We start from the raw sequence: 55,773 nt of genomic DNA, 5'->3' as shown, positions 1-55,773 counted from the left end.
TATCGCTCAAGAAGGTAATAAAGCAATCCTTTTAGAAGTTAACTGTCAAACTGACTTCGTTGCTAAAGACGAAAACTTTGCTGGTTTCTCTGCTAAAGTTGCTGCTGCTGCGCTTGCTGCTGGTGTAACTGACGTTGCTCAAATTGCTGAATTGAAACTTGAAGATGGTGCTACTGTTGAAGAAGCTCGTATCGCGCTTGTTCAAAAAATCGGTGAAAACATCCAAGTACGTCGTGCTCAAATCGTTGAAGGCGACAACCTTGCAGTTTACAAACACGGTTTAAAAATCGGTGTTGTAGTTGCATACGCTGGTGATGCTGAAACTGGTAAAGGTTTGGCTATGCACATCGCTGCATTCAACCCAGTTGCTGTAAACGAAGCTGGCGTTTCTGCTGAACTTATCGCTAAAGAAAAAGAAATTGCTGAAGCGAAAGCAATTGAATCTGGTAAACCAGCAAACATCGTTGAAAAAATGGTAACTGGTTCAGTTCAGAAATACTTGAACGAAGTTGTTCTTGAGAACCAAATGTACGTTATCGACAACGATAAGAAAGTTGCAGAAGTTCTTAAAGCAACTGGTACTACTGTTGCTAACTTCGTACGTTTCGAAGTTGGTGAAGGTATTGAGAAAAAAGCTGAACTTTCTTTCGCTGAAGAAGTTGCTGCTGCTCAAGCTGCTGCAAAATAATCTCTGATTATTTGTAGAAAAAAGCCCTCGTTTTAGAGGGCTTTTTTTATGGCTGTAGCTTTACTGATTTCAAAGCTATTCTGACTTTAAATTGTGTGCATTGTTGTTCACAGATCCTATTTTTATCCATATTAATGACTATAATGAGTTGAAAATTTAGATTTAAACTATCTTATGGCAAACAAAATAAACTTAACCATCGGCGGAATTATTGTTGCGCTTGCAGCAGCTTATTTCGGAATTGATTTACAACAACAAAAAACTGCACAAGTTCAGACGACAGCTGAACAAAACTCACAGCCACAAATAGAACCAGTACAACCCGCAGATGCTCAACAAAAAGGGCAGAGTGCTGAAGATATTATTGCGCATGCATTTAAAAATAAACTCAGTAATGTTCAGGTTGAGGGTGCAGGTCAAGTCAAAGCGGTACTTCGAGATGATAATGAAGGTAGTCGCCATCAAAAGTTCATTTTGACCTTAAATAATGGTCAAACGCTTTTGGTCGCGCATAATATCGATCTAGCCCCACGAATTGACGACTTACAAAAAGGCGATACAGTTCAATTTTACGGTGAATACGAATATTCAGATAAGGGTGGTGTGATGCATTGGACACATCACGATCCGAATGGACGTCATCAAGATGGTTGGTTAAAGCATCAAGGTAAAACCTATCAATAAAAATCACGTAGTCATTTTAACTTTAGTCATTTAAATGATCATGATTCAGATGAAGCTATAAACATAAAATTGGATTAATCATATTGAGTAAAAGCCAGTGTTTAAACACTGGCTTTTTGGTCGTATAAATAGAAAAAATGATTGGAAATACCAGAGATAAATACACCTATAAACAATAGGGTTTTAAGCATCGAATATGAAGAAAACCGATGTGGAATAAGTGAAAAAGAGATCTATGAAATTAATCGTGCTCTAAATGCTCTTTATTTGCGATTTATAGCGTGTTTTCCAATTACCAAGTACTTTTCCTGCAAATGTATCTAAACACCAAATAGGGCCAATGAGGAGGAATTGGAGATCTTTGAAAAAAGAGGGCTTTTTACCTTCAATTTTATGGCCATAAAATTGACCAATCCATGCGAATATAAAGAGCGCGATATAAAAGCCATATCCAACTGGTAACACCCAAATTAGCCATGCCATGATTAATGTTAACGCGGCCATTGCAACAGCAAGGACAATGTCTAAACGTGCGTAAAAGATAAATGCTAAAGCAAGTAAGACAGCAGTAAGTAGCGCGCTAAAATGCGCCAATATGCCAACGATTGAAAAATAAATCGTGGGTACGCAAATCCAGTGAATCATTTTATTGGTTTTATTTTGATGACTTTCGCTGTATTCATCAAACCATTCGTTGATTGTTTTCATGATAGTCCTTAATCATGGGGAAGGACTCCAATATAAACAAGAATGGAGGAAGGGTCAAAATCAGGATTACTGATGATTTGAAAGGCTAAGAGGCTACAAATAAAAAAACCACGCTAGGCGTGGTCTGTTAAATGCAGTCACTTCATTGGAGAATTAAGAATTTGGACCGTCTACACGCTCAATACTCACGTTTGCAGTACCGGCACTGGTAATACCCAATTGCTTAGCAGCACCATAAGATAAATCAAGAACACGGTTACCATGGAATGGACCACGGTCATTTACTTTCACCACGACGCTTTTACCATTATTGCGATTCGTAACACGAATAAAGCAATTAAGTGGCAGGCTACGATGTGCTGCTGTAAGTGCGTTCATGTCAAACGTTTCACCGCTTGCTGTTTTACGACCGTGGAATTGACGACCGTACCAAGAAGCAGTACCTGTTTGAGTGAACTTACGAACAGTATTCGATGCAACAGTGTTTAACTTTTCAATCACTGAAGGCTCATCTTCAGGAATTTCGATTTTAGCAGCGATTGTTTGACGACGAATTTTATCGCCAGAACGCTCAGTGATTGAAAGGCTACTTAAATTCGTAAAGTTTGAATTGAAGCTTTGAGCTTCTTTATTCAATACACGAGCTGCAAGACGCGAGTTGTCATTATCATGATTGAATGATGATGACTGAACCATCTCAGCTTGTGACTGACTTAGCGCAACTGCCGTGGCAAGCGCTAAGGCATATTTAAAAATTGATGACTGCATTGTTTATCTCCCAATGGCATATTTACTGGTTCAACTAAGTCGCTGATATCCATGTAAACACGTCTGATATTTCACTTTTGCAACTATATTTAACGAGATGGATAATATTCATGCCATCAATAGGCTGTCTAGTGTTTAATTAAAATACTTTGAAAATGTCTAAAAAATTAACAATAGTTGGTTAAAAAATAATCAATAATGTAACAAGGTGTGTAAAATGTCGAATAAATGCTCATTTTAATGAAAATATTTGTTGACTTTTTTGCTCTATGGGGAAAAACCAGTCTTATCGACTGGTAACTTCAGTGCCTAAAAGCCATAGCGCAGTCGCATACATACGGCTTTTGTTATAGGTTGTAATGACCTGAAAATTTGGATATGTGATGTAATAAATTGGTCCATAACTATCTTGCAATTGGATGACATTGACCAAATCGAGATCATCGATTTTTACCAATGGATTCATAGGGGTTACACCTTGAGCCTTGAGTACACCATAGGGTGTTGGCTGGTTTAAATCCTTTGCAATAATAGCATCTGGGTTGTTTCCGCTATAGCGAGCAGCAAAAGCAATCGGTTGATTACGCTGCCAACCATAATTTGCTAGATAATTTGCAATTGAACCAATGGCATCGACAGCCGAATTACGCAGGTCAACATGACCATTGCCATCGTAGTCGACACCAAATTTTGGAATATTACTTGGCATAAATTGAGGATAACCCACAGCACCTGCATATGAACCGACGACAGAGTTGGTTGGAACACCATCTTTATATGACCAAGCAATCAGTGCAGCAAGTTCATCTTGGAAATATTGTGCACGGCGTTCATAGCCAAAACCAAGGGTCGCCAAAGCATCACGGGTGATAAAATTACCTTTATTGCTGCCGTAGCCTGTTTCAACACCCAAAATGCCTAAAATCACGGATTGAGGCACACCAAATTGTTGTTCTGCACGATTTAAAGTGTCGGCATATTGACTTTTGAAACGAACACCGCGTTGAATTGTGCTTTCAGCTAAAAAGTTGGTTTTGTATTGGTACCAAGGCTTTGATTCGCCAGGTCTATTCATAATGCTAATAATGTTAGGTAGGTTTTTACTGCCTTGCATTGCCCAATCAATTTGATTTTCACTCAGACCATAGGTTTGCATTGCATTTTGTTTAAAGCTTGCATATGCCGGATGAGATTGGAAGTCGTTAGCCTGACAAAAACTGGTCAGTGAAATTGAACCGGCCATAATGGCAATATGTGATAGTTTTTTATAAAAATTTCGATTTAGCATAAATAAAAAATTTCCAGTTGCTTTAGCGATGAGTATGAACAAAATTTCGAGGGGAAAAGATCCTGAAAATTGTGATGACCTTCTGGTTTCATAGCTCATTAAAGGTAAACGTTACCAATAGCAACTAAGATACCACTGACAGCGCATGCTTTCATAAATAGATATACAAAAAAAGACAAAGCAAAGGGTTTTTTCGCAGTTAACATATTGAAAAGTGACATATTCATTTACATAACTTGCAAATATTCACAAATCATTTGAAATATAGATGACTCTAAAACTCATGCGTCATAAAAACGCAGAACGAATAAACTTTATCGCGTTGCGAAATACTGTTTAGAAGCTACAAATTTTGCAAAGTAAAATCCAAAAAACGAAGGGGGCAGGGTTAGAAAAGCACAGGTCTAAAAACATCTATATGCATGTGATGGCGTATTCACCTCATGGGTGTTTTCGCTAACGCTTCAAAGCTGTTGAAAACGTCGCTATATATAGTAGAAATATAGACTGAATGATAAAAAAGAAAGAGATTGAATATTAAAATGGACGCATTGAAATTTAAGCCAAAATGACAACTAACATTAAAATATGATCTGTAATCAGGTTCTTTCTTTTCTGTGTGTATTTTTAAAAATAGTACATATAAATGTACTGTCATTTAATTGAGATCAGTTCATATTCTAGAACTGTGTTTGCATGACTATATATAGTCATTGTATCGGGATTCGATTTTATGCATTTAGCCATAAAAAAACCTAGCTGAAGCTAGGTTTTGACGAAAAGCGAGATTTATTTGTTAAACATCGCATCATGTGCTTCTGCAAGGGCACTTAGCTCTTCTTTGGTTAGATTTGGGAAAATCTTATCAATTGCAATATGAATAGCTTTAATCACGGCAGAAGAACCGATATCGGCTGCTTTACGTTTAATCATGCCTAAATCGAGTGTTTTATTAAAATCATTCATAAAATGACGCACTGCAGCTTCAGCAAACTGTTTATACAGTTCACCAAAAGCAGCTTTATTTATATCTGCGCCCGATTTAATTTCCGCATAACTATTTTTAAGGTTAGTGACTAGTCCTGCATCTAAACTTAGACCTACACGATAAGTGCCAGTCGCGTCTTGAAATAAACTTCGTTCTGAAAATTCAATGGATTGTTTCACCACATCATTCGGAGATTTACCCAATAGCTGCTTTAACAATACAGCGACTGTTGATTTGACATAGCCAGCCAGTTTTTCTGCTGTGTCGCGCTTATCGCTTGCAGGAAACAGATGAACAGGAGCTAATATAGTTGCACCAATGATTTCTTCATTAATCAGCAAAGCTGTTTTATCACGTAAAGGATAAAGGGGTTCACTCGAATTTTTTTTCGCGTGACCATTTTGGATACTGCTTAGAAGTTCCTCAGAAGGAATAAAACCAAAAAATGGCATCACTAACCTCAATTTTTTTATTGTCGCGCCAATCGAATGGGGCGAGGCATCCATGTTAAATCCGATACACGACAAGGGTTGATATCCAATCCACCACGGCGTGTATAGGCAGCATATACCATCAGCTGACTTGGTTTTAAATGTTGCCAAATATCGGCAAACATTTGCTCGACACATTGTTCGTGGAAACCATTATGCTGACGGTAAGAAATAATATAAGCCAGAATACTACGATAACAAGGCTTAGTACCTTTATACCGTATAAATACCGTTCCCCAATCAGGTTGACCCGTGACTGGACAGTTACTTCTTAATAAATGTGAATAAAGTTGAATTTCAACTTCTTCTTGCGCTGCATCTTCATCTAAAGAGAGCAAATCTGCATTTGGATGATTTTCTAACTGGGTGGGTTCTAAGTCATCAATACAGATGCCTTGCGGTTTTGAAATTTCAACATCGTCAACATGAAAAAGATCAATAGTCACAGCAGCATTGGCTGCTGCAGATAAGTCTTTTTCAACAGTTGCTTTAAACGCTGCCTGAGAATCAAATTTGGTAAAGTTCATACTATTAAAGTAGAGCTTTAAAGATTTGGATTCGATGAGGTTGTCTGAACTTGCAGGCAAAGTTAAACGGCCAATAGCGACTTGAGGCACACCAGAAGCATTTAACCAAGAAATTTCAAAAACATGCCACCAGTCTGTACCTTGGCGGATGCCTTCTACATGGGCATATTGTTCACGTGCAGTGGCACGTGCAATCGGAAACAGAATATCGGGTTGATATTCTGTTGGGTAGTTGGTGTCTTTACCTAAAAGGGATTGTTCTACACTCATTATTCACGCATTCCTGAACCACGAGAAAGTAAATGATACGCCACGCCATAAAGTACAACGCAACATGCAGTAATTACTGTCAGTGAAATGCCGACATTCACATCGCTATGACCTAAAATACCGTAGCGGAATGCATTTACCATATACACGACAGGGTTGATTAAAGAGAGATTTTGCCAAAAAGGACTCAGTGATGAGATGGCATAGAAAACACCGCCTAAATAAGTCAGCGGAGTCAGGACGAAAGTCGGGATAATCGAAATGTCGTCAAAAGATTTTGCATAAACAGCATTAATAAATCCGCCAAGAGAAAACAGCAGCGAAGTAATGAGAACTGTATATATAGTTATAAATATATTAGTCAGGTGTAATTCAGTAAAAAATAGGCTCATGGCAGTAACAATAAAGCCGACTAAAACACCACGGCAAACGCCACCGATCACATAACCCCAAAGCACCATGTGTAACGGTACTGGACTCATGATTAATTCTTCGATGCTTTTTTGAAATTTTGCACTAAAGAAACTGGATGACACATTGGCATAGCTATTGGTGATGACCGCCATCATAATTAAGCCGGGCACGATGAACTGCATATAGCTAAAACCACCCATTTGCCCAATGCGTGAACCGACTAAATTACCGAAAATCAGAAAGTACAAACTCATGGTGATTGCCGGTGGGAGAAGGGTTTGCGGCCAAATACGCATGAAACGGCGAATTTCTTTATACACTAAGGTGTAGAGGGCAATACACAGTTGGTTAAAATTCATTGTGCTGCACCTTCAAGATTTTTTTCGACCATACGGACAAACAGTTCTTCTAGTCGGTTAGATTTATTACGCATACTTCGAACCTGAATACCTTGTGATTCCATGAGTTGGAATAAATCATTTAAGGTATGGGCTTTATCCATAGTGACTTCTAAGGTGACAGGATCTACTAAGTTGAAACGGACACCAATAATTTCTATATGGATCGGTTCAATGGGTTCGGCTAGATCGAAAATAAATGTTTCTTCATTCAGCTGACTAAGGAAACCTTTCATGCTGGTGTCTTCTTTAATTACACCACGGTCAATAATTGCGATTCGACGACACAACATTTCTGCTTCTTCTAAATAATGTGTCGTTAAAATAATAGACGTACCTTTTTCGTTCATTTCTGTGAGGAAATCCCACATCGAACGGCGTAGCTCAATGTCAACACCAGCAGTCGGCTCATCTAAAATCAGTAGTTTAGGTTCATGCATCATGGCACGAGCGATCATTAAACGGCGTTTCATACCGCCCGATAACATACGTGCTTGGGTACTGCGTTTTTCCCAAAGGCCAAGCTTTTCTAAATATTCCTCGGCACGTTTTTCTGCAATTTTTTTGGAAATACCGTAATAACCAGCTTGAGTCACTAAAATATCAAATGTTTTTTCAAATTGACCAAAGTTAAATTCTTGAGGGACAACGCCCAAACACTGCTTTGCATGCGAGGGATGGGTATCTAAATTATGGCCAAAGATTTCAACAGAACCTGAAGTTTTACGGGTAAGTGAACTGATAATACTAATCGTGGTAGATTTTCCTGCACCATTGGGACCTAAAAGTGCATAAAATTCACCTTCGGGTACTGTTAAATCAATACCTTTAAGCGCCTGAAACCCATTTTTATAGGTTTTTGACAGCTGCTTTAACGTTAGTGCATCAGTCATAAATAATTCACTCTATAAATAGTGTGAGTATTGTGCGATATCGGGGCAAATAAACCAAGTAAATCGTATGGAATTCTGCATTTTAAAAATAGAACGTTGTATAAAGCTTAAGCAGAAAAATACCTAACATCTAGATAGTTGCTTTACCTTACAGTTTTTTTTGTTATGATGTGCGCAATCCAAAATAAGCGCTCATAGCTCAACTGGATAGAGTACAGGTCTCCGAAGCCTGTGGCGTGGGTTCGAGTCCCGCTGAGCGCACCATTTTTTAGTTTTGACTGTTTAACTAAATTTTGCGAATCAATAGCTTTTTTTTACTACTTTTCTATTCAACCCGATCAATCTCTAAGACTATTATTGCTTTCGCCATCATTGATGTATCTGTTTCCAAAAATATTAAATTTAAAATGTTTCGCTGGTTATTTATTCCAAGTTATACAAAACATCTAAATTGAAAGCTTATAAATAGTGGCAATAGTAATTTCACTGTATTTATATCCGCATCTAAATGAAAAGAATCTATTGAAAACACGATTATAAAAGTCATGCACCAAAATAGTGGAGCTTGGAAACTTAATAGAACACTTATCGTTTTGTATTGCCTAAATAAAATAGGGAAATGATTGTTTTTTAATATTAAGATATTGAAAAATAATAAAAAATTAATTTTGGCATGATGTGTGCAATACAGTATTCAAACTTGGATACAAGAATGAGCACATCAATGAACTCAATAAAAACTTTAGGCTGGACTTTAGCGGAATGGAAAGCGGGCTACACGAATAACACAATTCAACTCGAAGACTTATATGCCTTGGTCGAGCAATTTGATCATGCAGATCCAGCATGGATTTCCATTGCCTCTATAGAGCAATTAACTGCGCAGATTGAAGCTTTAAAACAAATTGAGAATGCTACTGCTTTGCCTTTATTTGGTGTGCCTATCGCAGTTAAAGACAATATTGATGTGGTGGGCTTTGCGTCAACGGCTGCATTCAAATTATTTACCGAAATCAAAATTGAAGATGCCTTTGTGGTGCAACGCTTAAAACAAGCGGGTGCGATTATTGTAGGCAAAACTAATCTAGATCAATTTGCCACAGGATTGGTCGGTACACGTTCGCCATTTGGTGCAGTGCCGAATACTTTTAATTCTGACTTTGTAAGCGGTGGTTCAAGTTCAGGTTCAGGCAGTGTGGTGGCGCGCGGTTTAGTCCCGATTGCGCTCGGTACAGATACAGCAGGCTCAGGGCGTATACCCGCAGCATTTAATAATATTGTTGGTTTAAAGTCAACCAAAGGTCGCTTTTCAAATACAGGCTTATTGCCTGCGTGTAAAAGCTTAGATTGCATTTCAATTTTTGCCTTAACCGTCGCTGATGCAACTGCAGTGGCAGAAGTTATGGAAGGTTTTGATGTAACCGACAGCTATTCACGTGTGAACCCAGCAACAGCGCCTGCAAAGTTCAGCGCACAATTAAAGTTAGCCATTCCAAAACAGTTAGAATTTTTTGGCGATGCTCAATCTGCTGATGCATTTCAGCAAGCACTAACTGAATTAAAAAACTTAGGTGCAGTACTAACTGAAATTGATTTCAGTCCTTTTGCAAAATTGGCTGCACAACTGTATCAAGGGTCATGGGTAGCAGAGCGTACGGCAGCCGTAGCTGAAATTTTAGACAGCCATGCAGATGACTTTGATCCAACAGTTTTAGAAATTATTCAAAAAGGGCAGCAGTACACTGCGGTGGATGCTTATAACGCCGAATATTTAAAGCAAGATTTGGCACGCCAAATTCAGCAAACCTTAGCGCAATTTGATGCTTTAGTGGTGCCAAGTTCGCCAACCATTCACACACTGGCTGAAATGGCAGAAGCGCCAATTGAAAATAATAGCCACTTTGGCACCTATACCAACTTTACTAATTTAGCTGACCTCAGTGCCATCGCTGTACCTACAGGCTTTCGTGCCGACGGGCTGCCTTTTGGAATCACATTCATTGCGCCGGCTTGGCACGATACGGCTCTAGCAGACTTTGCAGAAAAATGGCAAAACCACCTGCAATTACCGCTGGGTGCAGTAGCTAAAACATTGCCTGACGCAGCTTCAGTCATTTCTGCACCATCAGCACAGCATTTTCGTGTTGCTGTTGTAGGCGCACATCTCACAGGTATGCCACTCAATTTCCAACTGACAACACGCCAAGCCGTGCATGTTGAAACCACAACGACTTCTGCCGATTACGCCCTCTATGCACTGCCGGGCACAGTACCGCCGAAACCAGGTTTAGCGCGTCAGGAAGCGGGTCAAAAAATTATTGTCGAGCTTTGGGATATTCCAAAAGCACGCTTTGGTGAATTTGTCGCCGAAATTCCAACACCACTAGGTATGGGCAATGTCGAGCTTGCCGATGGACGTTGGGTGAAAGGCTTTATTTGTGAACCTTATGGCCTAAACGGTGCAAAAAATATCAGTGAATTTGGCGGCTGGCGCGCTTATATCCAATCACTGCAAGCAACAACAGCAAAATCAAATTAAAAAAATCGGGGAAATAATCATGTTTAAAACAGTTTTAATTGCAAACCGTGGTGAAATTGCTGTTCGTGCGATTCGTACTCTAAAAAAATTAGGTGTGAAATCTGTTGCCGTGTATTCAGAGACCGACCGTTATGCACAGCATGTGTTAGATGCAGATGTAGCGGTTTCACTTGAAGGTGTTAAACCTGCAGAAACTTATTTAAGTATTGAAAAATTGATTCAAGCAGCCAAACAAACTGGCGCTGAAGCAATATTTCCCGGTTATGGTTTTTTATCTGAAAGTGCCGACTTTGCCCGTGCATGTGAGGAAAATAACATTGCTTTTATGGGGCCAACGGCTGAACAAATTTTAGAGTTTGGTTTGAAGCATCGTGCACGTGAATTGGCTGCGGCCGCCAATGTACCCATGACACCAGGCACAGGTTTATTGGCAAGTTTGGATGAAGCACTCGCATCTGCTGCAGAGATTGGCTATCCAATCATGCTGAAAAGCACCGCAGGTGGTGGCGGAATTGGTTTAACCCGCTGTGATGATGAACAATCATTAAAAGATGCGTATGAAAGTGTAAAGCGTCTAGGCGAGCAATTCTTTAAGGATGCAGGTGTTTTCCTCGAACGTTTTGTCGATAAAGCCCGTCACGTAGAAGTACAAATTTTTGGTGATGGTTTAGGTCAAGTCGTTGCCTTTGGGGAGCGCGATTGTTCATTGCAGCGCCGTAACCAAAAAGTCGTTGAGGAAACACCTGCACCGCACTTACCAGAAGCAACCCGTCAAAAATTGCACCGTGCTGCTGTAGAGCTTGGTCAATTGGTGAAATACCGCAGCGCAGGTACGGTTGAGTTTATCTATGATGCTGCCCGTGATGAAGTGTATTTCCTTGAAGTGAATACCCGTTTGCAGGTTGAACACCCAGTCACTGAAATGGTGACGGGCTTAGACCTGATTGAATGCATGCTGAAAGTGGCGGCAGGTGATGCTTTAGATTGGGAAAAACTCAGCAATATTCAGCCCAATGGCGCTGCCATTGAAGTGCGAATTTATGCGGAAGATCCAGTGAAAAACTTCCAGCCAAGTCCGGGTGTACTCACGGATGTATATTTCCCTGAAGACATCCGTGTGGATACGTGGGTATCTACAGGCACAGAAATTTCACAATATTTTGACCCGATGATTGCCAAAATTATTGTGCATGCTGCAGACCGAGACAGTGCGGTTGCTAAGTTAAAAACAGCCTTGGCTGAAACCCGTCTGAATGGCATCAGCACCAACTTAGATTATGCGCATACCGTAGTGTCTGATGCACGCTTTGAAAATATGCAAATCTGGACACGTCTGCTGGATGACTTTAAATACGTGCCAAATGTAATTGAAGTGCTGCAACCAGGTACACAAAGTACGATTCAAGATTATCCGGGGCGTGTCGGTTATTGGGATATCGGCGTACCGCCATCAGGCCCGATGGATGATTATGCATTTCAGTTGGCCAATCAAGTTGTCGGTAATCCAAAATCGGCAGCAGGCTTTGAATTTACCTTACAAGGGCCAAGTCTTAAATTTCATGCCGATAGCATTATAGCCCTTGCAGGTGCGCCATGCAGCGCGACCCTAGATGGTGTGAATGTCGATTTTGGGCAGCCGATCAGCATCAAAGCCGGGCAAACTTTGGCACTCGGACAAGTTGAATCGGGTTGCCGTACTTATCTTGCAATCCGCAACGGACTAAATGTACCTGAATATCTAGGTAGCCGTTCAACCTTTGCATTGGGTAATTTTGGCGGTCATGCAGGGCGAGTGCTGCGCGCAGGCGACATGATTAAAATGGTCAATCCTAGCCTGCCTTTGGATGGATTGGAAATTGCTACAGCAGCACCACAAGCTTTGGCAGCAGAGCGTATTCCAAGCTATGGCAAAGAATGGAAAATTGGCGTGCTCTATGGCCCGCATGGTGCACCAGATTTCTTTAAACCTGAATATATTGAAGAATTCTTTGCTTCAACATGGAATGTGCACTTTAACTCAAACCGTTTAGGTATTCGCCTAACAGGCCCGACACCAAGCTGGGCACGTGAAAATGGTGGTGAAGCAGGTTTACATCCATCCAATGTGCATGACTGTGAATATGCCATTGGGGCGATTAACTTCACTGGTGATTTTCCCGTGATTTTGGCTAAAGATGGCCCAAGCCTCGGTGGCTTTGTTTGCCCAGTGACGATTGCCAAAGCGGAACTTTGGAAAATTGGTCAGCTTAAAGCGGATGACAGCATTAGTTTCTACCCGATGAGCGTTGAGCAAGCCAATGCATTGGAAGTTCAGCAAATTGCCGATATCCAAAACTTTGCTCAAGCACCTGAAAAGTCAGCGTTGTTCAATTTTGAATGCAAGTCTGAAGGGATATTGGCTGTGCGTGAAGCAGATGCGTATGCTCCAAAAGCGGTTTATCGTCAGGCAGGTGACAGTTATATCTTGTTGGAATATGGCGAAAACGTTCTCGATTTGGCTTTACGCTTACGCGTTTATCGGCTGATGCAGCTCATTCGTGAAGCGAATATTGATGGCATTTTAGAGCTTTCACCGGGTGTGCGTTCACTGCAAATTAAATATGATGGATTGCGTTTCAGCCAAGCGAATTTGATTCAATTCTTATTGGGGCTGGAAAATGAGATGGGGGATTTGAGCCAAATCAAAATTCCATCCCGTATTATTCACTTGCCGATGGCATTTGAGGACTCGGCAACTTTAGGGGCTGTAGAACGTTATCAAGAAAGTGTCTGTGCCAAAGCGCCTTGGTTGCCAAATAACGTCGATTTCATTCAGCGCATTAATGGATTAGACAGCCGTGAGCAAGTCAAAGACATTCTTTTTGATGCCAATTATCTGATTTTAGGTTTGGGCGATGTGTATTTAACCGCACCTTGTGCCGTGCCAATTGATCCACGTCATCGTTTACTCAGCTCGAAATATAATCCTGCACGTACCTTTACCGCAGAAGGCACAGTCGGTATTGGCGGGATGTACATGTGTATTTATGGCATGGACTCACCGGGTGGTTATCAATTGATTGGCCGTACCTTGCCAATTTGGAATAAGTTTAAAAAGAACAAGCAGTTTGGCGATCAGCAATGGTTCTTACGCTTCTTTGATCAAATTAAATATTACGAAGTAACCGAAGCTGAACTGGATCAATTCCGTGCCGACTTTGCCAATGGCGTTGCTGAAATCAAAATTGAAGAAACTGAATTTGATTTTGCAGCTTATCAAGCCTTTTTGGAAACAGAGAAGGACAGTATTGCCGAATTTAAAGCACAGCAGCAGCAGGCATTTACAACTGAAGTTGCGCGTTGGAAAGATGAGTTTGATGCACCTGCGGAAATGGAAACCCTGCAAGATGATACCGACTATAGCCAATTTGCAGCCTTGAATGCGTCGATGACCGGCAACATTTGGAAAATTTTTGTCGAAGCTGGACAGTCTGTGAAGAAAGGCGATACTGTAGCCATTATTGAAGCGATGAAAATGGAGCTTCCAGTCTATGCCGATGATGACGGTATCGTGAAAGCGATTATTTGCCGTGCAGGACAAACGGTACATAGCGGTGAGCCGCTGGTTTATATGGAATAAATATGACCTCAGCCATTGTTGGGAAAAGCTCAGACAACTTGTCTGAGCTGGTTTTCCAAAAAATAAAAAACGATATTTTTGATTTCCAGCTCAAACCGGGCGCACGTTTTACCGAATCTGAAATTGCCGAGTTGTATGAAGTGAGCCGTACACCCGTACGTCAGGCTTTATACCGTTTACAGCAAGATGGCTATGTAAGAGTACATTTTCGTAGCGGTTGGGAGGTGAAGCCGCTGAACTTTAAAGCTTATGAAGAACTGTATGATTTAAGGATTTTGCTGGAGTGCTATGCCATTGAGCAACTTTGTAAAATGGAATCAACTCAGCTCAAACAGGCTTTACAAGACTTAGTAAATGTGTGGTGTATTCCGCCTGAGCAGTTTTTGCATGATTTAAAAACTTTATCGATGCAAGATGAAGCATTTCACTGCCAATTGGTTGAGGCAATCGGTAATAGTGAAATGGCGAAAGTGCATCGGGATGTCAGTGAAAAAATCCGTATTATTCGACGTTTAGACTTTTCTAAAGATTATCGAATAGAAGCCACTTATGCAGAGCATCAACAGATTTTACAATTGATCCTTGGACATAATGTGACAGTGGCATTGGAGAAAATGCGCAGCCATATTCAGCAAAGTAAAAAAGAGGTGAAAAAAATTACTTTGGAAATGTTGGCACGAATGGCATAGAAGTATTTTCAAAAGATCTAGCTCACGATAAGCCACGGTAGTGTATTTTACGAGTCAATCTGTGTCGTTCAAGTAGCGCTTAGAGCTACAAATATCTGTATTCATTGGTTAATATGATGGAGAAAAATAAAAAAGACCACGAAGGGGAGATTCTTTATTTCAACTTTAGAAAACGCGATTTCTTTGGCGACTGAACGCCATTTCGGACAAGTCGATAAAGCGGGTCAAGCTTATATTCAGCATCCACTTCGTGTGATGCAAAATGTGCAACATCCCGACGCTAAAATCGTCGCTGTATTACATGACATTTTAGAAGATACAGAGACAACGACGGATGAGCTTCATGCTTTAGGTTTTCAAGCCCATATTATCGACGCAATACAGGCACTGACTAAAACAACAGGTGAGAACCGATTTCAAGCTGCGCAGCGTACTGCTAAAAATGCAATAGCGTGTGAAGTGAAACTCAGTGATTTACACGACAATATGGATTTGTCTCGCTTAACTTTGGTCACAGCAAAAGATCGACGTCGTTATCAACAATATTTAAAAGTTAAACGTAGATTAGATCGTGCTCGGAGCGTCCATTTACATCTGATCGAATTAAATCTAACAACAGATTATCCGAGATTTCAATTTCAAAGTTCACAGCAAAATTTTCAGTATCTGCTCAATGCGATGTTTGATCTAGAGCATTCATTAGGTGGCATTCAGATTGGAAGTCCACAGGAATGGTGGATTTTATTTGAAGATGTCAGTGCATATTTTGCATATTGCCAAAGAATGGGAGTGGTTCCCAAGCAGGCAATATTCTTAAATTTAATTTTAACCATAGATCGAGACTATTTCGGGGGCATCTTTCAAACTGAACAAGATCGGCAATTATTTGCCTCTATGTTTTGCGTCTTTATGCAAAATCATTTTTATCGCGTGGAAACTGAAGGCTGATTAGATAGATTGCATCAGCAATAGAATAAAATCACCTTTGATTGATGAATTTTATCTAGATAATTAGATGCTGAGTGTCATTTAAGAATATCTCGAAATGCTTGATTTCGAGACTTTTAAAGTGATTCCATCCATTGACATCTCCAATGAAATATGTGGCCATGCTTGCTGAACCTTATGCCTCAATCCTACATGGCATCATGGTGGCTGCTGGATTTATTATTCCGTCTTTAGTGTTGATATGGTTATATAAACGCAGTGAACGCCTTAGCCAAGCTGCATAAAAAAAGCCCTCACATTTGAGGGCTTTTAATTATTTTACTTCGGGTAAATCAAACCAAATCACTTGAGCATCTTCAAGCGCTTCAATTTGGCTATCTTCTAAGAACGCAATTGCACCACCAGCTTCAACTTTATGTTCAGCAATTTGCACTGAACCTGAAATAACATGGATATAGTTGATATGCTGCGTTGCACGGATCTCTAAAGATTGACCTTTCGTCAAAAATGCGGATTTAACTTCCGCTTGCTGACGAATATGCATAGCTGCATCGTCATTTGGACCGACAATTAAATGCCATTGATTGGGTTGATCGCGTGGATCACATTTAATTTGTTGATAGGTCGGTTCAGCATCACGTTCATTTGGAACGATCCAAATTTGTAGTAAATGTACATCTTCATCACCTTGGTTCATTTCGCTATGACGCACACCTGTACCTGCGCTCATCAGCTGCCATTCACCTGCAGAAATGCCACCATGGTTGCCCATACTGTCTTTATGCGTAATGGTGCCTTTTAACACACAGGTTAAAATTTCCATGTTGTCATGTGGGTGTTGACCAAAACCTTCATGTGCTGCTATTAAGTCATCATTAATTACACGAAGTGCACTAACGCCCATGTATTTCGGGTCATACCAGTTACCAAAAGAAAAGCTGTGTTTAGACTCAAGCCAGCCCATTTTTACGTGACCACGGTTTTCACTTGGATGTAAAAAAGCATTCATGGCATTCATCCTTATCTTAATTATTGAACATGTACCTATTTTAAGATTGAACTAAATTGGGATATATAGTTTTTTAGCGACAATTCATCCTATTTTTGCAACGCTCAGCCAAGATTGAGTCTTTTGTTATGCATAAAGGCGCAACTATAAAAAAGCCTGCACGAAGCAGGCTTTTTTGAATATGACTAAAATTATTCTAAGAATTTAACAGTCACACCAGATTTCACTTTCTTACCTAAGTCATTTGCATCCCAGTTGGTCAAACGAATACAACCGTGTGACGCAGTTTTAGAGATAGCAGATGGGTTCGGTGTACCGTGAATACCGAATGATTTTTTGCTCAAGCCAATCCAGATATTACCAACAGGACCATTTGGACCAGGTGGTAAAGACAATGGTTTTCTGTTGTTACCTTGAACAAAGTTAGAAGGCGAGTAGCTGTACCAAGGGTTTGGTGCAACACCTGTAACTTTGTATGTACCTGTAGGCGATGGCGTATCTGAACTACCAATCGTTGCCGGGAATGAACCAATCATTTGGTTGCGGCTATTAAACAAGTAAAGTTGTTTCGCGCCTTTATGTGCAACGATCAGGTGAATATCTTCAGGAACTTCGTTGCGAATATTCGCCACTAAGATTTTTTCACCAGCTTTTTTAAATGTCGCTTTTGGATTCAACTTTTTCAAAAAGTCTTCGTCCATGTGGAATTTTTCACCTAACATTTCAGTCACACGTGTGTAGTACAAGCCTTTCATTTTTGCTTGTAATGCATAGTCGTGTGGAATCGATGCTGCATAAGGACCTTTCAAGTCTGCATCAGTCAATGTGTATTCAATGAATGCAGGTTTAGAACCTTGTTTCGCAATCAGTGCATCCCAAGTTTCTTTAGTTAAAGTCCCTGTAGGTTTCAACCCATTCATTTGTTGGAATGAAGCGATCGCCTTTAAGGTATTTTTACCACTAGTACCATCAATTGCACCTGGTGAAGCATGTGCATTATTGAGCATGACATGCGCACGTGCATAAACAGGGAATTGACCTTTACCAATGTTGTCATACCACTGAGCATTATTTAGGTCATTTAAACCCCAAGCAACTTTGGCAGCAGGCGAAGTTGATGTTGGAGTTGTAGCAGTCGCTGTAGCAGGTGCAGCACCGATGTCGGCTTTAACATCTTCTGATTGTTGCAGGCTGTCTAAAGTTTGCGATGCTTGGTTCAGATCTTCTTGTTCTTGAGCGCTAATCTGGCTAGTTGCAGATGAAGCTTCAGTCGCTAACGGATCAATGGGATCCTGAACTGCAACATTAGTCACTTTTTTTGGCGTTAATGGTTGTTCAGCAGTAGATGCGGCAATAGCTGTACCAGCAAATATGCAACTTAGGCTCAGTGCGAGCATGGTGCGAACGAACATGTAATTCAACCTTAAGAATTATTCATTTACTGTGTATTAAAAACTGGCTAAGTATTACAGAAAAAAAGTGGAGATGCAGTAGTTGTTTTGTGTAAATATCATTTTTGGTACTCAACATGATCGGTTTTTAAATGCTTGAGAAGTTATTATATTTACAACCTTTTTGATATGATGATGCGAATATCGAATTAAGTTGGGAAAGTGAATGACGACCTTAAAAAATGATCGTTTCTTGCGTGCCTTATTACGTGAACCGGTAGATGCCACTCCGGTTTGGATGATGCGTCAGGCTGGCCGTTATTTACCAGAGTATCGTGAAACACGTGCAAAAGCGGGTGATTTCCTATCCCTTTGTAAAAATACAGAATTTGCTTGTGAAGTTACTTTACAACCTTTGCGTCGTTATGACTTAGACGCTGCCATTTTATTTTCAGACATTTTGACTGTACCTGATGCGTTGGGTTTGGGACTGTATTTTGAAGCAGGTGAAGGTCCGAAGTTTCATAAAACTGTACGTACCGAACAAGATGTACTGAATTTACCTAAGTTTAATGCCAAATCTGACTTAGATTATGTCATGAATGCAGTGACTACGATTCGTTCAGCATTGGGCGGACAAGTTCCTTTGATTGGTTTCTCAGGCAGTCCTTGGACACTGGCAACCTATATGGTGGAAGGCGGTTCAAGCAAAGATTTCCGTTTTACGAAACAAATGATGTATGCACAACCTGAAGTGTTGCATGCCTTATTAGACCGTTTAGCTGTGGCAGTGACTGAATATCTCAATGCGCAGATTGATGCAGGTGCCCAAGCTGTACAAATCTTTGATAGTTGGGGTGGGGCATTAGCACACCGTGAATACATTGAATTTTCACTAAACTACATGCAAAAAATCGTGGCAGGTTTACAGCGTGAAAAAGATGGACGCAAAGTTCCTGTGATTTTGTTTACCAAAGGTGGTGGTCAATGGTTAGAGCCAATGATTGCAACGGGTGCAGATGCCTTTGGTTTAGATTGGACTACGCCATTAAATGTGGCGCGTCAAACAGTCGCAGGCCGTGCAGCATTGCAAGGCAACTTAGATCCAGCAACATTATATGGTTCGCCTGAAGCGATTGCGAAAGCGACGCGTGCCATGTTAGATGATGCATATGCCAACGGTGAAAAAACCGGTTATGTGGCGAACTTAGGTCATGGTATTACTCAGTGGGTAGATCCAGCCAATCCAAAAGCCTTTATTGATACGGTACACGAATATAGTGCCAAGTATTTATAAGGCTTCAAGGAAATAGGTTTAGGATTCAACTGTGGTCAAGATGATAAAATCATGTTTTGAGTTCTCTTATAAGGCAGCTTCGGCTGCCTTATTTGGGATATTACTGCTGATCGCTTTTGCATTAACTGCAGTAATGGGAAGTCTGGAATATTTTGGCTTTTTCCGTTATGACTATTTATTGTTTTATGCACTGATTATTCAAGTGTGTTTACTCTACCTGAAACTCGAGTCTTGGGCGGAAGCCAAAGTCATAGCACTGTTTCATATCCTTGCAATGGGGATGGAAATATTTCTCACCCATCCACACATTGCCTCATGGCAATATCCGCAGCCTGCGGTTTTCAAACTGCTGACCGTGCCATTATTTGCAGGTTTCATGTATTCGGCGGTGGGGAGTTTCTTTGCACGTTCGTTACGTCTATATCAGGTGTCGTTCAGTAACTTACCGCGTTTTGGCAATATGCTGTGCTTAGCCGTTTTGTCATATCTTAATTTTATGACCAAATTTTTTGTACCAGATATTCGTATGTTTTTGTTTGCTTGGAGTGTGGTGATCTTTTGGAAAACCAAGCTGAGTTTTCAATTACAAAATCATGTGATTCAGTTGCCCATGTTACCAGTATTGTTGATTTTGGCATTCTTGATTTGGATCGCAGAAAATATCAGTACCTTCTATCAAATTTGGTTATATCCAAGTCAGGTCGATGCATGGCATATGGTCGGTTGGGGGAAACTCGGTTCTTGGTATTTGTTGCTATTACTCAGTCTGGTTTTAGTACTCAAAATCCTTGGAAAACGTGATGAAAATGGTACTTGGTTGCTCAAAAAATAGTGAAAAAGAACGTATTATTTTTAGCCAAAAGTTTTAGATGAAAATGTTTTGCCTTATCTGAAAGATCAAGTTAATCTACAGGTGTGTAATCAAAATTACACATGTTTTAATAATTAAAAACAATGGAATAAAATTCCCTGGAGAAGTGCCATGTTAAAAAAATTAGCTTTAGTTGCAGTCGTTGCACTAGGTTCTACAGCTGCTTTTGCTGACCGTGACGTAGGTTGTGGTGTTGGTTCTCAAGTTTGGGCTGGTCAATCAGGTAAAATTCCTAAAATTTTAGCTGCGACTACCAACGGTATTTTTACTAACCAGTTACTTGGTATTACTTTTGGTACTTTAGGTTGTAGCGGTACTGGTACAGTGACTGCTCAAGCGGTAACATTTACCAATGAAAATGCTGAATCACTTGCTCGTGATATGGCGGTTGGTCAAGGTGAGAGCCTGAATGTTTTGGCTGAGCTTTTAAACATCCAATCAACAGATAAAGCACGTTTCTTTGCTGTGTCTAAAGCAAATTTTGCTGAAATCTATTCAGCTGAAAACCAGTCTTCTCTACAAGTACTTGCTTCATTACAAAGCGTAATGGCGAAAGATGAAGTACTTAAAGCATACGTTTAATCGATGCTTTCAAAACCCTGTCTCTCGGCAGGGTTTTTTATTATCTAAAATATATAAAAATGGATTTGAATATAACTGAATGAAATCAACTGCTTTATTTTGTACCTTTATGATTCCGAGCATCTTATATGCTCAGCAAGTTGTAGATCCAAACCTCTCTAAAACCGTAGAGCTACAGCGATATATTGAACTTGCACAATCAAAAAAACTGTCTGAACACATCAGTTGGCAACGACTTTTATATACAGATCATAAAGGACAAAGTGAAGTTGCCTATACAGGTTATTTTTTAGCTGAAAATGGCCGCCAAAGTGCTCAAGCTGAATTAGAGGCAGATATCGCTGCACTGTTTCAACCCGCCGAACCTAATCAAGCCTTTCGTTGTCGTTTCCCTGCGCGTAGTCAGTGGCTGAAGCAAGAATTATCCATCCGTTCAGAGCAGTTACCAGTGGTGAGTTGCCCTGAGTTTGATGAATGGTTTGGGAAAATTAAGCCGTATAAAGCGACATTAATTTACGCCACAGACTTTATGGGTAATCCAAGTTCTATGTTTGGACATACCTTATTGCGTCTCGATCCGAAAGATCAAAAAGAGCTAAATTTGGTGTCCTATGCCATTAACTATGCAGCGACAGTTGCAGGTGAAGATAACTGGTCTTATGCATGGAAAGGCTTAACAGGACAGTATCCTGGTGAATATTCCTTGATGCCGTACTACCGAAAGGTGAAAGAATATGGTGATTTTGAAAGTCGTGATTTGTGGGAATATGAGCTAGCGCTGACCGAGCAAGAAACCAGTTATTTGGTTAAACATATTTGGGAAATGCAAAATGTCAGTTTTCCCTATTATTTCGCCAGCGATAACTGTGCATATCGATTATTGGGTTTAATGGATTTGGTTCGCCCGACACTGAATTTAACCGAGAAATTTAAAGTTGCTTCCATTCCCGTTGAGACGATTAAAGCAATTAATGATGAACAACTGATTCAAGCAGCGGTGTATCGTCCTGCATTAGAAACGCAGCTTTTATCACAAGCGCAGCAACATGGATATCGTTTAGCACGCGAAGCGCATAAGCTCGCTGAAATTGAACCTGCGATGATGTCGACAGCACTCGCTCAGTTTAATGAAGCAGAGCAAGCGAAAATATTAGAAATGGCGTATGACCATCTGTATTTATTGCTGATTGGTCGAAAAGTGAGTGCGGAAGAAACGCAGCCTAAATTGCGTCAAATCTTGGCCTTACGTAGCCAATCTTCACAACCCAAACAACGGACTGAACCTAAGCAGCCAAGTCTAGATCCAGTCAATGGACATCATGCGCGAAATTTTTCAGCCGCAGTAGGCGAAGTTCAAGGTGAAAAATACATCGAACTCGGTCATCGTCAGGCTTATCATGATTTGATCGATCCGCAAGGTGGCTTTCGGATTGGAACGCAGCTGATGTTTTGGGATGGCTCGATCCAATATCGAGACGACCAACTCAAACTCAATCATTTTGATTTTTTATCGGTCAATTCTTACAACCCGATCACGCCATTTAAAACACCGCTAACTTGGGGTTTTAATTTTGGCTGGCAGCAAGTGTCTGTAGATGCAGGTCAATTTAGCGAAACGAAACAACATGGTGTTGCTGAATTAAAAGCGCAATCCGGTTATAGCTGGGCTAATCAAGAACGTACGCATTTGTGTTATGTACAGTCTCAAATGCAGGTGCAGGGCGGCAAGTCACTCGATCAGGGATGGAGAGTTGGACTTGGGCCGACACTGGGTTGTCAAAATATTTGGTCTGAACGATTCAACAGTGTAGTTCAGGCAGAGCTTCCGTATTGGCAAGATGCACATCAATGGAATCTGAAACTCGATGCTGAATTACAATATATCGTTAACCAGCAAAATGCGTTAAGACTTGGCTATGAATACCAGCAACAAGATGATCAAGATTGGAATAAATTGAAATTGAGTTATGTATTTTTCTATTAATTTTTAGAATAGATAAAATATGAAATATCAAATAAATTTGTTTTTATATGTAAGTAAAGCAAGGTATGATTGCTAACTTTGTAATAGCTGTGGTTTGTGTCACCAAATGAATCAAGAATATATTACAGGTCTAAGTCAGGCTTGGAAAGATATTTGTGATCAATATACTGAAAATGAACATCTTGCAGCATTGCAATTTATCCAAAGGCATGTTGAAAATTTAGTTACTGTTTTTTATGAAAAAATGTCGAGTGAGCCTGAGTCGGCTGAGTTTTTTAAAGACGATATTATTCAAAAAAGGCTCATCGACACCTTAAGAAAATGGTTATTAGAAACATTTAATGTCGCACTGAATGGTGAATTTGAAAGCTCAGTCAAAAGACAACAGAAAGTTGGAATGGTACACGCGCGTGTTGGTATTCCGTCATGGTTTATCATGCGTGGTGTACGTGAAATAGAACGTAAAATATTTGAAATTTTAGAGTTAAACCAAACACAAAATATTCTCCATATGTGTAGTTATATTGTACAAATTATGGGGTTCAGCACTGAAATCATGTGCCGATCTTATGAGATCAATACGGAAAAAAACCAAGAAACAAAACACAATTATCGCTTATTTTCTGCGATGCAAGATGTAGCAGTGCATAAAGATAAACAACGGGGTTCATTGCTCGATTGGGAAAATGAACTGATGTTTAAAATCTTTTCGGGCAATGTTGGTTTTTATCATCCCTTATTTTCAAAATCAGAGTTTGGGCTATGGTTCATTCATAAAGCGGCATATGCTTTTTCAGGTTCAGATCAGGTGCAACTGATTATTGACCGAATTTATGAAGTCGATCAATTAACCCAGCAAACGATGCAGATGACGGAAAAAGATCAGCTGCAACAGTTGATTCAACAGATTCGTGAATTGAACCGTGAAATTCAGCATTTAGTCGATCAACTATTTCAAGTGGCTGAATATATTGAGTCTGGCAATGATTCTTTAACTCAACTTCTGAACCGTCGTTATCTCAGTACTATTATTTCACGTGAAATTACTTTTGCACGTCAAAATGAAACGCCTTTGTCTTTGCTAGCCTTTGACGCGGATTACTTTAAAATGATCAATGATAAGTTTGGTCATGCGGCAGGTGATCTTGCACTGAAATTTATTGCCGAAGCTTTGCAGCGTTACAGCCAAGGTAGCGATTATGCATTCCGTATTGGTGGCGAAGAGTTCTTGTTACTCTTGGTGGACACTAATGTAAACCGTGCGATGAAAATTGCAGAAAATATTCGCCAATATATTGAAAAGGGCTTGATCCGAACGGCACAAGGTCAGCAATTTAGTTTTACCGTAAGTATTGGTTGTGTACAGTATGATGGTCATCCTGACTATCAGCGTTTTTTAGATGCCGCAGATCATGCCTTATACGCAGCAAAAAATAATGGTCGAAACTGTATTCAAGTCACAAAGCATTTGTCGTATATCTAATTCATTCTGAGAATAAAAAACTCCCTTATGTGGGAGTTTTTTTATGGGTAAAGAAGTTTAATGGCGAGATGTGCCGTAATTTAAACTTCGACAACTACATAGTATTTTTTGACGGCTTCGACAACTTCAAACTTGCCCTGAAAAGATGGGGGAATAATGCCCGCATGGCCAGCGGAAACCTCGATATATCCACCTTGTTGATCATGAATACGTACTAAACCTTCAAGGATTGTAAAAAATTCTTGTTTATTGGGTGCAAAGACAATATTCCATGCGCCAATTTCACATTGCCAAATCCCGCAGTCCATATTGGGGTGTACATACAGGCTTGCAGTTTCACGTTTAGGATTGCCCTGAACCAAACGGTCTGGGCGAGGGAAGTCTATGCTGTGTTTGGCTTGTGCTAAACCCTGACCGGCAATATATACATCTGACATGATTCATCCTGAAAATAGTGCTTTGCTATCAAAGCAAACGATTTGCGATATTAAAACACAAATAAAAAAAGCCTCAAAAGTTTGAGGCTTTTTTAAAGAGCTGACGCTGAATGTTCTATTAATAGCTTTCAGGCACAGCACTTAAGAATTCACGGCGTTCTTCTTTATTGGTTTTAAAGTCACCGACAAAAGAAACGGTACGGGTTGTAGACTCTTGTTTACCTACACCACGCATCATCATACACATGTGAGCTGAATCAATCACCACAGCAACACCACGTGCACCAGTCACTTCAGCCACAGCTTCAGCGATCTGCTGAGTGAGGTTTTCCTGAATTTGTAGGCGACGGGCAAACATTTCTGTAATACGTGCGAATTTTGATAAACCTAAAACATTGCCTTCTGGGAGATAAGCAATATGTACACGACCATAAAAAGGTAATAAATGGTGCTCACACAAAGAATAGAATTCGATATTCTTAACTAAGACCATTTCACGGTTACCGGATGGGAAAACCGCATTGTTGGTCACTTCTTCAAGTGTCTGGCTATAACCAGAAGTAAGATATGAAAAAGCTTTAGCAGCACGCATAGGCGTATCTTTAAGACCTGGGCGATTCAGATCTTCACCAACGGCAGTTAGGATATTTGCGTAGGATTGCTGCATAGACATAAGACGTGTTCACTTACACTGAGAGATTGAACAAGGACGGCATTGTAGCAGAAAACTATTACAATGCCTTCTTTTGGAGTTAAATCCGATTATTGTTTAAACTGTGGGTTCTTTTCTGCACGTTTAAGCAGAACCAGTACAGCACCTGTACCGCCTTGTTTTTCTGGGGCGCTCACAAATGCCAATACATCACGATGTTGACGTAACCAACTATTTACATAAGTTTTTAAAATTGCTTCTGGTCCTTTGCCATGCACAATTTTAATGACGTTTTGATTGTCATCTTTCGCCATTTGAATGATTTGCAGCACAGCCGAACGAGCTTCTTCTACAGTGCAACCGTGTAAGTCGACTGCTTCGAACCAACGTAGATTACCGGCTTTTAAATCTTCAAAAACTTTATGTTGTAAGGTTGCAATGCGATAGCTTAAGGCCGCTTGACTGGCAACAGGGTTGAGCATCGCTTGAGTATCAGAAAGCAATGCATCATCTGTTTCCATAGGACCAATTGCAGCAGCACGTTTAGCCAAGGTTTGCGCATCAGGTTTTTTACGACCCACTTTTTCCATTTTTGCAGTATTTCCTGCATTCATTTTTTGAACACCTTGCATTTGCTTTTGGAAAAGCGCTAAGTCTTCTTCCTGCTCTTGTTCAACAGTCTTTGGCGTTGGCTCAGGCTGTTTAGCAATCGTAGAGGAATGTGGATTCGTAATTTGCTTTTTAAAAGATTTCAGTAGGTTGTACTGATCTTTTGAAAGCGAAGAATCGTGTTTGCTCATAATGAAAAAACGGGAAATATACAAAAATTTAGAGCAATTATAGCCTTAAATGGCACTGATTTGAACTGGAAAGACTTTATATAAAGAAGATCTCTTAATTCATTACAAATCCTATTTGGGCTTCAAAGTTGAATTAATTAATTTAATAACTTTTTTATTTTTATATTGTTCTGCAAGAGCTAATGCTGATTGTTCTTCATTAAATTTAGAAATACACACGATTTCGGTTGAAGCGCCTTTTTCAAGTAAATAAGAAATTATCTGATATTGATTTAGGCGAATAGCTTTACCTAATGGGGAGTATCTAGTGAAATAATATGTCTGTGGTTCAACTTCATCTACTACAAGTTCATTTATTTTTCTCAGCTTCATTTTTTTAATGAAAGAAATATCTGCATGCTCGATTGCCGCCATAATTAAGGTGGTATCATAAAATTCATTGTTTTCACCTAAATTTAAATATTCAAGATACAAGTTTTTGGCTTTTTCATAATTATCAATATCATTTTTCTGTGCCAGGTTCTTTATCGCATTTTGGAAAAAATCATTCATATCATCAAAATCATTTATTGCTGCATGGAACATGAATAGATTTATTAAATATGGCTCATCAGCTAAATTCTTTTTCAATAAATGTGGGTTATCTTTATAAAAAATCTGTTCAAAATGATTTAATTTTTCCATGGAAATAGGGTGAGATTTAATATTGATTGGTTTTGATAAAGAATTTTTATGTTCTTTAGAAATAGAAAAATAGGTTGAATTTTCAATATTCTTGTTTTTAGTATTGACTGAGAAATTAATGACTATTGGTAAGCCTTGATAACTAATGATTTCAATTTGATTCTTATTGAAATCATAATTTTTGCCCTTTAGCACGTTAGTATTTATATTTGGAAAAATTTGATTTAGGTCAATCTGAGCAGCAATGATGCCTTCGGGCATAGTGGAAATATTAAAGTAGAGGATATGATTTTGGTCAATATGATACGGTGAGCCAGTATACAGAGTTATATTTTTTGCCCAACTTATCTGGTGTATTGAAACCAAGATTAATGAAATGAATAGAAGAGTTGAAGAAATAATCGACTTCATTATTTTTAATTCTCAATTGAATAAAAATTATAAAAAGGATGTGTAATTTTTTAATATGGATGCAAAGGAGAAAAAGGGTGAGCGAACTCACCCTACATATTTCATTTATATTTTATCAGGCACACCAAACAGCTCCTTAAACGCCTGATCAGGACGTGGCTGCTTCATAAAGCTTTCACCGACCAAGAAGGCATGAATATCATGTTCTTGCATCATCGCGACATCAGCAGGTGTTGCAATACCGCTTTCTGTCACCAGCAGGCGAGAAGGCTCGAGTAACTTTTTCAAACGTAATGATGTGTTGAGGTCAACATCAAAGGTTTTTAAATTACGATTATTGACGCCAAGTAGACAGTTGTCAGAAAGACGCATTGCACGCTCAAGTTCTTCTTCGTCATGTACTTCAACCAACACGTCGAGATTGTGCTCAAAAGCAGTTTTCGACATTTCTTCGAGTTGTTGATCAGACAAACAAGCCACGATTAATAAAATACAGTCCGCATGTAAAGCGCGTGCTTCAATTACGCCATAAGGATCAATTAAAAAATCTTTACGCAGCGCAGGTAAGTCACAGTTCTTACGTGCAATCTGAATGTTTTCATCGGCACCTTGGAAAAAATCCACATCGGTGAGAACAGACAAACATGCCGCACCAGCATCTTGATACTGCTGCGCAATTTCAGCAGGGTTAAAGTTTTCACGAATGATGCCTTTCGATGGTGATGCCTTTTTAATTTCAGCAATCACCCCCGGACGTTTAGAGCCGAGGTTTTGTGCAAAACCTCGAACGGGTGTAGCTGCTTGAGCTAGCTCTTCGACATCTTTATAGCTACGTTGTTTAAGACGGGCTGCAAATTCTTCTTTTTTACGGTCAACAATTTTACCTAAAATTGTATTGGCGATATCTACCATGATTTGAGTCCTAATCTTAAGCTTCGTATTCTTTTAAAGTTTTCGTAAATTCTGACAAAATGCCCATTTTCTCTAGAGCTTGACCGCCATAGATAATGTCATGTGCTAATGCAACACCTTGTTTATAGCTTTTGGTTAAGCCTGAAACATAAATGCCTGCGCCTGCATTTAGGGCAATCATATTCGCGGCTTTATCACCGAGTGCAGATTTGTTTTTACCTAAAGCATCTTTGATCAATTTTAGACTTTCAGCAGCACTATCTACAGATAGACCCGTTAAGGTTTGCGACTCGATATCTACGGCTTCCGGCTGAATTTCCCATTCAGTGACTTCGCCATCTTTGAGTTCAGCAACATAAGTACTTGATGCAAGGCTAATTTCATCTAAACCGTCTTTTGAATGCACCACCAAGACATGTTCTGCACCGAGTTGTTTTAAAACTTCAGCCATAGGACGACATAATTCTGTAGAGAAAACACCAATCACAAAACGTTTTACGCCGGCCGGATTCGTAAGCGGGCCAAGTAGGTTGAAAATACTACGGAAGCCCAATTCTTTACGTGGACCAGCAGCATATTTCATGGCTTTATGATGATTAGGTGCAAAGAGGAAACCCACACCCATTTCACGAATACAGCGTTCAGTTTGCTGCATGCTTAGGTCAAGGTTAATTCCTGCTTGTTCTAAAAGATCAGAAGAGCCTGATTTTGATGAAACACCACGACCGCCATGTTTAGCAATGGTTGCACCTGCTGCTGCAATGACAAAACTAGACGCAGTAGAAACGTTAAATAAGTTTTGACCATCACCACCTGTACCAACGATATCCACCAAATGTGGCAGATCACTGACATCGATTTTGATCGCAAACTCACGCATTACACGTGCTGCGGCAGTGATTTCATCAATACTTTCACCTTTTTGGCGTAAGCCCATCATGAGTGCGCCAATTTGCGCATCGGTCGCTTCACCTTGCATGATGGTACGCATCACTTCTTCCATTTGAGGTTGAGTGAGTTCAATATTTTTAGTGATGTTATTTAAAGCTTGTTGAATATTCATAATATTTTTTGCACTCGATTAAGCGTAAATTTCTAAGAAGTTTTTAAAGATTTGATGGCCATGTTCACTAAGAATTGATTCAGGGTGAAACTGCACGCCTTCGACAGGCAATGTCTTATGTTTTACGCCCATGATTTCTTCCATCGTGCCATCTTCTTCATTGGTCCAGCAGGTCACTTCTAAACATTCAGGCAAAGTCGCTTGATCAATCACCAAAGAGTGATAACGCGTTGCTGAAAATGGCGAAGGGAGGTTGCTGAAAATGCCTTGATCGCTGTGATACATGTCAGATAAACGACCGTGCATCACTTTTTTAGCGCGAATAATATCGCCGCCAAAAGCTTGTCCTATGGCTTGGTGGCCTAAACACACACCGAGTAAAGGAATTTTTCCCGCAAAGTGTTGAATCGCAGGAATTGAAATACCTGCTTCACTTGGCGAACAAGGGCCAGGACCAATGACTAAATACTTCGGTTGCCATCGCTCGATATCTTCCAATGTCACGGCATCGTTACGTACAACTTTTACTTCCTGATTTAACTCGCCAAAATATTGGACGATGTTGTAGGTAAAAGAGTCATAATTGTCGATCATCAAAAGCATGAGCGTATTAACCTTTGAAATTTATGCACTTAACTGTGCTTTGAATAGTCCGAAATGATTCTAAATAGTTGTATATTGACCCAAATATCGTGTGGATATTTTTAATAGAAAAATAGTGAAATATTTAGAATGCAGCCAATCATAGCAAATATTATTCAATTTCTGCTGAACAATTTCGCCAAAGTTCATCGCAACTGAAATCATTTCAATAAATTTTCGACTTATAAATTTGGGATTTAATTTGAACAAGACATTAGGCTGAATTTAAGTGGGTAAAATATGTTCAATTGATATTTTAAAAAGATCTGCTTGATGTCGTTAAAAATAGCAATTCAGGCTCTAGATGGAAAAATATGAATCGTTTTGAAGCAAAATCACCAAAATGGAGCACAATTAATGTAAAGGTAAATTGATTAAAATTAAAACAAAATGGTTAAATTAACGTCGAAAAATGGGTACTTTAGGGGCTCAAAAAATCTAAATATCGATTATGAATATAGTGATTACGCTGATTTTTTTCCATCTATAACTAGCTAAACCATTAGTTTCTCTCGTATTTAAATTCGATCTTAAAGCTTTGATAAAATCTCAATGATTTTATCGTTGAAAGCGATTAATCATTTTGGTGCATACTAGTGCAAAACCAAGTTGCACTATTTTGATACACCTGCGAGAAGTTTTTAAACAAAAGTGATGAAGAGTGGCTGAATATGGTGCATTTACTGTTACACACAGTATAATAGTCGAAAAGCAAGGAGTTAAAATCTTCTATTCTGATAAGGAATTCAATATTTTAGCTTGGCTTTTAAAAGTTGGTACGGTAATTGCTTAATAACTACCAACTACTAACACGCACTTCAGTGTGCACAAAAAAATCATCGGAGCAAAATGAGCATGGCGAACAAGGTCCTTCAACTCATCCAAGAAAGTGGCGCAAAATGGGTCGATTTTCGCTTTACTGATACTAAGGGTAAAGAACAACACGTAACTTACCCAGCAGATTCAATCGACGAAGATACGTTTGAAGATGGCAAAATGTTTGATGGTTCTTCAATTGCTGGTTGGAAAGGCATTGAAGCATCTGACATGATCTTACGTCCAGATGCAGAAACTTGTTTTATCGACCCGTTCTTTGCAGAAGCTACAGTTGTTGTGACTTGTGATGTTATCGAACCTTCAACTGGTCAAGGTTATGAACGTGACCCACGCTCTATTGCTCGCCGTGCGGAAGAATACCTAAAATCAACTGGTATCGGTGATACAGCTTTCTTTGGTCCAGAACCAGAATTCTTTGTTTTTGACGAAGTAAAATGGGACATCGATATGTCTGGCGCGCGCCACACATTAATCGCTGAAGAAGCTGCTTGGTCTACTGGTAAAGATTATGAAGCGGGTAACTCTGGTCACCGTCCACGTGTGAAAGGTGGTTACTTCCCAGTCCCTCCTGTTGATTCTTCACAAGATATGCGTGCAGATATGTGTGCAAAAATCGAAGATATCATGGGCCCAGGTCGTGTAGAAGTACATCACCACGAAGTTGCATCTTGCCAGCTTGAAATCGGTGTAAGCTTCAACACTATGGTTCGCAAAGCGGACGAAGTTCAACAGTTCAAATATGCTGTTTGGAACGTTGCTCACCAATATGCTAAAACTGCTACATTTATGCCTAAACCAATGGTTGGCGATAACGGTTCTGGTATGCACGTTCACATGTCGATCTCTAAAGATGGCAAGAACTTGTTTGCTGGTGATGAATACGCTGGTCTTTCAGAAATGGCGTTGTACTTCATTGGCGGTGTGATCAAACACGCTCGTTCATTGAACGCAATCACAAACCCATCAACTAACTCGTACAAACGTTTAGTTCCACATTTCGAAGCGCCGATTATGCTTGCTTACTCAGCACGTAACCGTTCAGCTTCTATCCGTATTCCTTATGTTTCTAGCCCTAAAGGCAAACGTATCGAAGCACGTTTCCCAGATCCAATGATGAACCCGTACTTAGGTTTCGCTGCACTTCTTATGGCTGGTCTTGACGGTATTCAAAACAAGATCCACCCAGGTGAAGCTGCTGACAAGAACTTGTATGACCTTCCTCCTGAAGAAGAAGCTAAAATCCCTACAGTGGCTCATAGCCTAGATATGGCGCTTGAAGCGCTTGCTGCGGATCATGATTACCTTCTTAAAGGTGGTGTGTTCACTAAAGAAATGCTTGATGCCTACATCGAACTTAAAACTGAAGAAGTTCGTCGTCTTAACACGACTACTCACCCAGTTGAATTCGACATGTACTACAGCTTGTAATTCTGTACAGAATTTCACTGTAAAAAGACCCGCCTTGTGCGGGTTTTTTTATGGAATGGGTTAAGATAAAGCAAAGAGTTGAATGAATATCTAAACATGGCAAAACCACGTAAAAAACATACCGGTTTTTTTCCTTGGATTGATCCAGCGGATCAAGCAAAGGGATTTAAACTCAACTTTTCAGAAGTGACTTATTTGGAAGTGGGACGGACAGTTGAAGGTTATAAGCAGGCTCAATTTGTCGAACTGAAAAACCCAGAGTTGGCATTGGAGTTTGATTACCCTGAAAGTTTTTATATTACGACCGAAGGGCTGGTGCTGATTAAAACGCCGCAAGGCAAGTTTGAAGCCATTGCCAAGACAGATAACTTTTAATTCAACACGATAATATTGAACTGAAAAAATGACCTACAACGTTGCAGGTCATTTTTTATTGAATATCTAGAAATTTGCCAAACGTCATTTCAAACCATGCTGTTTTAAATTGTCGCCTTCATAAGGCGCATCTTCGGCGGGGTAGCGCAGCTGTGTAATTCCTTGAGTTTTGGCAATCGACCAAATCACACTTTCACCCGCAGGAATGTTTTGACTGCGCTGCGCATATAAGGGGTCTTGTAGGGCGTTTGCTGCTGAAATAAAAGTCCAGCCATGTTGCTGAAATGCGGTAATGACATCCTTTAAAAATGCAGCATTAATGGCATTTACATGTAAAAGTAAAACATGTTGTGGCGAACGATTTATGGTGAGCTGTGCAAGTTGGTCATAATAATCTGCTCGGTGAAGCAGGTGAGCAATATAAGCTTGTTTTAGTCGGTCTAATTTGTCCTGATCTTGCTGTTTGGCATTGTCGAGATATTTTCGGTTATAAAACCAGTCACTGGCATCAATACTCACACCGCCAATGCGGTATTGATGTTGCTCTAACCACTGATAGACAGCATCACGCTTTTTAGCGCTATTACCTTCTTTTAAAAAAGGATACCGGTAAATACGTGTGTAATTTGGCAGCGTTTTTAGCACGGTATCCGCCTGTTCAATGCTGTGCAGATAATCTTTTAATGTGACATTTTCTTTATTCAGGTTTTGGTGCAGTGCACTATGATTGCCAATCAGATGGCCAGATTGTCCCCACGCTTGAATCAGTTGTTTACCTTGATAATCGCCAATTTTAATCAGGCTAGGGAAGACAATAGTTTTGATTTGTTGATCATGCAGATGTTTTAAAATTTGGGCATTGATTTGTTCCGCTTGTGCGTTAAACGCTGGATTTAATCCATCATCAAAACTGAGTGCAAGAGATTTTGCTTGAGCCGTGATATTGGCACAAAGTAAAACGAAAAAAATAAAAACATGTAGTGGGTTATATGGAAACATTATGCTTGTGTAATTTAGTGGTTATCCACGACATCATACTGTGTATGTGAGGTTTGTGTTGATTGCATATGTAATGAAGTACTTAAGCCGTTTTGGTTTTGCTCATTTTACTGAAAACAAGCTATGGGTCATGAAAAACGATGTTGAGTTGGTTACACTAAGGATTCGCTATACTCAGCAAATGCTTATAAGGGAAATGAAATATGCAGCGTCAAGCATGCGAAATGCGGGATAAAAGAATGTCTCCTGAATTAAGAACATGGTTGTATGCTTCGGGTTCATTAACCCAACAATTAACAGATTTTGCCCAAGGCGTATTTAAGGTTGAGCCGAGTATTGAGCAATTTCAACGTATGACGCTTCAAGATGCACGGTGGCTACAAATGCCAATACAGCACACAGCTTGGGTACGTGAAAGTTATTTATATGGCTGTGAAGCTGAGCCGTGGGTCAAGGCAAAAAGTATATTTCCAATCCTCAGTATACAAGGCCGTGCGCGGATTTTTCAGCATATTGGAAAAAAACCCATCGGACATTTTTTATTTCAACGTACCAATCCGAAGTGTGAGCGGCGTGTACTGTGGCTAGACGATGGTTGGACACGTCAGAGCTGTTATACTTGGCATGGTTGTAAATTTATAGTTCAGGAAACTTTTTTAGCGAGTTTTGAGCAATATTTGCAGAAATAACATTACCAGATGAAGGACAGTCATGGCCGTGGTGCAAAAGATTACTTGGCAGCAGCGTTTAGAAGCTTATTACTATTTATGTCGCTTCGATAAGCCAATTGGCACGGAACTGGTTTTTTGGCCAACTATGTGGGCACTGTGGATTGCTAATCAAGGAACACCGCAATTCAGTATTTTGATTCCTATGATTTTGGGTACGATATTTATGCGTGCAGCAGGTTGTGCGATTAATGACTTTGCTGACCGTAAAGTCGATGGTGCTGTGGAAAGAACCAAGCATCGTCCTCTAGCGACAGGCGTAATTAGCGCTAAAGAAGCCATATATGTATTCTTGATCTTGGTGCTTGCTAGCGCATGTATGTTGTTCTTTTTACCGATAGAAACTTTTTATTGGTCCTTTGGTGCATTGTTTTTAGCGTTCATTTATCCCTTTATGAAACGCTACACGCATCTGCCACAAGTATTTTTAGGCGCGGCATTTTCATGGTCGATTCCTATGGCTTACACCGCAGTAGGGCAAACACCTGATTTAACGTGTTGGTTATTGTACTTTGGTAATTTGGCGTGGACCGTTGCGTATGATACACAATATGCCATTACTGACCGTGAATATGATTTGAAAATTGGCGTGAAATCGACTGCGATTTTATTTGGTAAATACGATATTGAAATTATTTCATTATTGCAGGTGCTTAGTATTGTACTAATTGGTTCTGCACTGTATTTAGAAGATCTCTTGATGCCATTCGGTTTGGTCGCGTTGTTGGCTGTGGCTGCCGATTTTATTTACCAGTGGACTAAAACCAAAGGCCGTGATCCGCAGTTATGTTTTTGGGCGTTTCGCCATAACCGTTGGGTAGGGCTTATGATTTTTATTGGAATTTTCATGGCACTGACGCTTTAATGTCATTGATCTGAAACTGTTTAAAATGAGCTAAAGCATCCTATTTGGGTGCTTTTTTTTATGCATTAATAAAAAGGCATGTAGTTTCATGCTTAAAGAATAATGATTAAAAAGGATATTTTATGAAAAGTTCAAAAATAGCATTAGCTCTGACAGTTGCAGTTTCTATGCTGTCTTTAACCGCGTGTAATGACGATGATAATGACTCATCATCTTCGAATCAAAAATCAACATTTGTGTCTGAAGCAAATTATGCTTTAGATACTGTAGACAATACATCGTCCATTAAAGTCATGACGTATAACATGACCAATGTGCAGGGGAAAGCAGCAACAGCAACAGCCTTAGTATTATTTCCAAAAGCTACACAACCTAAAGATGGGTATCGTGTTGTGGTATGGGAGCATGGAACAGTCGGGGCTGGAGATGAATGTGCGCCAAGTAAAAATCTAATTCATCCACGTTTTAAAATTCTAGCTAATACGCTTATGGCGGCAGGTTATGTAATTGTGGCACCAGACTATGAAGGTTTAGGTACGAAGGGGGTGCATCCATACCTCAATTTATCGAGTGCGGCAAATTCGGCACTTACTGCGGTTAAAGCAGCAAAAGAACATTATGGTAAGCAACTCAATGGTCAGTGGATGTCGATCGGTCAATCGCAAGGTGGTCATGCATCCTTAGGGACGGCGGAATTTGCAAATACGGATGCAAACTATAAAGGGGCAGTGGCAGCCGCACCTGCATCGAGTTTGGGGACGATTATTAAGATCTATCTTGATCCTGCTTTAAATCTGGATGACAACGGCGTGAGTAAGGGCGTCAATATCTTAGATGAACAATTGCTTCAAATTCGTTACGCGCTTGCAAATAACATAATCAATGCACAGCAAGCAGATGCGTTAATGGGGCAACTTGCAGATGGCTATGCTGAGCTTTTGGCATATGCTGCATTGACCAGTTCGGGTATTAAAGCCTATGAGCCAAATTATGATTTAAAAAATATCTTTACTGCAGATGCTGGTGTTATTGCAGAAAAAGCCTATGGACGTACAGGGGATGATGGTGCATGTTTAAGTTATGCCGATCCAAATGGCGCAAATGGTTTGCAAGAACAGTTTAAAGCAGCTGTGATTGAATTCTTAAAAGATCCAACGCATATGGTTTCACAGTACGGAATTGATTTGAATAAAATCGATACCGATCCCGTTGTTCAGAAATTTTTAAATGATAATCAGCCAGCGACGAATGCAACTGCTGCCAAAGTAATTAAAGCCCCTGTTTATATTATTCAAGGTGAAGAAGATAAAGCTGTATTACCTCCTGTGACTCAAGCTTTATTTGAAAATATGAAATTGCAAGCGGTGAAATACTTCCCACAGGCAAAATATGAGGATGGATATTTATTGGATATTGTGCCAAAAGCAAGTCATACACAGGCGATTATCTGTAGAAATGCGCAAGCGGTCGAATTTATTCAAGCTAAAATGTCCGCAGGTACAGGTATTGATTTAACCAATGAGCAAAAAGATGCGAGCCAAAGTCCACATTGTACGGGTATAGTTGCTTCAAGCTAAGTTTTTAAATAATAAAAAAGGAGCATGTCTCCTTTTTTTATTGAATATTGGATTGTTAATCATTCAATCCGTGAAAATGAGGGGGTATAGTTGGTTAGAGTAAAGAATGATATGAAGGCTTGAGCGAATTTTGTTTTTTGCTATATTGGGCGTCGAATTATTTATGTAAATGAAAGAATCGTTATGTCTGAAGTTAAGCCAAAGCCCAATACCAAAAAGATGATCATTTTGATGGCACTTGGGCTATTGATTCCTATATTTTTGGTCAGTATGGCTTTTCTTGCAGTCAATAGTGATGCCAAAAACCAAGAAAAATATAAGCAACAACAAGCTGAAATGATTGAGCGCATTAAAGCTAAAGAAGCCCAAGATGAGGCTTTGGCTGCTGAGGCTGACCAAGCAGTATCAGAAGTGCTGGCTGCTCAAGAGTCAAATGCTCAATAAAATTCTGTTTACATTATCGATGTGAATGCAATGCGCATTCACTCAATGTTTGATTTTGATTTACGTATTTTACAACTATTTATTTATATCATGCCTGAGCGTGTGAACTGTTGGAATACTGGTGTAGCGGATTACACGGTAGCCCGCTTCTTCAAGCATTGCATCACGTTCAGCATCTTCTTGCTCTTTGCCTATATGACTAGGGTCATCCAGTTCGATAATCACAAGCACATTATAAGTTTGGTCAAGTATGACAAAATCAGTGACTTTTCGATTAAATCTATTCCTAATTTTATAATTTTGATTGGTGATCAGTGCGCTAAAAGCCACTTGGGCTAAAATGTGGTAGTTCGGAAATGCTTCATTTAAACGATGAAACATCTTACTTTCAAAGGCAGTGATTACACGACGTGGGAAAAACTTTTGTTTGCTTCTAAACAGTCTCGGAAAGACTAAGCAGACAAGTGCAAAAGTTGCCAAGCAACCAATAATAAAAAATATGAACTGACTGAGATCTGGCACGGAATAAACTACATATATGAAAAAAGCCCACGTCATGATGCGTGGGCTTTTTAGAATTTGGCTCTCCAACCTGGGCTCGAACCAGGGACCTGCGGATTAACAGTCCGTCGCTCTACCGACTGAGCTATTGGAGAATCTGCACGCATTCTATGGGGCAAATGCAGTGAGGTCAAGTCGGAATTGCAAAAAATAAGAAAATTTAGGCTGAATGTATTAAATATAAACACCTTTAATATAAAGTGTTTTTAAAACTTAAGCTTTGATAATTGCTTCTAATGTGGAAGGAGAGGTCGGTGAATAGCTTAGGTCATAGAGCAAGTGATTCTTATCTTAAAAATAAAAGCCTAGAGCATAAAAAAAGCCCACGACATAATGCGTGGGCTTTTAGAATTTGGCTCTCCAACCTGGGCTCGAACCAGGGACCTGCGGATTAACAGTCCGTCGCTCTACCGACTGAGCTATTGGAGAATCTGAAACGGATTCTAAAGATGTATGGCAGGGTGGTCAAGCCTGATTTAAATAAAATACAGAAAAATCAAATTAAGTGTTTTAAAAATAGCCGAATCAGACAAGTTAGTACTTATACGGATACTTTTAGGAAAGCATAAACAAAAAAGTAGGTATGCTTTGCTTAAACAACAGGCAATAAAAAACCCACTTCGTAATGAGTGGGTTTTTTAGAATCTGGCTCTTCCACCTGGGCTCGAACCAGGGACCTGCGGATTAACAGTCCGTCGCTCTACCGACTGAGCTATGGAAGAATAGATGGCTCTCCAACCTGGGCTCGAACCAGGGACCTGCGGATTAACAGTCCGTCGCTCTACCGACTGAGCTATTGGAGAATCTGATGCGCATTTTAGGGATGAATTTTAAAGTGGTCAAGCAGATTTGATGAAATGACTATTTGAATGTTTTTTTATTGTTCAAGTCTAGAAATTTTTTCTTAAATAGTGGTTATTTTTGAAGTTTTTTATATCATCTAGGTTGCTGATTTGCTTTATCGTCAAATTTTGTAGATTTAAATTTTTAAGCGTAGTTATGCGTTTCTCTTGATCTAAAGGAATTATAATTTGGAATAATAAATATATTTCTAAAATTTGATGGTTTGCGAAGGTATCTAAATGAAATTTAGAAAAAGACATAACAGGTTTAATGGTGTTTTGGTATAGATTAAAAAGATTTTGATTGTGTTTGAATACAATCCTTAATAAATATTCATTACCGACAGGTAATAGTTTGTAGTGACTTTTTGTGTTGTTAATGGATATGCTTTCTATTTGATCATAGTTAAACTGAATTTTCATTATATAAAGTTGAATTATACAATGACTTTCGAAAAATCTAATTTGTGGCAGTCCATTTTTGATGATAAGTAAAATTAAGACGAATTCCATAATTGATAATCCAGTCAGTATTAGTGCTGAATTAAAACTATATTTAATAGATTCTTGAACATAAGAGTAACTCACATACTGGATTATAGTGATAAAGATAAACATCACTAATATTTTGGTATATTTTGCTTTTATGATTAGTAATGGCTCTTGATTCATTCTTTTGTGTAATATTGTTTGTTGTGGCAGTATGATATTTAAAGCATAAAAAATCACCCTAAAAGGGTGATTTTTTTGACTTTTGAATAAGTTTTAAAACTTATTTTTCAACGCCAGCAGCTTGACCTGCATATTTAGCGTTTGCATAGTCCCAGTTCACTAGGCTTTCTAAGAAAGTAGAGATGTATTTAGGACGAGCGTTACGGAAGTCGATGTAGTAAGCGTGTTCCCAAACGTCGATAGTCAACACAGCAACTTTACCGTGAGCAAGTGGAGTGTCAGCATTTGAAGTTTTAAGGATAGAAAGGTTGCCGTTTACTTCGTCAGCAACTAACCAAGCCCAACCTGAACCGAATTGAGTTGCAGCAGCATTTGCAAATTCTTCAGCGAATTTTTCGTAAGAACCGAAAGCTTCGTCGATTTTAGCTGCTAAAGCGCCAGTAGCTTTACCGCCACCGTTTTTAGCCATACAGTTCCAGTAGAATGTGTGGTTCCATACTTGGGCTGCATTGTTGAAGATACCAGCTTTAGAAGCATCGCCTTTAACAGCAGTGATGATTTCTTCTAAAGTTTTGCCAGCAAGGTCAGTACCTTCAATTGCTTTGTTTAGATTAACCACATAAGTATTGTGGTGTTTGTCGTGATGGTATTCTAAAGTTTCTTTGCTGATATGAGGAGCAAGATCTTCGTAACCGTAAGGTAACGCTGGTAAAGTAATCGTTGTCATGTTTTCAATTCCTTGCATTTTGCTGGGTTTTGACATTAAGTGCCGTTATTGTAATAGATTCTTGCAGTAAAATGCGCATTGCTTATAAATAACAATACAGAATAAAGCCTGAAAATATACGTATAAGGACTGAGCCAAAGACCAGGACGATTTAAATTAAATCGGGTTATTTAATTCGAAATAACTATACTCAATATTGAACTGTTCTGAAATAGCTTTCGCAAGTCGTTGTACACCATAACGCTCGGTTGCATGATGTCCACATGCATAATAATGCACATTTAATTCTTCAGCTTCGTAAAAAGTACGTTCACTCACTTCACCTGAAATGTACGCATCACAATCTAATGCAGCGGCTTTGCCAATAAAGTCTTGTGCGCCACCCGTACACAAACCAATTTTTTGAATCGATGGTTTATCTGCCGGTAGGTGAATGGCATCAAATCCTAATTTTTCAGAAACGAAGTCTTTAAACGCCGCTGGAGTCATTGCTTGTTTTAAATAACCAACATTACCAATAGGATTGCGCTCAGTAGGATCTAAGGCTTCAATATTCTCTAATTCGAGCAAATCTGCTATCGCTGCATTATTACCTAAAGTAGGGTGACTATCTAAAGGTAAGTGATAGCCAACTAATGAAATATCTTTTTTGATCAGGCTTTTGATTCGTTTGCCACGCATACCTGTGATTGGGTAAGCTTCACCTTTCCAAAAATAACCATGGTGTACCAATAGCAAATCAGCTTTTGCTGCTATCGCGGCTTCAATCGCTGTTTGTGACGCGGTAACTGCACATAAAATTTTATGCACTTCTGCTGAGCCTTCAATTTGCAAGCCGTTGGGAGCATAGTCCTTAAATTCATGTGCTTTGAGTGTGCTATCACACCATTGAATAATTTCACTTAACTGAGCCATATACTGTCCAAAATCTCAAAAAGATGCATCAAAATTTACGATTGTTTAAATTGTAACTAAAGAATCACAAATCTCTGTGTTTATTTTTAAGTTTGTTGAAAATATTACATTACAATACGATATAAATTATTTAGCCATCAATGAATTATAAAATTTAGAGGATATAGACGTGCGTCGGACCTTTACATGGTTACCTTGGGTATTATTAATACTTGTGATCATCGGTTTCTTTACATGGCAACAGGTTCAAAAACCTAAAGCACCCATTGCCCCAGATGGGGTCAAAATGCCTGCAGAAAAGGTTGAGCCCCTCATTGATACGTCGCGTACAGGCGGTGTAGTTTCGTATAGTGCTGCGGTAAAAGTTGCGGCTCCAGCGGTTGTCAATATTTTCACTACGCAAAAAGTGAAACAATTGGATCATCCTTTATTAAATGATCCGGTTTACCGTGAGTTTTTTGGTAATCAACTTCCAGATCAAACCAATCAAAACGAAAATAGTTTAGGTTCTGGTGTGATTGTTCGTCCAGATGGCTATATTTTGACGAATAACCATGTGATTGCGCAGGCCGATCAGATCGTTGTGGCTTTACATGATGGTCGTCGTGCTGAAGCGAAAGTTGTGGGTACAGACCCAGATACAGACCTAGCTGTGATTAAGATTGAAATGAGTCAATTACCGGTTTTGCCATTTAAGCTAAGTGGCAATGAAGTCGGTGATGTCGTCCTAGCGATTGGTAACCCTTTTGGCGTGGGTCAGACGGTTACGCAAGGGATTATCTCAGCTACAGGTCGTTCAGATTTGGGAATCAACACTTACGAAGACTTTATTCAAACAGATGCTGCGATCAACCCCGGCAACTCTGGTGGTGCTTTAATTGATGTTGCAGGGAACTTAATTGGTGTAAATACCGCGATCTTCTCGCAGTCAGGTGGCTCTTTGGGGATTGGTTTTGCCATTCCTGCAAAAGTGTGCCAACAAGTGCTGAACGCTATTTTAAAAGATGGGCGAGTGGTACGTGGTTGGTTAGGTATTAGTTTACTTCCAATTAAACAAGAAAATATTTTAGATCCACGGGTGAATGGCGTGATTGTCGCAGATGTCATTCGCAATGGACCTGCAGCACAAGCAGGTTTAAAACGTGGTGATAAAATCATGAAAGTGAATAATGAGCTAATTACCTCGACTTCGCATTTAATCAACTACGTTGCACAACAAGCGCCATTGAGCACTATGCAAATTGAGATTGAGCGAGACGGAAAGGTGATGACATTGCCGGTACAAGTGGGAGAGCGTAAACCGCAAACTCAAAACAGTGACTCGCAATATATTCCATTACCCCGCTAGCATAGAAAATCCCTCTTCATGAGGGATTTTTTTTGAGTTCCTTTTTTGCACATCGCTTTGAAGAGCTTCGTTTGCGCCAAACAATGCGCTTTGAAATTGAAATATCAATTACAAAAATGCATTGCACGCTTTGCTGAATTTGGCTTAATTTATAAGCAATAATAATCAGATAAGCGTATAAGAATATGAGCTTTTTACCCGCTGAACATGCCAAAGTTTTATCCAGTCAAGCCAATTTAGATATCGCCTTATATAAGACACGTTTGGCTTTGCTGATTGAGGAAAATGCCAAACAGGGGAATACCGCCGTATTTACGGTTTTACCCAAGCATTTAGCTTTAGAAGAGATTCGAAGTTTATCTGCTGAGCTTACAGAATTGGGATATCAAGTTCGATTTGAAGTGAATGAATTCTTCTATAATTTTAATGTCTACTGGATTTGATTCGGGATTCACTGCATTTAAGGTCGTAAGTTAAAAACAAGATGAAACCCTTTAGAAAACCACGCTAAGCGTAGTTTTCTAAAACTGTTTTATAACGCAGTATCTTATTCAGATTTTTGATAGTCGTTAATGACTTCAAGCGCCGCACGAAAGGCTTCTTGAGTCGCTGGTGCACCACAATATGGCAAACTATGAAGTAATACTTCCTGAATTTCTTCTACAGTCGCCCCGTTATTTAAAGCACCTCGGACATGACCTTTGAGTTCTGTCGGACTTTTTTGTGCTGTTAAAAATGCAATAGTAATCAGTGAGCGATATTTACGGGGTAAAACGCCTTCACGCTGCCAAGTTGAACCCCATGCATGCTCATTAATCCAATCTTGCATCACATTAATATAAATGCTAAATATGTTTTAATTATCAATATCTTATCTATTTTATTATAAATTACAGTACTTTAATTAAATAAGCCGCTTGCAGATTAATACCGATTAATACAGATTAACAAGTATTAAAGCATATCGAATTACGCCATAATTTACGCCATCTGAGAAAAACATTAAATGGCGTAAAAATGGGAACAATCACACAGCGCAAAAGCGTCAGCGGTGCTATCCGTTATCGTGCTGAAATACGCATTAAACGCACTGGTTTACCTGAATACAAGGAAAGTAAAACCTTTGGCACCATGCGCACTGCATCAAACTGGCTCAACAAGCGTGAGCAAGAAATAGCAGATAATCCTGATATTTTGCTTGGTATCAATAATAAGTCAATGACGATTGCTGCTGCTATTGCAAAATATAAAGAAGAAGTTGGTGGTGAGTTTGGTCGCACTAAAAACAGGTCGCTTGATCTAATTGCAAAACTACCTATTGCCAAGGTGTATTTAGAACAAATTAATGCCACCCATGTTTCCGAGCATGTGGCTCTGCGGAAGAAAGGCTATAGCAAGTTAGGCCTTGACCCAGTCTTGCCATCAACCATCTTAAATGAACTCCAAAACATTAAGTCCATCTTGACTCATGCTTCTGTGATGTGGCGTATCAATGTCAATTTGAATGAATTTAACAACGCCTGCCTACAACTCAGAAAGACACGACAGATCAAGAAGTCAGATAGGCGAGATAGGCTGCTATCAAATTCCGAATTAAAAAACCTGTTGCTGCATTATCTTGATAAATGGAATCGTGGGCGGACTGCATACCCAATGCATCTGATAGTTTTATTCGCCATTTTTTCATGCAGGCGACAAGCAGAGATAACCCGAATACGGTTAAGCGATTACGATGAAGAACATCAATCATGGATGGTTCGAGATTTAAAAAACCCCAATGGCTCAAAAGGAAATCACAAGCATTTTAACGTGCTTTCAGACTGTCAAAAAATCATTGAGCTTTTAATGCAGGATGACACAAGATCAAGAATGCTGAAGATGGGCGGTGATAGTGATTTACTTGTACCATTGTCTGCTGTTGCTATAGCGTCCGAGTTCAACCAGTCCTGCCATATATTAGGCATGAGTGACTTTAGGTTTCACGATTTAAGACACGAGGGGGCAACACGACTTGCTGAGAATGGATTAACTATTCCACAAATACAGCAAGTCACATTGCATGACACATGGAGCAGTCTTGAGCGATATGTGTCAGTAAAAAAGAGGGTGAACATTTTACAGCTAGATGACCTGCTACAGATCATTGGTGAAATGTAGCAAAGTCTTTTGATGCGCTTCGATGCTCTTTATCTAGCGCATCTGCCAAATCCCGCAAGTTTACGAAATATGGCGCTGTACGGCTTTTCTGATCCAGCTTAAACACTGGAAAGGGAAACTTGTTTTCGGTCGCCATCTGATGCACAGTCGCTTTTTTTAGGGATGGATAGTATTCATCCGCAATATCAAGCAACTTCACTACAACAGAGCGATGCTTTAAAAACAAGTAGTCATAAGTTGAAAACTGCAATGCACCCATCATTTCACCTCCTTCAAACTTTCCACCACATTTCTAGGCAACCCACTCAAATAACAACTAAACAAGTGGTATAGCTCATCCGCATTCATTTCATTTACTTCGATCATTCCGCCTGTGCCATTTACTACACGCTGACGTGACCACCCACGCATATTGAAAGTGAACTCATTGTCGTAATTGACTGCATTCACAATCGCATTAAACAGTTCAACTTCCTGCGCATCCCAATTTTCAAAATAGGGCTTGTCTTTGGCCACAAGGTTGTCGATCTGGAGTTGGGCGAACTGCACATTGGTTAATTGAATTTCAGTCATTGGCTGGCTCCTGAACAATCTCTTCAACAAGACAGAAGAAAGGCGCATTTGTGTCAACTTGATTGCAGCAAATCATACTGCCTTTGAATTCACGTATCACACCAGTAACAACAACTTCATCCTGAAAAGCAGGGGTAAATTTAGCAGTGATGGTATCGCCAATTTTGTAGGTACTAGTCATTGGCTGGCTCCTGCGCTTCCATGCGCTCAATAATTGCTTGATTCACAAACTCGCTGTATAAGCTATAAGGCAGGTAGGCTTCACCCTCGTAGCACTGGCGCACAGCATTAATCATTCTTTCACTTGGTACCATTGGTACTAAAACAAACCCTTCCGGCACCGCTTGGGCTTTGGCTGCTTGCCATGCTTCCCAAGCAAAGTTCATTGTTTCAGGGGCATCTGATGGGCAAAAATCCTCATTGGGCCAATATGAATTTGTTTCTTCGTTGTAATAAACATATTCACTTTTGATTGCTAATTCAGCTAAAGGCAATCTTTCAAACGCTTCTCTTTCTTTATGAATATCCATCACGCCACCTTTCCAATATTCTGACTTTGCACATAAAGCTTTGCTAAAAGCGCAACGGTTTCCTTTGTTTCAGGTCGCTGCAGTTCTTTAAATTTACGGTTCATTGCAAGCAATTCCGCACGGCTTACCAACATTAAGTTATCCAGGCGACAATCGGTTTTAATGCCGTTTTTAAAGATTAATGCGTGACCACTAGGGATAGGGCCATTAGCCTTCTCCCACAGGTACTTATGCTTGAGCTTCATTTGACGCTCACCCTCAAACTTGCGCTCGATGTAGCCATCTTTAGTGATGTACTCATAACCAACTGGTGCTGAAGTGTGAGGAATATTGCCTTTTTTCCACAATGTTTCTGGACTTGGTTTATAGCCTTTCATGCCTTTATTCCAAGTAACATGGCCCTTTTCCAAGCGACCAGTACGGCCAGTTTTAGCACCAATCCTGAGGCAGTGAGCCTTAATCTGATCCACATTGACACTCATACTAAACTCAGCATTAAAAAGCTCGGTTAATTCCTTGCGAGGCATGATTGTGTGCTTAATCAAAAAGGCATCCATTTCAGGTGTGTATTTAACTTTCATTTAAACCTCGACATTCATATCGCCAAGCGCAATGCGTGGTGCTTGCTGATCCTGATTTAAGCCTTTGTGCTGAGCGACCAACCTAACCGCATCCAACTGAGTAGCGTGTGCCTTGATAATCTCAGCACTAATGCCCTGAATTGTCTGAGCGCGCTTAACCTCAGTTTCAAGCTCATCTTTGTCAGCCTTAGCTAAACGACCCAACTGATCAAACAGATGCTTGTTTAAATCTTTTAATGTGCTCATCACGCCACCTTCATTATTTGATTAGCCACAACACGCGCTAAATTTTCATTCGTTTCATCTGATATAGCAGGGCTGCGCAAGTGCATTTCATATTCATCAAACAACGCTTGGCACGCCGAATTACCCGTTAAATCACTCTTTACAAACACATAGCTCAAAGCCTTACGGGTGCCTTTACCGCTGAAAGTGCAGCTACCATCTGCAAGGACTTTCTTCACATAACCGAGCTTCTCTAACCAAATTTTGAAGCCGTCGGCATGTCTATTTTTGATACGGAAGATCATGCTGCAATCCTCCCTTTGCTACGTTCAGTAAATAGCTTTTCGTAGTACGCTTGGCAGTGCGGGATTTTGTCTTTGATTTTTTGAATAATTGTTTCATCGCGCTCAATCACAACAGTTGTAAGACGCTCACGAATATCAATCTTTTCAACAAGATCAATCAATTGCTCCCGATCATCCCAATCTTTTGTGAGCTCGACAGGGCAAGGGAATAGCCAAAAATCAATGTTCGCCACTTCACATTCGTAAAGCCACATATAGGCTTGCATCTGAATGTCATAGCCTGCCTTTTTAACTTTCTCCATGGCCTCATCAATAAAAAAAGGATGCGTGCCAATGTCCCAAGTACATTTTGTGTCGATAATGAGCTTGCGATCTAAATCAAGAATGTCGCACTCACCAGTAATCAAGCTATTTTGAACACGCCCCACATGCTTCGTAAGCTTACGAAAGCGCATCTTTCCAGACATTTCAATCGCCAAATCTTCTAGCATGTTGCCTTTAGCTGTGAATTGATTCCCTTTGAATGAGCGGAATGTATATAGATCCTCTTTCACTACATCGCGAATTGCGCTTTTAGCAGTATCAGAAAGCGATGCATCTTTAAGTTCTTGAACCAAAGCATTTTCTTCTTCAGTGCGCTTTTTTTTACGAATGAGAGCATTAATCTCATCATTTCGTAACTCACTGGCAATGCTTTGAGCATCGCCAATAAGTTTATGTAGAGAGGAACAGCGAAATAGTTTCATGGGAGCACCTCCACAGCTTGACGTTGTGCATCTGTGAGCGCGTACTCACTGAGCACATAATCCTTCTCAAATGCACCTGCTTTAACCTGTTCAAGCAACACTGGAAATTCAGCATCAGGCACAGTGACTTTTGACTCAATCGCACCAACACTTTCATTGTGATCGATGTAATCAAAATCATTTGTTTCCACGTCACGAACAATTGCCTGATCCGCAAGTTGTGCTGTCTGCATTTCAATTGAAAGAGGTGCTTGTTTTGAAAGCAAAAGTTTTGTCACCGTCTTAAGCGCCATAGCTTCAAAATTATCTTTCCAAACACCAGAGCCATATTTGAATGACTGACTGTATTTACCTGCATGCTTTTTCACATCAGTGGTGCTCATGTAAAGCTCAGCAGTAAAGCCATTCAGTAGCTTAAAGAAAGCCACATAGCCAATAGCTTCACCCTGATTTGGAACTGTCCAGTCGAACTCATAGCCAAGCAGAGGATTTGCTGAAATCAACTGACCCTCAAATACTGGCGTTGCAGCAATACGTGCAAACTGACCTGAACGCTGTGCCAGTTGAATGAAGCCTTTGTATCCCATCTGGAATTGAGCCTCTAAAGACTCTGACCATTTGCCTTGAGCATCTTTAAATTTGCGCTTGTACGGCACAATGTATGCAAAGCCAAGGTTATTGTTAATTGGTAAATCAAGCGTTGCTGCCATCATTGCTGCATTAACCACAGTTGCCGGGACTGCGCCTTTGAGTTGTGGTTGGTTGGCAACCTGCATCACCGATGCAAGAAAACCTTGAGTTTTCTTTCCAAGAACTTCTTCAAATTTTTGACGGATTTTAGAATCTGAAACATAAGCCTTTATTGACTTTGGATCATGCTCTGCAACCTGATTTTCTGTTTTCACTGGTGCATTCATCCGTAAATCTCCTCTGCTATATCCTCAGCAACATAAGTAGCTTGCTGTTCAGATTCCTTTAAAAACTGATCTTCACACCAATCCACAATCAACACATTCAACGCACGCAACTGCTCAGGAAGTAAGACAAATTCATTGCCTTCTTTGGTTGCTACGGCATCAGTTTTCATTACAGTTACCAGTGTGTTTTCAATTGCTTTAAAAGCAGGGATATCAATTTCATGACAGTTCTGTGGATCTGAATCACCAACTGCAAAACCTTGTGTGCATTCAAGTAATGGCATACTGCATTCGATAGACGCATCACTAATAAAGTCGAAGCGATACTGAAGCGTGAATTCAACCTTTCCGTCTTGAATAACAATGTCTTCAGCCACTTCAAAATCAGGGAAGACAGGGGCGAGGATTAAAGTATTAGTTTTGATGTTCATGCTGGCACCTCGGCTTTATTTTTATAAAAACCAAATTGGCTATTTAGGGTGTAAAGCTCGCGCTCCAATTCAAGGCGTCGATTGTTTGCAATCTTGCGTTCTTGATCTTCCTTCCAGTCGCTATTAGCAAAAACAGCATCACCTAGAGCCTTAATTTTTGCTTTTCCTGAGCTGCTTACATCATTCGCATACATCAGCGCATCAAGAGTTTGGAAAGGGCATCCATGGTCATAATCCTCATCTGAAATAACATGAATATCTCCAATAGGAGTGTTTGTAAATGAGTATCGATACTGAGGCTCTGCTAAAGCACCGCTTAAGTACATCGCAAATCGACCTTGTGACACCCGAACAGAAAACACTTTTTCTTTTTTCACACGGCTATAAATATGGTTTGATCCACACTCAGGACACTTACCCGAATAGCCAATTAGGCTTTTACTTGCCTGGTAGTTGCAATCACTACACCATTCAGTGATTGGAGCGGTGATAGTCAAAGTTAAATCTTCCATCACTTCACACCCCCAACAATCGCAGCGTTAATTTTTTGAATATCTACCTGATCGATGTATGCATTTACTTCGATACCGTCTTTGGAAACGCTCATTGGTTCCATATAGCGAATTGACTCACCATCAAGCCCATATTCAACAAATACTTCGTAATCACCGATAGTGATTAGCGCAGGGCATTGTTCAGCACAAAATTTAAGTTTTTGCTTAAGCTTTACTTCACCTGTAACGACAACTTGATTGTCGTCAATCGGTGCGGTTGTGGAGGCAGGTGATATTGAAAATGCACCGACAATGAATGCTGCAAGTGCAATAGCACCACCAGCAAACTTGATTTGTTTCTTGTTACTATCCATAATAGACCTCGTAGTTTGCAAAGCACATCGAAGGTTGAAAGGGTCGGTGTGCTTTTTTTGTTTACGAGGTTCATAGTAAACATGATGTGTACTGTAGTCAACACTTATAATAAACAAATGTTTAATTAATTTATAAACAACTGTTTTATATAGACATAAAAAAAGACCGCATAAGCAGTCTTAAAATTTCATTTTGTTTACTTATTTATGGCAGCGAATTTTGCACATTAAATGCATAAGCAATAACTTCAAACTCCTGGTCGATAATTTCTTGCTGCGTTAAAACCTCTTCTTTGTATTCGTCACTATTGGCGCTAACAATCCTTATACCACCCATTGGCATTCTATACAGGTACTTAAACTTAAAAAGACCACCATGGCATACCGCATATACCTTGCCATCAATAACATTCTTTCTGCCTATATCAACGTAAACCGTTGCACCATCATTGATGACTGGAGACATTGAGTTGCCGAAAGCTGTTAATGCAAGTGCATTTGCTGGATCAACACCATAACGCCTTAATGTTGAGGCGCTTAGTCTTAGTTTTCTTGTTTCTGTGTTTATGATTTCACCAAGCGACCCTGAACCACAAGACACTAAAACATCTTTATAAAACGGCACTTCAACCTCATCGCTATCTAGTGGAGTGGAGTTATCCCACCCTGCAACACGAGAAACATCACTACTAGAGTTATCGCCCGCACCACTTAAAATCCAGTTTGCAGAACAGCCAAACTCAGCAGCCGCTTTTAAAGACCCAGCTTTTGATACACCACGCTTTTTCCAATTGGTCAGCGTTTGCGGTGATTCATCAATACGTCTTGCGATTTCTTCCTGGCTTAGATTGTTGCTCGCCTCAAGCAGCCTTTTAAATGAATCGTGCATAACAAACCCCTTTTGTTCTTGGTTTTATTATCTCAGTAGTAAACAAATTGTGTTAAACAAATGATTTGACATTAGTAAACACAGCGTTTACCATCAAATACACAAATGTTTAGTGGAGGGTGAAATGTCTATCAGCACTGATAAAGACATCATTGTTGCTCTTGGTGGGTCAACAAAAGTTGCTGAAATGCTTGGCTTAAAAAGCAAACAGCGAGTTCAAAACTGGATGACAAGAGGGATACCTGCGGAAGTGAAACTCCAGTATCCGCACATCTTCTTAAATCCAAATGTATCAAGTGTGGTTCGCAACAAGGATGTTGCGTGATGGGGGTAGACGATATGCAAGAAGCACTAGATTTAGGTTTTCTTGATGTGCATGGGAAAAAGACCGACTCAACATCAGTCCGTATGACACATGAAGCATTGCAGGCGATTGATGCGCTGGCAGCAATGGACGACATAAAACGCTCGGAATGGATTCGAGATGCAGCCATAGAAAAACTCGTGAAGTTTAAGAAGCAACATGAGTATCTCAGCAGAGCATTTGGTAATACCACGAATACGGTGAATACATCGTGTGAAAACGAAAAAAGCCCAGTAGCGCGAACTACTGAGCCTGATGTTCAATAAGGAGTCTAGTCAATATGAACATGCCAATTTTACCACAGTTCGGAAATTCTGAACAAAAAACTATGGGCACTCGGGTAATTGCAGAACTTTGCGAAAAAGAACATCGAAATGTTAAGCGTGACTGCGACGTAATGTTCGCATCCTTAAATTTAGATGCGCTCAACTTTGAGCATATCTATTTTGACTCAATGAACCGCCAACAAACCGAATATTTGTTAGATGAAGAATTAACAATGACCTTGGTTACTGGTTACAGCATTGTTTTGCGTAATCGAGTTATTAAACGTTGGCAGGAGCTTGAAGCTCAAGCTTACCAACCACAAAAACCAACTGAACTTTCCCGTATGGATCTAATCCAGTTAGCCCTACAAGCTGAGCAGGAAAATATTGAGTTGCGGGGACAAGTCGCAATCCTCGAACCAAAAGCAAAAGGCTTAGATCGCATTGCTGACTGTACCAATGTTTTAGGGATTCGTGAGGCCGCTAAAGTTCTCAAGGTTGGTCAAAACCAATTAACGCAATACCTACTGGACCACAAAGTTGTATATCGCGACAACTTTTCGAAAATTCAGGCCTATCAAAAGTCCATTGATCAAAAGCTTGTGCATGTTGTGACTTCTGCACCTCGTTTATTTGAGTCAGGTGAAAAGGTTTTTACGCAAGTTAAGTTGACTCAGAAGCTTATTACTCGCATTGCGAAATGGTTAGAGCGAGGAGTAGCGGCATGATTAGTAATCTTACTGAGCGTCAAAGCCATGTATTGCAATGCGTTAAAGATGCTAAAGCCCAAGGTAAGCGACCCTACACTAAAGGGGTTGTTGCTCGAATGAATGCTAAAGGTCATGACATCACAGAACGTCAATGCGCCCATGACTTGGGTGTGCTTATTCGCACTAAAGGTACAGGTGTTATCGGAATGCGCCTAGGAAGCAGACCAACACTTTGGATTTATGATGAGGGGTGTGCCAATGCATAAATACCTACACCATATTGGCGATTTCATGCGTGACACCGTTCACTTGAATACCCTTGAAGAATGTTTTTACCGTCGTGCATTGGATTTTTATTACTTAAACGAAAAACCATTACCCAAAGAAACCCAAGTGGTTTTTCGTCGGTTGCGTGCAAATACCGAAGAGGAAAAGCAAGCTGTTCTAAATGTGCTTTCTGACTTCTTTGTTGAGCAAGAAGACGGTTTTCACAATAAACGTTGTGATGCTGAAATCGCTGGATATCAGGCTCATGCCGATAAAAATCGTGAAAATGGGAAAAAAGGTGGTCGACCACCAAAAAACAAGGATTTGCAAAACCCAAAAGAAACCCAGTCGGTTAATTTGGGTTCTGAAAATGAAACCCAAAAAAACCTTAACCATAAACCATTAACCATAAACCAAGAACCATTAACCATTAACCAATATAAATATACGTTTGACCTGAACACGGTGAACACGAAATTGAAAATGGCAGGTCGTCATGAAGTAGATCAGAAATACATTGATCAACTGCAATCACAATTCGAGTTGTACTACGCAGATCAACACATGGTTGCCAACAAAGCACTGGTGAAATTTGTTCAATGGATTATGCGAAATCAGGATCAACCTCAAAAACAACAATCCATCACTAAAACCACAGCCCAGATTCTCGCTGAACAACGTATGCAGTTAGATCAACAGCAAGGACAGGTGATTGATGTTGGTGAGCCAAAAAAGCCATTACTGATTGAGGAGGTGGGTCGTGCTTAACGGGATCGCCTTAGACAAGGCTCGCGAATACTACGACATCATGCAAGTGATGTATGGACACAAGTTTATTAGCCAATTTAACGGCATGACTGACCTGAATCGCATTCTGAACATCATCAACGGTGCTTTAGTAATGTTGAGTGATGAGCAGTTTCAAAAGGGCATGGCTCAACTGAATGCAAAAGCTGGATCAGGTGATTTCTGCCCAACACTTTCTGATTTTAAATCATGGTGCATGTCTGGCAGCTGGTGGACAGCAACAGAAGCTTGGCAACGTGCTTGTGATTATTCAAATCAATCAGAGATTGAATTGCTAGAAGGCAAATTGAAAGTCACCACCTTGACCAAAAAAGCATGGGACTCTGTTTACTGGTTGGTTGAGCAGGGAAGCATGAAGGAGGCTTTCAGGCAGTTCAAATCGATCTATGAGACCTATCTAGCCAAAGCTCAGATGCAAGGTCGTCAGCAAGAGTGGTATGTGCCACCGAAGATGATTGGTACATCCAAGGCAGCGCCTAAACTTAAATCATGGCTACCTGAGCCGACACCAGAGGAAAAATCTTGGGTGGAAAGCAAGGTTAAGGAATTTCAAGAAGCGGGCATGTCTTTGCCAATGGCGATGATGAATGCGATGAAGTTGAAGTATGAGCAAAGCGCAGGAGGTGGGGTGTGAAGGATCAGTATGACAATAAAACCGTGGATTGGGTGGATGCGAATAAATCTAAATATATCGAAACGGAATTAGGTCGGGAAAAACTCTGTATTCAGTGTGGTGAATATTGGCCTTTAGATGATGAATTTTGGTGGCATCGGAACGTTAAATTGGTGAATGGTCAAGTGTCGAAGCGATACGAGGCTGCCTGCAAGTGTTGTTATAACGTTCGCTACAAACCTGGCAAGACTAAGAATAAAAACAGCATTAGGTCTGTTTATGAGAAAGGGTGTGCAGCATGAACCTAACAATCGAACAAATGCGGGAAATTGTGGAGCGACATCGCAAACTTGGAACTCATTTCACTAAATTCAAATATTACTCAGCAGAAAAAGACGATTTCTTTTTGTCGCAATTGTCTACTGATTTTATCTGTGTCGACGACCTTCGCAAAGCCATCGCAGACCACGACCGAACCGATCATGTGTCAGACATTCGGAATCATATAGCGCCGACTACGAGGGTGATTGAGGGATGAGTGAATTTGAAGAATTTTTTAAAGCTCAGTCCTTTTACTTACAAATGAAATATATCTATGGAGATCGACTTTTTGATTTTGATAAGGGTATTGGATATCGCAATTTAACAGTGCAAATCGCATACGTATGTTGGTGTAAAGGTGACAAGGAGTTTGTAATTTGAAAATCCTCATTGGTATCGATACAGGAGTAAATACAGGCTTCGCTGTTGCTATTGATTGTGGCAACGGCGGAGAGTTGAGCAAAGTAACGTGCTTAACAATCACCCGGGCCATGGCTGAAATTAAATTGTTGATCGCTGAAAATGGTCCAGATGACATGAAGCTATATATCGAAGATGCACGTAAGCGAACATGGTTTACAGGTGGACGAGAAAAAGCTCAAGGTGTTGGATCTGTTAAGCGTGATGCGCAAATTTGGGAAGATTGGTGTAAAGAACAAGGTTTGAATTATTTAATGATTCATCCAAAAGCCAATGCAACAAAAACTACTTCAGAGATATTTAAGAAACGCACAGGCTGGCCTGGGCGAACAAATGAACATGCACGTGATGCAGCAATGTTGGTCTTTAAGAGATTTGCAAAATAAGGGGAATAGGGATGAACGCAGTAGCAGAGAAATTTGAACCTTTTGAATGGTTGACTAAGGGAATTACAGCGAAGTCACCAAACTTTGAGCCACAGGCACATGGCACTGGGGAGAAGCCTTTGAATTATGAAGATCGTTTGGGTGCGATTGCGAGTATGGAAACACAGCTTGCAAAGTCAGTTACAGCGCTTATTGTCTTTGATGGAAAGTGTGAAAGTGATTATGAGTATGTGCGTAATCACTTGGTTAAAATTATGTTGGTCAATGCTAAGGATGATAAGAAGCGTGAGCCTGAGCATATCACCATGAATCATTTGGCATACTTGGTTGCACGTATGGTAATTGACTTTGCTTTGAATCCTGAGCTTGAGGGGAATTTTACAGCGCAAGGTCGATTGTATTATGCGGGTATTAATTCGATGCAGATGCAAGCCGAACTTTATCGTAAGACATGGAAGCCATACGAAAATCTGATGTGTTTGGCGCTTGAGTCTGCGATTGAAGAGGCTTCTCAAGCTGTTCAGAAATATAAGAAAAATACTTACAAAGAAATGCGTGCATAGGGATTCCAATATTTCGGAAACCAAGGTATAGTTTTACTATACTGGTCGTATTACGCAGTTTCTGACCATGATTAAATTAAGCTCACTAAAAGGTGGGCTTTTTTAATACCCTGAGAAATGTTTTTGTGTAAGCAATATCAGGGCACCTATGGCGGTTCCTATTAATTTCTAGTGGTTTTTAAATTGATTACCGCCACCCTATTCAGGAGATTCACATGCTCCAATTTTTAAAATGCCTATTCGGCTTTCATGGTGCGATTGAGATTGACCACACGATTGATGGCGATGAGATAAAGGTTTGTCGGGATTGTTTGAAAGAAGTTGAATAGCAAAAACCCCATGAAGAAATGGGGTTTGGATAAGAATATATTGCCTATGTTTTATTA

At 39.9% G+C, this 55,773-nt stretch carries 63 protein-coding genes, 5 tRNA genes and 2 pseudogenes (1 of these 70 only partly in view); 31 read left to right on the top strand and 39 right to left on the bottom strand.

Features of this window, described 5'->3' with window-relative positions:
- Together tsf and FTU16_RS06530 are read left to right on the top strand one after the other, a co-directional pair.
- Positions 1 to 688, top strand: the 3' portion of a protein-coding gene (tsf, locus tag FTU16_RS06535) for a translation elongation factor Ts (protein WP_180066391.1). 188 nt of this gene lie to the left of the window's left edge; only the last 688 of its 876 coding nucleotides appear in the window; the start codon falls outside the window, past its left edge; its stop codon occupies positions 686 to 688.
- Positions 689 to 862: 174 nt separating this feature from the next.
- Positions 863 to 1,372: a DUF3465 domain-containing protein gene (locus FTU16_RS06530; RefSeq protein ID WP_180162939.1), complete on the top strand. Its 510-nt coding sequence runs from the start codon at positions 863 to 865 to the stop codon at positions 1,370 to 1,372.
- A 252-nt stretch (positions 1,373 to 1,624) separates the two neighbouring features.
- On the opposite strand, the gene FTU16_RS06525 is transcribed toward FTU16_RS06530, so the two are convergent.
- The 7 genes from FTU16_RS06525 to FTU16_RS06495 all read right to left on the bottom strand — a co-directional run bounded on the left by FTU16_RS06525 (position 1,625) and on the right by FTU16_RS06495 (position 8,117).
- On the bottom strand, positions 1,625 to 2,080 hold the full coding sequence (locus FTU16_RS06525) for a DUF962 domain-containing protein (protein WP_180023366.1): 456 nt from the start codon (positions 2,078 to 2,080) through the stop codon (positions 1,625 to 1,627).
- Positions 2,081 to 2,233: 153 nt separating this feature from the next.
- A complete protein-coding gene (locus tag FTU16_RS06520) occupies positions 2,234 to 2,848 on the bottom strand; it encodes a septal ring lytic transglycosylase RlpA family protein (RefSeq protein ID WP_180162938.1) in 615 nt (204 codons plus the stop codon).
- Between the two features lie 286 nt (positions 2,849 to 3,134).
- Positions 3,135 to 4,136 carry a lytic murein transglycosylase B gene (gene mltB / locus FTU16_RS06515; RefSeq protein ID WP_180040104.1) on the bottom strand — a complete coding sequence of 334 codons (1,002 nt, stop codon included), beginning with the start codon at positions 4,134 to 4,136 and terminating at the stop codon, positions 3,135 to 3,137.
- Between the two features lie 789 nt (positions 4,137 to 4,925).
- Positions 4,926 to 5,576 carry a hypothetical protein gene (locus FTU16_RS06510; RefSeq protein ID WP_078191986.1) on the bottom strand — a complete coding sequence of 217 codons (651 nt, stop codon included), beginning with the start codon at positions 5,574 to 5,576 and terminating at the stop codon, positions 4,926 to 4,928.
- A 17-nt stretch (positions 5,577 to 5,593) separates the two neighbouring features.
- Positions 5,594 to 6,412, bottom strand: a complete 819-nt coding sequence (queF, locus tag FTU16_RS06505; RefSeq protein ID WP_180162937.1) for an NADPH-dependent 7-cyano-7-deazaguanine reductase QueF — start codon at positions 6,410 to 6,412, stop codon at positions 5,594 to 5,596.
- Positions 6,412 to 7,185, bottom strand: a complete 774-nt coding sequence (locus tag FTU16_RS06500; protein ID WP_180162936.1) for an ABC transporter permease — start codon at positions 7,183 to 7,185, stop codon at positions 6,412 to 6,414. Before FTU16_RS06500 ends, queF begins: the two co-directional genes overlap by 1 nt.
- Positions 7,182 to 8,117, bottom strand: coding sequence for an ABC transporter ATP-binding protein (locus FTU16_RS06495; protein ID WP_180120765.1), 936 nt, complete (start codon positions 8,115 to 8,117; stop codon positions 7,182 to 7,184). The genes FTU16_RS06500 and FTU16_RS06495 overlap by 4 nt, the downstream gene beginning before the upstream one ends.
- Positions 8,118 to 8,305: 188 nt before the next feature.
- On the opposite strand from FTU16_RS06495, the gene FTU16_RS06490 reads away from it, so the two are divergent.
- The 6 genes and pseudogenes from FTU16_RS06490 to FTU16_RS06465 all read left to right on the top strand — a co-directional run bounded on the left by FTU16_RS06490 (position 8,306) and on the right by FTU16_RS06465 (position 16,196).
- Positions 8,306 to 8,381: transfer RNA gene (locus FTU16_RS06490), tRNA-Arg, on the top strand.
- A gap of 460 nt (positions 8,382 to 8,841) precedes the next feature.
- Positions 8,842 to 10,656 carry an allophanate hydrolase gene (gene atzF / locus FTU16_RS06485; protein ID WP_180162935.1) on the top strand — a complete coding sequence of 605 codons (1,815 nt, stop codon included), beginning with the start codon at positions 8,842 to 8,844 and terminating at the stop codon, positions 10,654 to 10,656.
- 19 nt (positions 10,657 to 10,675) lie between these two features.
- On the top strand, positions 10,676 to 14,275 hold the full coding sequence (gene uca / locus FTU16_RS06480) for an urea carboxylase (protein WP_180162934.1): 3,600 nt from the start codon (positions 10,676 to 10,678) through the stop codon (positions 14,273 to 14,275).
- A gap of 2 nt (positions 14,276 to 14,277) precedes the next feature.
- Positions 14,278 to 14,964: a GntR family transcriptional regulator gene (locus FTU16_RS06475; RefSeq protein WP_180162933.1), complete on the top strand. Its 687-nt coding sequence runs from the start codon at positions 14,278 to 14,280 to the stop codon at positions 14,962 to 14,964.
- Positions 14,965 to 15,120: 156 nt separating this feature from the next.
- Positions 15,121 to 15,522 (top strand): annotated as a pseudogene (locus FTU16_RS06470) (guanosine-3',5'-bis(diphosphate) 3'-pyrophosphohydrolase); the annotation flags it as partial.
- Between the two features lie 536 nt (positions 15,523 to 16,058).
- Positions 16,059 to 16,196, top strand: a complete 138-nt coding sequence (locus FTU16_RS06465) for a hypothetical protein (RefSeq protein WP_180162932.1) — start codon at positions 16,059 to 16,061, stop codon at positions 16,194 to 16,196.
- A 29-nt stretch (positions 16,197 to 16,225) separates the two neighbouring features.
- Here the strand turns inward: FTU16_RS06465 and FTU16_RS06460 are convergent, their stop codons facing one another.
- Positions 16,226 to 16,921, bottom strand: coding sequence for a pirin-like bicupin family protein (locus FTU16_RS06460; RefSeq protein WP_180162931.1), 696 nt, complete (start codon positions 16,919 to 16,921; stop codon positions 16,226 to 16,228).
- Positions 16,922 to 17,112: 191 nt separating this feature from the next.
- Positions 17,113 to 18,333 (bottom strand): L,D-transpeptidase, encoded by a 1,221-nt coding sequence (locus FTU16_RS06455; RefSeq protein ID WP_078191979.1) that lies wholly within the window; start codon positions 18,331 to 18,333, stop codon positions 17,113 to 17,115.
- Positions 18,334 to 18,538: 205 nt separating this feature from the next.
- Between FTU16_RS06455 and hemE the strand changes: the two genes are divergently transcribed.
- From hemE to FTU16_RS06430, 5 genes are all read left to right on the top strand, one after another.
- The gene (gene hemE / locus FTU16_RS06450; protein WP_078191978.1) at positions 18,539 to 19,609 is read left to right on the top strand and encodes a uroporphyrinogen decarboxylase; all 1,071 of its coding nucleotides are present in this window, start codon (positions 18,539 to 18,541) and stop codon (positions 19,607 to 19,609) included.
- Positions 19,610 to 19,649: 40 nt separating this feature from the next.
- Positions 19,650 to 20,441 carry a DUF817 family protein gene (locus FTU16_RS06445; protein ID WP_180084189.1) on the top strand — a complete coding sequence of 264 codons (792 nt, stop codon included), beginning with the start codon at positions 19,650 to 19,652 and terminating at the stop codon, positions 20,439 to 20,441.
- A gap of 150 nt (positions 20,442 to 20,591) precedes the next feature.
- Positions 20,592 to 21,062, top strand: a complete 471-nt coding sequence (locus FTU16_RS06440; protein ID WP_078190276.1) for a DUF3015 family protein — start codon at positions 20,592 to 20,594, stop codon at positions 21,060 to 21,062.
- A gap of 109 nt (positions 21,063 to 21,171) precedes the next feature.
- Complete coding sequence (locus FTU16_RS06435; RefSeq protein WP_257227102.1) at positions 21,172 to 23,046, top strand: DUF4105 domain-containing protein; 1,875 nt, start codon at positions 21,172 to 21,174, stop codon at positions 23,044 to 23,046.
- Positions 23,047 to 23,152: 106 nt separating this feature from the next.
- Positions 23,153 to 24,529 (top strand): diguanylate cyclase, encoded by a 1,377-nt coding sequence (locus FTU16_RS06430; protein WP_180162929.1) that lies wholly within the window; start codon positions 23,153 to 23,155, stop codon positions 24,527 to 24,529.
- A gap of 80 nt (positions 24,530 to 24,609) precedes the next feature.
- Here FTU16_RS06430 and FTU16_RS06425 read toward each other — a convergent pair whose 3' ends face one another.
- The 7 genes from FTU16_RS06425 to FTU16_RS06395 all read right to left on the bottom strand — a co-directional run bounded on the left by FTU16_RS06425 (position 24,610) and on the right by FTU16_RS06395 (position 30,091).
- Entirely contained in the window at positions 24,610 to 24,966 is a 357-nt protein-coding gene (locus FTU16_RS06425) for a cupin domain-containing protein (protein WP_180003198.1), read from the bottom strand.
- Positions 24,967 to 25,084: 118 nt separating this feature from the next.
- Complete coding sequence (gene folE, locus FTU16_RS06420; RefSeq protein ID WP_171525937.1) at positions 25,085 to 25,633, bottom strand: GTP cyclohydrolase I FolE; 549 nt, start codon at positions 25,631 to 25,633, stop codon at positions 25,085 to 25,087.
- Positions 25,634 to 25,728: 95 nt separating this feature from the next.
- Positions 25,729 to 26,418 carry a Smr/MutS family protein gene (locus FTU16_RS06415; protein WP_180007661.1) on the bottom strand — a complete coding sequence of 230 codons (690 nt, stop codon included), beginning with the start codon at positions 26,416 to 26,418 and terminating at the stop codon, positions 25,729 to 25,731.
- A gap of 111 nt (positions 26,419 to 26,529) precedes the next feature.
- Complete coding sequence (locus FTU16_RS06410; protein ID WP_180162928.1) at positions 26,530 to 27,513, bottom strand: hypothetical protein; 984 nt, start codon at positions 27,511 to 27,513, stop codon at positions 26,530 to 26,532.
- Positions 27,514 to 27,618: 105 nt separating this feature from the next.
- On the bottom strand, positions 27,619 to 28,425 hold the full coding sequence (gene trpC, locus FTU16_RS06405; RefSeq protein ID WP_180026398.1) for an indole-3-glycerol phosphate synthase TrpC: 807 nt from the start codon (positions 28,423 to 28,425) through the stop codon (positions 27,619 to 27,621).
- 16 nt (positions 28,426 to 28,441) lie between these two features.
- Entirely contained in the window at positions 28,442 to 29,488 is a 1,047-nt protein-coding gene (gene trpD, locus FTU16_RS06400) for an anthranilate phosphoribosyltransferase (protein ID WP_180118511.1), read from the bottom strand.
- Between the two features lie 18 nt (positions 29,489 to 29,506).
- Positions 29,507 to 30,091: an aminodeoxychorismate/anthranilate synthase component II gene (locus FTU16_RS06395; protein ID WP_078190263.1), complete on the bottom strand. Its 585-nt coding sequence runs from the start codon at positions 30,089 to 30,091 to the stop codon at positions 29,507 to 29,509.
- A gap of 888 nt (positions 30,092 to 30,979) precedes the next feature.
- On the opposite strand from FTU16_RS06395, the gene glnA reads away from it, so the two are divergent.
- Together glnA and FTU16_RS06385 are read left to right on the top strand one after the other, a co-directional pair.
- Positions 30,980 to 32,395, top strand: a complete 1,416-nt coding sequence (glnA, locus tag FTU16_RS06390) for a type I glutamate--ammonia ligase (protein ID WP_171319222.1) — start codon at positions 30,980 to 30,982, stop codon at positions 32,393 to 32,395.
- A 96-nt stretch (positions 32,396 to 32,491) separates the two neighbouring features.
- Positions 32,492 to 32,770 (top strand): hypothetical protein, encoded by a 279-nt coding sequence (locus FTU16_RS06385; RefSeq protein ID WP_180007665.1) that lies wholly within the window; start codon positions 32,492 to 32,494, stop codon positions 32,768 to 32,770.
- Between the two features lie 84 nt (positions 32,771 to 32,854).
- On the opposite strand, the gene FTU16_RS06380 is transcribed toward FTU16_RS06385, so the two are convergent.
- Positions 32,855 to 33,769, bottom strand: coding sequence for a polysaccharide deacetylase family protein (locus tag FTU16_RS06380; protein ID WP_180109361.1), 915 nt, complete (start codon positions 33,767 to 33,769; stop codon positions 32,855 to 32,857).
- A gap of 203 nt (positions 33,770 to 33,972) precedes the next feature.
- On the opposite strand from FTU16_RS06380, the gene FTU16_RS06375 reads away from it, so the two are divergent.
- From FTU16_RS06375 to FTU16_RS06360, 4 genes are all read left to right on the top strand, one after another.
- Entirely contained in the window at positions 33,973 to 34,458 is a 486-nt protein-coding gene (locus tag FTU16_RS06375; RefSeq protein ID WP_111884531.1) for a chorismate lyase, read from the top strand.
- Positions 34,459 to 34,480: 22 nt separating this feature from the next.
- Positions 34,481 to 35,362, top strand: coding sequence for a 4-hydroxybenzoate octaprenyltransferase (gene ubiA, locus FTU16_RS06370; RefSeq protein ID WP_180007667.1), 882 nt, complete (start codon positions 34,481 to 34,483; stop codon positions 35,360 to 35,362).
- Positions 35,363 to 35,484: 122 nt separating this feature from the next.
- Entirely contained in the window at positions 35,485 to 36,939 is a 1,455-nt protein-coding gene (locus tag FTU16_RS06365; protein ID WP_180007668.1) for a S9 family peptidase, read from the top strand.
- Between the two features lie 183 nt (positions 36,940 to 37,122).
- Positions 37,123 to 37,383, top strand: a complete 261-nt coding sequence (locus FTU16_RS06360) for a hypothetical protein (RefSeq protein ID WP_168379169.1) — start codon at positions 37,123 to 37,125, stop codon at positions 37,381 to 37,383.
- Positions 37,384 to 37,458: 75 nt separating this feature from the next.
- Here FTU16_RS06360 and FTU16_RS06355 read toward each other — a convergent pair whose 3' ends face one another.
- The 7 genes from FTU16_RS06355 to FTU16_RS06325 form a co-directional block, all read right to left on the bottom strand.
- Positions 37,459 to 37,941 carry a DUF2726 domain-containing protein gene (locus FTU16_RS06355; protein WP_218945491.1) on the bottom strand — a complete coding sequence of 161 codons (483 nt, stop codon included), beginning with the start codon at positions 37,939 to 37,941 and terminating at the stop codon, positions 37,459 to 37,461.
- A 22-nt stretch (positions 37,942 to 37,963) separates the two neighbouring features.
- Positions 37,964 to 38,039: transfer RNA gene (locus FTU16_RS06350), tRNA-Asn, on the bottom strand.
- Positions 38,040 to 38,297: 258 nt separating this feature from the next.
- A tRNA-Asn gene (locus FTU16_RS06345) sits at positions 38,298 to 38,373 on the bottom strand.
- A gap of 217 nt (positions 38,374 to 38,590) precedes the next feature.
- Positions 38,591 to 38,666 (bottom strand) — tRNA-Asn (locus FTU16_RS06340).
- A 5-nt stretch (positions 38,667 to 38,671) separates the two neighbouring features.
- Positions 38,672 to 38,747, bottom strand: a tRNA-Asn gene (locus FTU16_RS06335).
- Positions 38,748 to 39,558: 811 nt separating this feature from the next.
- Positions 39,559 to 40,185 carry a superoxide dismutase gene (locus FTU16_RS06330; RefSeq protein WP_078192384.1) on the bottom strand — a complete coding sequence of 209 codons (627 nt, stop codon included), beginning with the start codon at positions 40,183 to 40,185 and terminating at the stop codon, positions 39,559 to 39,561.
- 156 nt (positions 40,186 to 40,341) lie between these two features.
- The gene (locus FTU16_RS06325) at positions 40,342 to 41,100 is read right to left on the bottom strand and encodes a Nif3-like dinuclear metal center hexameric protein (protein WP_168379171.1); all 759 of its coding nucleotides are present in this window, start codon (positions 41,098 to 41,100) and stop codon (positions 40,342 to 40,344) included.
- Between the two features lie 169 nt (positions 41,101 to 41,269).
- Between FTU16_RS06325 and FTU16_RS06320 the strand changes: the two genes are divergently transcribed.
- Positions 41,270 to 42,448, top strand: a complete 1,179-nt coding sequence (locus FTU16_RS06320; RefSeq protein WP_180162927.1) for a trypsin-like peptidase domain-containing protein — start codon at positions 41,270 to 41,272, stop codon at positions 42,446 to 42,448.
- 185 nt (positions 42,449 to 42,633) lie between these two features.
- Positions 42,634 to 42,891, top strand: coding sequence for a hypothetical protein (locus tag FTU16_RS06315; protein ID WP_078191893.1), 258 nt, complete (start codon positions 42,634 to 42,636; stop codon positions 42,889 to 42,891).
- Between the two features lie 104 nt (positions 42,892 to 42,995).
- Here FTU16_RS06315 and FTU16_RS06310 read toward each other — a convergent pair.
- Positions 42,996 to 43,277, bottom strand: a pseudogene (locus tag FTU16_RS06310) (carboxymuconolactone decarboxylase family protein); the annotation flags it as partial.
- 188 nt (positions 43,278 to 43,465) lie between these two features.
- Here FTU16_RS06310 and FTU16_RS06305 point away from each other — a divergent pair.
- Positions 43,466 to 44,605, top strand: coding sequence for a tyrosine-type recombinase/integrase (locus FTU16_RS06305; protein WP_180162926.1), 1,140 nt, complete (start codon positions 43,466 to 43,468; stop codon positions 44,603 to 44,605).
- Here the strand turns inward: FTU16_RS06305 and FTU16_RS06300 are convergent.
- From FTU16_RS06300 to FTU16_RS06240, 13 genes are all read right to left on the bottom strand, one after another.
- Positions 44,589 to 44,867, bottom strand: a complete 279-nt coding sequence (locus FTU16_RS06300; RefSeq protein ID WP_373683893.1) for a pyocin activator PrtN family protein — start codon at positions 44,865 to 44,867, stop codon at positions 44,589 to 44,591. The two genes, FTU16_RS06305 and FTU16_RS06300, sit on opposite strands and share 17 nt — an antisense overlap.
- Entirely contained in the window at positions 44,864 to 45,178 is a 315-nt protein-coding gene (locus FTU16_RS06295) for a hypothetical protein (protein WP_180162925.1), read from the bottom strand. The genes FTU16_RS06300 and FTU16_RS06295 overlap by 4 nt, the downstream gene beginning before the upstream one ends.
- The gene (locus FTU16_RS06290) at positions 45,171 to 45,359 is read right to left on the bottom strand and encodes a hypothetical protein (RefSeq protein WP_180162924.1); all 189 of its coding nucleotides are present in this window, start codon (positions 45,357 to 45,359) and stop codon (positions 45,171 to 45,173) included. Before FTU16_RS06290 ends, FTU16_RS06295 begins: the two co-directional genes overlap by 8 nt.
- A complete protein-coding gene (locus FTU16_RS06285) occupies positions 45,352 to 45,708 on the bottom strand; it encodes a hypothetical protein (protein WP_180162923.1) in 357 nt (118 codons plus the stop codon). The genes FTU16_RS06290 and FTU16_RS06285 overlap by 8 nt, the downstream gene beginning before the upstream one ends.
- Positions 45,708 to 46,289, bottom strand: a complete 582-nt coding sequence (locus tag FTU16_RS06280; protein WP_180162922.1) for an HNH endonuclease signature motif containing protein — start codon at positions 46,287 to 46,289, stop codon at positions 45,708 to 45,710. Before FTU16_RS06280 ends, FTU16_RS06285 begins: the two co-directional genes overlap by 1 nt.
- Entirely contained in the window at positions 46,290 to 46,535 is a 246-nt protein-coding gene (locus tag FTU16_RS06275) for a hypothetical protein (RefSeq protein WP_180076876.1), read from the bottom strand.
- A complete protein-coding gene (locus FTU16_RS06270) occupies positions 46,535 to 46,819 on the bottom strand; it encodes a hypothetical protein (protein ID WP_257223039.1) in 285 nt (94 codons plus the stop codon). Before FTU16_RS06270 ends, FTU16_RS06275 begins: the two co-directional genes overlap by 1 nt.
- Positions 46,816 to 47,565: a hypothetical protein gene (locus FTU16_RS06265; protein ID WP_257227101.1), complete on the bottom strand. Its 750-nt coding sequence runs from the start codon at positions 47,563 to 47,565 to the stop codon at positions 46,816 to 46,818. The genes FTU16_RS06270 and FTU16_RS06265 overlap by 4 nt, the downstream gene beginning before the upstream one ends.
- Positions 47,562 to 48,482, bottom strand: coding sequence for a recombinase RecT (locus FTU16_RS06260; protein WP_180162921.1), 921 nt, complete (start codon positions 48,480 to 48,482; stop codon positions 47,562 to 47,564). The genes FTU16_RS06265 and FTU16_RS06260 overlap by 4 nt, the downstream gene beginning before the upstream one ends.
- Positions 48,479 to 48,913: a hypothetical protein gene (locus FTU16_RS06255; protein ID WP_180162920.1), complete on the bottom strand. Its 435-nt coding sequence runs from the start codon at positions 48,911 to 48,913 to the stop codon at positions 48,479 to 48,481. Before FTU16_RS06255 ends, FTU16_RS06260 begins: the two co-directional genes overlap by 4 nt.
- Positions 48,910 to 49,425: a hypothetical protein gene (locus FTU16_RS06250; protein ID WP_180162919.1), complete on the bottom strand. Its 516-nt coding sequence runs from the start codon at positions 49,423 to 49,425 to the stop codon at positions 48,910 to 48,912. Before FTU16_RS06250 ends, FTU16_RS06255 begins: the two co-directional genes overlap by 4 nt.
- Positions 49,425 to 49,781, bottom strand: a complete 357-nt coding sequence (locus FTU16_RS06245; RefSeq protein ID WP_180162918.1) for a hypothetical protein — start codon at positions 49,779 to 49,781, stop codon at positions 49,425 to 49,427. Before FTU16_RS06245 ends, FTU16_RS06250 begins: the two co-directional genes overlap by 1 nt.
- Positions 49,782 to 49,986: 205 nt before the next feature.
- The gene (locus FTU16_RS06240; RefSeq protein ID WP_180162917.1) at positions 49,987 to 50,670 is read right to left on the bottom strand and encodes a helix-turn-helix transcriptional regulator; all 684 of its coding nucleotides are present in this window, start codon (positions 50,668 to 50,670) and stop codon (positions 49,987 to 49,989) included.
- A 124-nt stretch (positions 50,671 to 50,794) separates the two neighbouring features.
- Between FTU16_RS06240 and FTU16_RS06235 the strand changes: the two genes are divergently transcribed.
- The 9 genes from FTU16_RS06235 (at position 50,795) to FTU16_RS06190 (ending at position 55,387) form a co-directional block, all read left to right on the top strand.
- Positions 50,795 to 50,995, top strand: a complete 201-nt coding sequence (locus FTU16_RS06235) for a hypothetical protein (protein ID WP_180162916.1) — start codon at positions 50,795 to 50,797, stop codon at positions 50,993 to 50,995.
- Positions 50,995 to 51,300, top strand: coding sequence for a hypothetical protein (locus FTU16_RS06230; protein WP_180162915.1), 306 nt, complete (start codon positions 50,995 to 50,997; stop codon positions 51,298 to 51,300). The genes FTU16_RS06235 and FTU16_RS06230 overlap by 1 nt, the downstream gene beginning before the upstream one ends.
- 14 nt (positions 51,301 to 51,314) lie before the next feature.
- Positions 51,315 to 52,028, top strand: a complete 714-nt coding sequence (locus tag FTU16_RS16510) for a phage regulatory protein/antirepressor Ant (RefSeq protein ID WP_257227100.1) — start codon at positions 51,315 to 51,317, stop codon at positions 52,026 to 52,028.
- Positions 52,025 to 52,276, top strand: coding sequence for a hypothetical protein (locus FTU16_RS06215; protein WP_180162914.1), 252 nt, complete (start codon positions 52,025 to 52,027; stop codon positions 52,274 to 52,276). Before FTU16_RS16510 ends, FTU16_RS06215 begins: the two co-directional genes overlap by 4 nt.
- Entirely contained in the window at positions 52,269 to 53,045 is a 777-nt protein-coding gene (locus FTU16_RS16505; RefSeq protein ID WP_257227099.1) for a YdaU family protein, read from the top strand. The genes FTU16_RS06215 and FTU16_RS16505 overlap by 8 nt, the downstream gene beginning before the upstream one ends.
- Positions 53,038 to 53,718: a hypothetical protein gene (locus tag FTU16_RS06205; protein ID WP_180162913.1), complete on the top strand. Its 681-nt coding sequence runs from the start codon at positions 53,038 to 53,040 to the stop codon at positions 53,716 to 53,718. Before FTU16_RS16505 ends, FTU16_RS06205 begins: the two co-directional genes overlap by 8 nt.
- Positions 53,715 to 53,999: a hypothetical protein gene (locus FTU16_RS06200; protein WP_306670346.1), complete on the top strand. Its 285-nt coding sequence runs from the start codon at positions 53,715 to 53,717 to the stop codon at positions 53,997 to 53,999. The genes FTU16_RS06205 and FTU16_RS06200 overlap by 4 nt, the downstream gene beginning before the upstream one ends.
- A gap of 396 nt (positions 54,000 to 54,395) precedes the next feature.
- Positions 54,396 to 54,824 carry a hypothetical protein gene (locus FTU16_RS06195; protein WP_180162912.1) on the top strand — a complete coding sequence of 143 codons (429 nt, stop codon included), beginning with the start codon at positions 54,396 to 54,398 and terminating at the stop codon, positions 54,822 to 54,824.
- 11 nt (positions 54,825 to 54,835) lie between these two features.
- The gene (locus FTU16_RS06190; protein WP_121594754.1) at positions 54,836 to 55,387 is read left to right on the top strand and encodes a hypothetical protein; all 552 of its coding nucleotides are present in this window, start codon (positions 54,836 to 54,838) and stop codon (positions 55,385 to 55,387) included.
- A gap of 198 nt (positions 55,388 to 55,585) precedes the next feature.
- Here the strand turns inward: FTU16_RS06190 and FTU16_RS16420 are convergent.
- The coding region (locus FTU16_RS16420; protein ID WP_218955627.1) for a hypothetical protein at positions 55,586 to 55,773 on the bottom strand (188 nt) is incomplete at its 5' end.

Origin of the sequence: Acinetobacter sp. YH12069 (assembly GCF_013419675.1) — a bacterium.
Taxonomy (GTDB): domain Bacteria; phylum Pseudomonadota; class Gammaproteobacteria; order Pseudomonadales; family Moraxellaceae; genus Acinetobacter; species Acinetobacter amyesii.
Note: the sequence above shows the minus strand (reverse complement) of the source record. Positions and strands in the feature narration are given on the sequence as shown.

Excerpts from the sequence above, each read along its gene's own strand:
- FTU16_RS06530 (WP_180162939.1), top strand. The coding sequence starts at position 863 with ATGGCAAACAAAATAAACTTAACCATCGGCGGAATTATTGTTGCGCTT.
- FTU16_RS06525 (WP_180023366.1), bottom strand. The coding sequence starts at position 2,080 with ATGAAAACAATCAACGAATGGTTTGATGAATACAGCGAAAGTCATCAA.
- FTU16_RS06520 (WP_180162938.1), bottom strand. The coding sequence starts at position 2,848 with ATGCAGTCATCAATTTTTAAATATGCCTTAGCGCTTGCCACGGCAGTT.
- mltB (WP_180040104.1), bottom strand. The coding sequence starts at position 4,136 with ATGCTAAATCGAAATTTTTATAAAAAACTATCACATATTGCCATTATG.
- FTU16_RS06510 (WP_078191986.1), bottom strand. The coding sequence starts at position 5,576 with ATGCCATTTTTTGGTTTTATTCCTTCTGAGGAACTTCTAAGCAGTATC.
- queF (WP_180162937.1), bottom strand. The coding sequence starts at position 6,412 with ATGAGTGTAGAACAATCCCTTTTAGGTAAAGACACCAACTACCCAACA.
- FTU16_RS06500 (WP_180162936.1), bottom strand. The coding sequence starts at position 7,185 with ATGAATTTTAACCAACTGTGTATTGCCCTCTACACCTTAGTGTATAAA.
- FTU16_RS06495 (WP_180120765.1), bottom strand. The coding sequence starts at position 8,117 with ATGACTGATGCACTAACGTTAAAGCAGCTGTCAAAAACCTATAAAAAT.
- atzF (WP_180162935.1), top strand. The coding sequence starts at position 8,842 with ATGAACTCAATAAAAACTTTAGGCTGGACTTTAGCGGAATGGAAAGCG.
- uca (WP_180162934.1), top strand. The coding sequence starts at position 10,676 with ATGTTTAAAACAGTTTTAATTGCAAACCGTGGTGAAATTGCTGTTCGT.
- FTU16_RS06475 (WP_180162933.1), top strand. The coding sequence starts at position 14,278 with ATGACCTCAGCCATTGTTGGGAAAAGCTCAGACAACTTGTCTGAGCTG.
- FTU16_RS06465 (WP_180162932.1), top strand. The coding sequence starts at position 16,059 with ATGAAATATGTGGCCATGCTTGCTGAACCTTATGCCTCAATCCTACAT.
- FTU16_RS06460 (WP_180162931.1), bottom strand. The coding sequence starts at position 16,921 with ATGAATGCTTTTTTACATCCAAGTGAAAACCGTGGTCACGTAAAAATG.
- FTU16_RS06455 (WP_078191979.1), bottom strand. The coding sequence starts at position 18,333 with ATGTTCGTTCGCACCATGCTCGCACTGAGCCTAAGTTGCATATTTGCT.
- hemE (WP_078191978.1), top strand. The coding sequence starts at position 18,539 with ATGACGACCTTAAAAAATGATCGTTTCTTGCGTGCCTTATTACGTGAA.
- FTU16_RS06445 (WP_180084189.1), top strand. The coding sequence starts at position 19,650 with ATGATAAAATCATGTTTTGAGTTCTCTTATAAGGCAGCTTCGGCTGCC.
- FTU16_RS06440 (WP_078190276.1), top strand. The coding sequence starts at position 20,592 with ATGTTAAAAAAATTAGCTTTAGTTGCAGTCGTTGCACTAGGTTCTACA.
- FTU16_RS06435 (WP_257227102.1), top strand. The coding sequence starts at position 21,172 with ATGATTCCGAGCATCTTATATGCTCAGCAAGTTGTAGATCCAAACCTC.
- FTU16_RS06430 (WP_180162929.1), top strand. The coding sequence starts at position 23,153 with ATGAATCAAGAATATATTACAGGTCTAAGTCAGGCTTGGAAAGATATT.
- FTU16_RS06425 (WP_180003198.1), bottom strand. The coding sequence starts at position 24,966 with ATGTCAGATGTATATATTGCCGGTCAGGGTTTAGCACAAGCCAAACAC.
- folE (WP_171525937.1), bottom strand. The coding sequence starts at position 25,633 with ATGCAGCAATCCTACGCAAATATCCTAACTGCCGTTGGTGAAGATCTG.
- FTU16_RS06415 (WP_180007661.1), bottom strand. The coding sequence starts at position 26,418 with ATGAGCAAACACGATTCTTCGCTTTCAAAAGATCAGTACAACCTACTG.
- FTU16_RS06410 (WP_180162928.1), bottom strand. The coding sequence starts at position 27,513 with ATGAAGTCGATTATTTCTTCAACTCTTCTATTCATTTCATTAATCTTG.
- trpC (WP_180026398.1), bottom strand. The coding sequence starts at position 28,425 with ATGGTAGATATCGCCAATACAATTTTAGGTAAAATTGTTGACCGTAAA.
- trpD (WP_180118511.1), bottom strand. The coding sequence starts at position 29,488 with ATGAATATTCAACAAGCTTTAAATAACATCACTAAAAATATTGAACTC.
- FTU16_RS06395 (WP_078190263.1), bottom strand. The coding sequence starts at position 30,091 with ATGCTTTTGATGATCGACAATTATGACTCTTTTACCTACAACATCGTC.
- glnA (WP_171319222.1), top strand. The coding sequence starts at position 30,980 with ATGAGCATGGCGAACAAGGTCCTTCAACTCATCCAAGAAAGTGGCGCA.
- FTU16_RS06385 (WP_180007665.1), top strand. The coding sequence starts at position 32,492 with ATGGCAAAACCACGTAAAAAACATACCGGTTTTTTTCCTTGGATTGAT.
- FTU16_RS06380 (WP_180109361.1), bottom strand. The coding sequence starts at position 33,769 with ATGTTTCCATATAACCCACTACATGTTTTTATTTTTTTCGTTTTACTT.
- FTU16_RS06375 (WP_111884531.1), top strand. The coding sequence starts at position 33,973 with ATGCAGCGTCAAGCATGCGAAATGCGGGATAAAAGAATGTCTCCTGAA.
- ubiA (WP_180007667.1), top strand. The coding sequence starts at position 34,481 with ATGGCCGTGGTGCAAAAGATTACTTGGCAGCAGCGTTTAGAAGCTTAT.
- FTU16_RS06365 (WP_180007668.1), top strand. The coding sequence starts at position 35,485 with ATGAAAAGTTCAAAAATAGCATTAGCTCTGACAGTTGCAGTTTCTATG.
- FTU16_RS06360 (WP_168379169.1), top strand. The coding sequence starts at position 37,123 with ATGTCTGAAGTTAAGCCAAAGCCCAATACCAAAAAGATGATCATTTTG.
- FTU16_RS06355 (WP_218945491.1), bottom strand. The coding sequence starts at position 37,941 with ATGACGTGGGCTTTTTTCATATATGTAGTTTATTCCGTGCCAGATCTC.
- FTU16_RS06330 (WP_078192384.1), bottom strand. The coding sequence starts at position 40,185 with ATGACAACGATTACTTTACCAGCGTTACCTTACGGTTACGAAGATCTT.
- FTU16_RS06325 (WP_168379171.1), bottom strand. The coding sequence starts at position 41,100 with ATGGCTCAGTTAAGTGAAATTATTCAATGGTGTGATAGCACACTCAAA.
- FTU16_RS06315 (WP_078191893.1), top strand. The coding sequence starts at position 42,634 with ATGAGCTTTTTACCCGCTGAACATGCCAAAGTTTTATCCAGTCAAGCC.
- FTU16_RS06305 (WP_180162926.1), top strand. The coding sequence starts at position 43,466 with ATGGGAACAATCACACAGCGCAAAAGCGTCAGCGGTGCTATCCGTTAT.
- FTU16_RS06300 (WP_373683893.1), bottom strand. The coding sequence starts at position 44,867 with ATGATGGGTGCATTGCAGTTTTCAACTTATGACTACTTGTTTTTAAAG.
- FTU16_RS06295 (WP_180162925.1), bottom strand. The coding sequence starts at position 45,178 with ATGACTGAAATTCAATTAACCAATGTGCAGTTCGCCCAACTCCAGATC.
- FTU16_RS06290 (WP_180162924.1), bottom strand. The coding sequence starts at position 45,359 with ATGACTAGTACCTACAAAATTGGCGATACCATCACTGCTAAATTTACC.
- FTU16_RS06285 (WP_180162923.1), bottom strand. The coding sequence starts at position 45,708 with ATGGATATTCATAAAGAAAGAGAAGCGTTTGAAAGATTGCCTTTAGCT.
- FTU16_RS06280 (WP_180162922.1), bottom strand. The coding sequence starts at position 46,289 with ATGAAAGTTAAATACACACCTGAAATGGATGCCTTTTTGATTAAGCAC.
- FTU16_RS06275 (WP_180076876.1), bottom strand. The coding sequence starts at position 46,535 with ATGAGCACATTAAAAGATTTAAACAAGCATCTGTTTGATCAGTTGGGT.
- FTU16_RS06270 (WP_257223039.1), bottom strand. The coding sequence starts at position 46,819 with ATGATCTTCCGTATCAAAAATAGACATGCCGACGGCTTCAAAATTTGG.
- FTU16_RS06265 (WP_257227101.1), bottom strand. The coding sequence starts at position 47,565 with ATGAAACTATTTCGCTGTTCCTCTCTACATAAACTTATTGGCGATGCT.
- FTU16_RS06260 (WP_180162921.1), bottom strand. The coding sequence starts at position 48,482 with ATGAATGCACCAGTGAAAACAGAAAATCAGGTTGCAGAGCATGATCCA.
- FTU16_RS06255 (WP_180162920.1), bottom strand. The coding sequence starts at position 48,913 with ATGAACATCAAAACTAATACTTTAATCCTCGCCCCTGTCTTCCCTGAT.
- FTU16_RS06250 (WP_180162919.1), bottom strand. The coding sequence starts at position 49,425 with ATGGAAGATTTAACTTTGACTATCACCGCTCCAATCACTGAATGGTGT.
- FTU16_RS06245 (WP_180162918.1), bottom strand. The coding sequence starts at position 49,781 with ATGGATAGTAACAAGAAACAAATCAAGTTTGCTGGTGGTGCTATTGCA.
- FTU16_RS06240 (WP_180162917.1), bottom strand. The coding sequence starts at position 50,670 with ATGCACGATTCATTTAAAAGGCTGCTTGAGGCGAGCAACAATCTAAGC.
- FTU16_RS06235 (WP_180162916.1), top strand. The coding sequence starts at position 50,795 with ATGTCTATCAGCACTGATAAAGACATCATTGTTGCTCTTGGTGGGTCA.
- FTU16_RS06230 (WP_180162915.1), top strand. The coding sequence starts at position 50,995 with ATGGGGGTAGACGATATGCAAGAAGCACTAGATTTAGGTTTTCTTGAT.
- FTU16_RS16510 (WP_257227100.1), top strand. The coding sequence starts at position 51,315 with ATGAACATGCCAATTTTACCACAGTTCGGAAATTCTGAACAAAAAACT.
- FTU16_RS06215 (WP_180162914.1), top strand. The coding sequence starts at position 52,025 with ATGATTAGTAATCTTACTGAGCGTCAAAGCCATGTATTGCAATGCGTT.
- FTU16_RS16505 (WP_257227099.1), top strand. The coding sequence starts at position 52,269 with ATGCATAAATACCTACACCATATTGGCGATTTCATGCGTGACACCGTT.
- FTU16_RS06190 (WP_121594754.1), top strand. The coding sequence starts at position 54,836 with ATGAACGCAGTAGCAGAGAAATTTGAACCTTTTGAATGGTTGACTAAG.